The organism is Mesorhizobium humile (genome assembly GCF_033977215.1).
Classification (GTDB): Bacteria; Pseudomonadota; Alphaproteobacteria; order Rhizobiales; family Rhizobiaceae; genus Mesorhizobium; species Mesorhizobium humile.
This window is the reverse complement of the sequence record NZ_JAVIIV010000001.1, coordinates 222,666-279,059: the sequence shown is the minus strand read 5'-3', so window position 1 is coordinate 279,059 and position 56,394 is coordinate 222,666. Positions and strand designations below refer to the sequence as shown.

Annotated in this window: 53 protein-coding genes and 1 tRNA gene (1 of these 54 cut by a window edge); 35 read left to right on the top strand and 19 right to left on the bottom strand. The window is 64.0% G+C overall.

Going from position 1 to position 56,394, the window contains the following annotated elements; genetic code table 11:
- Positions 1-303, top strand: the 3' portion of a protein-coding gene (locus RFM52_RS01370) for a hypothetical protein (protein ID WP_320294061.1). Its footprint begins 75 nt before the window's first position; 303 of the gene's 378 nt are visible here — the last part of the coding sequence; the start codon falls outside the window, past its left edge; its stop codon occupies positions 301-303.
- A 147-nt stretch (positions 304-450) separates the two neighbouring features.
- Positions 451-930: a hypothetical protein gene (locus RFM52_RS01365; RefSeq protein WP_320294451.1), complete on the top strand. Its 480-nt coding sequence runs from the start codon at positions 451-453 to the stop codon at positions 928-930.
- A gap of 35 nt (positions 931-965) precedes the next feature.
- On the opposite strand, the gene RFM52_RS01360 is transcribed toward RFM52_RS01365, so the two are convergent.
- Genes RFM52_RS01360 through RFM52_RS01340 form a run of 5 tightly spaced genes read right to left on the bottom strand, consistent with a single transcriptional unit; the run spans position 966 to position 3,376 of the window.
- On the bottom strand, positions 966-1,271 hold the full coding sequence (locus RFM52_RS01360; protein WP_320294060.1) for an urease subunit beta: 306 nt from the start codon (positions 1,269-1,271) through the stop codon (positions 966-968).
- Between the two features lie 7 nt (positions 1,272-1,278).
- Positions 1,279-1,872: a HupE/UreJ family protein gene (locus RFM52_RS01355; RefSeq protein ID WP_320294059.1), complete on the bottom strand. Its 594-nt coding sequence runs from the start codon at positions 1,870-1,872 to the stop codon at positions 1,279-1,281.
- 25 nt (positions 1,873-1,897) lie between these two features.
- Positions 1,898-2,152, bottom strand: coding sequence for a DUF1272 domain-containing protein (locus RFM52_RS01350; protein ID WP_320294058.1), 255 nt, complete (start codon positions 2,150-2,152; stop codon positions 1,898-1,900).
- A gap of 12 nt (positions 2,153-2,164) precedes the next feature.
- Positions 2,165-2,467 carry an urease subunit gamma gene (locus tag RFM52_RS01345; protein ID WP_041003069.1) on the bottom strand — a complete coding sequence of 101 codons (303 nt, stop codon included), beginning with the start codon at positions 2,465-2,467 and terminating at the stop codon, positions 2,165-2,167.
- A 21-nt stretch (positions 2,468-2,488) separates the two neighbouring features.
- Positions 2,489-3,376, bottom strand: a complete 888-nt coding sequence (locus RFM52_RS01340; protein WP_320294057.1) for an urease accessory protein UreD — start codon at positions 3,374-3,376, stop codon at positions 2,489-2,491.
- A 202-nt stretch (positions 3,377-3,578) separates the two neighbouring features.
- On the opposite strand from RFM52_RS01340, the gene RFM52_RS01335 reads away from it, so the two are divergent.
- The 3 genes from RFM52_RS01335 to RFM52_RS01325 all read left to right on the top strand — a co-directional run bounded on the left by RFM52_RS01335 (position 3,579) and on the right by RFM52_RS01325 (position 5,885).
- Positions 3,579-3,833, top strand: coding sequence for an acyl carrier protein (locus tag RFM52_RS01335; RefSeq protein ID WP_126063251.1), 255 nt, complete (start codon positions 3,579-3,581; stop codon positions 3,831-3,833).
- A gap of 4 nt (positions 3,834-3,837) precedes the next feature.
- The gene (locus RFM52_RS01330) at positions 3,838-5,046 is read left to right on the top strand and encodes a beta-ketoacyl-[acyl-carrier-protein] synthase family protein (RefSeq protein ID WP_320294056.1); all 1,209 of its coding nucleotides are present in this window, start codon (positions 3,838-3,840) and stop codon (positions 5,044-5,046) included.
- Between the two features lie 134 nt (positions 5,047-5,180).
- A complete protein-coding gene (locus RFM52_RS01325) occupies positions 5,181-5,885 on the top strand; it encodes a glutathione S-transferase family protein (protein WP_320294055.1) in 705 nt (234 codons plus the stop codon).
- Between the two features lie 409 nt (positions 5,886-6,294).
- Here RFM52_RS01325 and RFM52_RS01320 read toward each other — a convergent pair whose 3' ends face one another.
- The 4 genes from RFM52_RS01320 to RFM52_RS01305 form a co-directional block, all read right to left on the bottom strand.
- Complete coding sequence (locus RFM52_RS01320) at positions 6,295-6,621, bottom strand: hypothetical protein (protein ID WP_320294054.1); 327 nt, start codon at positions 6,619-6,621, stop codon at positions 6,295-6,297.
- Positions 6,622-6,791: 170 nt separating this feature from the next.
- Positions 6,792-7,403 carry a nucleoside triphosphate hydrolase gene (locus tag RFM52_RS01315; protein WP_320294053.1) on the bottom strand — a complete coding sequence of 204 codons (612 nt, stop codon included), beginning with the start codon at positions 7,401-7,403 and terminating at the stop codon, positions 6,792-6,794.
- A gap of 203 nt (positions 7,404-7,606) precedes the next feature.
- Positions 7,607-8,713: a hypothetical protein gene (locus RFM52_RS01310; protein ID WP_320294052.1), complete on the bottom strand. Its 1,107-nt coding sequence runs from the start codon at positions 8,711-8,713 to the stop codon at positions 7,607-7,609.
- A 174-nt stretch (positions 8,714-8,887) separates the two neighbouring features.
- Positions 8,888-10,801, bottom strand: coding sequence for a methyl-accepting chemotaxis protein (locus RFM52_RS01305; RefSeq protein WP_320294051.1), 1,914 nt, complete (start codon positions 10,799-10,801; stop codon positions 8,888-8,890).
- Positions 10,802-11,053: 252 nt separating this feature from the next.
- On the opposite strand from RFM52_RS01305, the gene RFM52_RS01300 reads away from it, so the two are divergent.
- The 6 genes from RFM52_RS01300 (at position 11,054) to RFM52_RS01275 (ending at position 18,535) form a co-directional block, all read left to right on the top strand.
- The gene (locus tag RFM52_RS01300; RefSeq protein WP_320294050.1) at positions 11,054-11,425 is read left to right on the top strand and encodes a hypothetical protein; all 372 of its coding nucleotides are present in this window, start codon (positions 11,054-11,056) and stop codon (positions 11,423-11,425) included.
- Positions 11,426-11,542: 117 nt separating this feature from the next.
- Positions 11,543-12,169 (top strand): CDGSH iron-sulfur domain-containing protein, encoded by a 627-nt coding sequence (locus tag RFM52_RS01295; RefSeq protein WP_320294049.1) that lies wholly within the window; start codon positions 11,543-11,545, stop codon positions 12,167-12,169.
- A gap of 58 nt (positions 12,170-12,227) precedes the next feature.
- Entirely contained in the window at positions 12,228-12,530 is a 303-nt protein-coding gene (locus tag RFM52_RS01290; protein WP_320294048.1) for a cupredoxin domain-containing protein, read from the top strand.
- 328 nt (positions 12,531-12,858) lie between these two features.
- Entirely contained in the window at positions 12,859-14,880 is a 2,022-nt protein-coding gene (locus tag RFM52_RS01285) for a hydantoinase/oxoprolinase family protein (RefSeq protein WP_320294047.1), read from the top strand.
- Positions 14,881-15,130: 250 nt separating this feature from the next.
- Positions 15,131-17,299, top strand: a complete 2,169-nt coding sequence (locus tag RFM52_RS01280) for a malate synthase G (protein ID WP_320294046.1) — start codon at positions 15,131-15,133, stop codon at positions 17,297-17,299.
- Positions 17,300-17,473: 174 nt separating this feature from the next.
- Positions 17,474-18,535, top strand: coding sequence for a D-alanyl-D-alanine carboxypeptidase family protein (locus RFM52_RS01275; RefSeq protein WP_320294045.1), 1,062 nt, complete (start codon positions 17,474-17,476; stop codon positions 18,533-18,535).
- Positions 18,536-18,778: 243 nt separating this feature from the next.
- On the opposite strand, the gene RFM52_RS01270 is transcribed toward RFM52_RS01275, so the two are convergent.
- On the bottom strand, positions 18,779-19,228 hold the full coding sequence (locus RFM52_RS01270) for a universal stress protein (protein ID WP_320294044.1): 450 nt from the start codon (positions 19,226-19,228) through the stop codon (positions 18,779-18,781).
- Positions 19,229-19,685: 457 nt separating this feature from the next.
- Here RFM52_RS01270 and RFM52_RS01265 point away from each other — a divergent pair, with 457 nt between their 5' ends.
- The 7 genes from RFM52_RS01265 to RFM52_RS01235 all read left to right on the top strand — a co-directional run bounded on the left by RFM52_RS01265 (position 19,686) and on the right by RFM52_RS01235 (position 26,501).
- A complete protein-coding gene (locus RFM52_RS01265; protein WP_320294043.1) occupies positions 19,686-20,615 on the top strand; it encodes a DUF1003 domain-containing protein in 930 nt (309 codons plus the stop codon).
- 207 nt (positions 20,616-20,822) lie between these two features.
- Positions 20,823-20,899 (top strand) — tRNA-Arg (locus RFM52_RS01260).
- Between the two features lie 370 nt (positions 20,900-21,269).
- Positions 21,270-22,031, top strand: a complete 762-nt coding sequence (locus tag RFM52_RS01255; RefSeq protein ID WP_320294042.1) for a DNA-methyltransferase — start codon at positions 21,270-21,272, stop codon at positions 22,029-22,031.
- Complete coding sequence (locus RFM52_RS01250; RefSeq protein ID WP_320294041.1) at positions 22,028-22,492, top strand: BglII/BstYI family type II restriction endonuclease; 465 nt, start codon at positions 22,028-22,030, stop codon at positions 22,490-22,492. Before RFM52_RS01255 ends, RFM52_RS01250 begins: the two co-directional genes overlap by 4 nt.
- Positions 22,493-22,506: 14 nt before the next feature.
- On the top strand, positions 22,507-23,775 hold the full coding sequence (locus tag RFM52_RS01245) for a ParB/RepB/Spo0J family partition protein (protein WP_320294040.1): 1,269 nt from the start codon (positions 22,507-22,509) through the stop codon (positions 23,773-23,775).
- A gap of 132 nt (positions 23,776-23,907) precedes the next feature.
- On the top strand, positions 23,908-25,680 hold the full coding sequence (locus tag RFM52_RS01240) for a DEAD/DEAH box helicase (protein WP_320294039.1): 1,773 nt from the start codon (positions 23,908-23,910) through the stop codon (positions 25,678-25,680).
- Positions 25,681-25,682: 2 nt separating this feature from the next.
- Positions 25,683-26,501: a protein NO VEIN domain-containing protein gene (locus tag RFM52_RS01235; protein WP_320294038.1), complete on the top strand. Its 819-nt coding sequence runs from the start codon at positions 25,683-25,685 to the stop codon at positions 26,499-26,501.
- 8 nt (positions 26,502-26,509) lie between these two features.
- Here the strand turns inward: RFM52_RS01235 and RFM52_RS01230 are convergent, their stop codons facing one another.
- On the bottom strand, positions 26,510-28,084 hold the full coding sequence (locus RFM52_RS01230) for an aminotransferase-like domain-containing protein (RefSeq protein ID WP_320294037.1): 1,575 nt from the start codon (positions 28,082-28,084) through the stop codon (positions 26,510-26,512).
- 542 nt (positions 28,085-28,626) lie between these two features.
- Between RFM52_RS01230 and iolE (RFM52_RS01225) the strand changes: the two genes are divergently transcribed.
- From iolE (RFM52_RS01225) to RFM52_RS01195, 7 genes are all read left to right on the top strand, one after another.
- On the top strand, positions 28,627-29,538 hold the full coding sequence (iolE, locus tag RFM52_RS01225) for a myo-inosose-2 dehydratase (RefSeq protein WP_320294036.1): 912 nt from the start codon (positions 28,627-28,629) through the stop codon (positions 29,536-29,538).
- A gap of 27 nt (positions 29,539-29,565) precedes the next feature.
- A complete protein-coding gene (locus RFM52_RS01220) occupies positions 29,566-30,663 on the top strand; it encodes an ABC transporter ATP-binding protein (RefSeq protein WP_320294035.1) in 1,098 nt (365 codons plus the stop codon).
- Positions 30,660-31,973 carry an extracellular solute-binding protein gene (locus tag RFM52_RS01215; RefSeq protein WP_320294034.1) on the top strand — a complete coding sequence of 438 codons (1,314 nt, stop codon included), beginning with the start codon at positions 30,660-30,662 and terminating at the stop codon, positions 31,971-31,973. The genes RFM52_RS01220 and RFM52_RS01215 overlap by 4 nt, the downstream gene beginning before the upstream one ends.
- Positions 31,973-32,878, top strand: a complete 906-nt coding sequence (locus RFM52_RS01210) for a carbohydrate ABC transporter permease (protein ID WP_320294033.1) — start codon at positions 31,973-31,975, stop codon at positions 32,876-32,878. The genes RFM52_RS01215 and RFM52_RS01210 overlap by 1 nt, the downstream gene beginning before the upstream one ends.
- Positions 32,875-33,693 carry a carbohydrate ABC transporter permease gene (locus RFM52_RS01205; RefSeq protein ID WP_320294032.1) on the top strand — a complete coding sequence of 273 codons (819 nt, stop codon included), beginning with the start codon at positions 32,875-32,877 and terminating at the stop codon, positions 33,691-33,693. The genes RFM52_RS01210 and RFM52_RS01205 overlap by 4 nt, the downstream gene beginning before the upstream one ends.
- Positions 33,694-33,760: 67 nt before the next feature.
- On the top strand, positions 33,761-34,753 hold the full coding sequence (gene iolG, locus RFM52_RS01200) for an inositol 2-dehydrogenase (RefSeq protein ID WP_320294031.1): 993 nt from the start codon (positions 33,761-33,763) through the stop codon (positions 34,751-34,753).
- Between the two features lie 34 nt (positions 34,754-34,787).
- Positions 34,788-35,726, top strand: a complete 939-nt coding sequence (locus tag RFM52_RS01195; RefSeq protein WP_320294030.1) for a sugar phosphate isomerase/epimerase family protein — start codon at positions 34,788-34,790, stop codon at positions 35,724-35,726.
- A gap of 69 nt (positions 35,727-35,795) precedes the next feature.
- Here the strand turns inward: RFM52_RS01195 and RFM52_RS01190 are convergent, their stop codons facing one another.
- Positions 35,796-36,905, bottom strand: a complete 1,110-nt coding sequence (locus RFM52_RS01190) for a Gfo/Idh/MocA family protein (RefSeq protein ID WP_320294029.1) — start codon at positions 36,903-36,905, stop codon at positions 35,796-35,798.
- Between the two features lie 160 nt (positions 36,906-37,065).
- Here RFM52_RS01190 and RFM52_RS01185 point away from each other — a divergent pair, with 160 nt between their 5' ends.
- From RFM52_RS01185 to phnN, 9 genes are all read left to right on the top strand, one after another.
- Complete coding sequence (locus tag RFM52_RS01185; protein WP_224586284.1) at positions 37,066-37,911, top strand: MurR/RpiR family transcriptional regulator; 846 nt, start codon at positions 37,066-37,068, stop codon at positions 37,909-37,911.
- A gap of 155 nt (positions 37,912-38,066) precedes the next feature.
- Complete coding sequence (locus RFM52_RS01180) at positions 38,067-40,001, top strand: bifunctional 5-dehydro-2-deoxygluconokinase/5-dehydro-2-deoxyphosphogluconate aldolase (RefSeq protein WP_320294028.1); 1,935 nt, start codon at positions 38,067-38,069, stop codon at positions 39,999-40,001.
- Positions 40,002-40,054: 53 nt separating this feature from the next.
- Positions 40,055-41,899 carry a 3D-(3,5/4)-trihydroxycyclohexane-1,2-dione acylhydrolase (decyclizing) gene (gene iolD / locus RFM52_RS01175; protein WP_320294027.1) on the top strand — a complete coding sequence of 615 codons (1,845 nt, stop codon included), beginning with the start codon at positions 40,055-40,057 and terminating at the stop codon, positions 41,897-41,899.
- Positions 41,900-41,935: 36 nt separating this feature from the next.
- The gene (gene iolE / locus RFM52_RS01170; RefSeq protein ID WP_320294026.1) at positions 41,936-42,850 is read left to right on the top strand and encodes a myo-inosose-2 dehydratase; all 915 of its coding nucleotides are present in this window, start codon (positions 41,936-41,938) and stop codon (positions 42,848-42,850) included.
- A 64-nt stretch (positions 42,851-42,914) separates the two neighbouring features.
- A complete protein-coding gene (locus RFM52_RS01165) occupies positions 42,915-43,127 on the top strand; it encodes a hypothetical protein (RefSeq protein WP_042637521.1) in 213 nt (70 codons plus the stop codon).
- A gap of 398 nt (positions 43,128-43,525) precedes the next feature.
- Positions 43,526-44,338, top strand: a complete 813-nt coding sequence (gene iolB, locus RFM52_RS01160; RefSeq protein WP_320294025.1) for a 5-deoxy-glucuronate isomerase — start codon at positions 43,526-43,528, stop codon at positions 44,336-44,338.
- A gap of 389 nt (positions 44,339-44,727) precedes the next feature.
- Positions 44,728-45,435 (top strand): DUF1045 domain-containing protein, encoded by a 708-nt coding sequence (locus RFM52_RS01155; protein ID WP_320294024.1) that lies wholly within the window; start codon positions 44,728-44,730, stop codon positions 45,433-45,435.
- Positions 45,436-45,569: 134 nt separating this feature from the next.
- A complete protein-coding gene (locus RFM52_RS01150; protein WP_320294023.1) occupies positions 45,570-46,709 on the top strand; it encodes an alpha-D-ribose 1-methylphosphonate 5-triphosphate diphosphatase in 1,140 nt (379 codons plus the stop codon).
- A complete protein-coding gene (phnN, locus tag RFM52_RS01145; RefSeq protein ID WP_320294022.1) occupies positions 46,706-47,332 on the top strand; it encodes a phosphonate metabolism protein/1,5-bisphosphokinase (PRPP-forming) PhnN in 627 nt (208 codons plus the stop codon). The genes RFM52_RS01150 and phnN overlap by 4 nt, the downstream gene beginning before the upstream one ends.
- A 163-nt stretch (positions 47,333-47,495) precedes the next feature.
- Here phnN and RFM52_RS01140 read toward each other — a convergent pair whose 3' ends face one another.
- The 7 genes from RFM52_RS01140 to RFM52_RS01110 all read right to left on the bottom strand — a co-directional run bounded on the left by RFM52_RS01140 (position 47,496) and on the right by RFM52_RS01110 (position 54,654).
- Entirely contained in the window at positions 47,496-48,311 is an 816-nt protein-coding gene (locus RFM52_RS01140; protein WP_320294021.1) for an ABC transporter ATP-binding protein, read from the bottom strand.
- A complete protein-coding gene (locus RFM52_RS01135; protein ID WP_320294020.1) occupies positions 48,311-49,048 on the bottom strand; it encodes an ABC transporter permease in 738 nt (245 codons plus the stop codon). The genes RFM52_RS01140 and RFM52_RS01135 overlap by 1 nt, the downstream gene beginning before the upstream one ends.
- 3 nt (positions 49,049-49,051) lie before the next feature.
- On the bottom strand, positions 49,052-49,798 hold the full coding sequence (locus RFM52_RS01130) for an ABC transporter permease (RefSeq protein WP_320294019.1): 747 nt from the start codon (positions 49,796-49,798) through the stop codon (positions 49,052-49,054).
- A gap of 187 nt (positions 49,799-49,985) precedes the next feature.
- Positions 49,986-50,828, bottom strand: coding sequence for a transporter substrate-binding domain-containing protein (locus tag RFM52_RS01125; protein WP_278160890.1), 843 nt, complete (start codon positions 50,826-50,828; stop codon positions 49,986-49,988).
- Between the two features lie 183 nt (positions 50,829-51,011).
- Entirely contained in the window at positions 51,012-52,007 is a 996-nt protein-coding gene (locus RFM52_RS01120) for an ABC transporter permease (RefSeq protein ID WP_320294018.1), read from the bottom strand.
- Positions 52,004-53,569 carry a sugar ABC transporter ATP-binding protein gene (locus RFM52_RS01115; protein WP_320294017.1) on the bottom strand — a complete coding sequence of 522 codons (1,566 nt, stop codon included), beginning with the start codon at positions 53,567-53,569 and terminating at the stop codon, positions 52,004-52,006. Before RFM52_RS01115 ends, RFM52_RS01120 begins: the two co-directional genes overlap by 4 nt.
- A 122-nt stretch (positions 53,570-53,691) precedes the next feature.
- A complete protein-coding gene (locus RFM52_RS01110; RefSeq protein WP_320294016.1) occupies positions 53,692-54,654 on the bottom strand; it encodes a sugar-binding protein in 963 nt (320 codons plus the stop codon).
- A 627-nt stretch (positions 54,655-55,281) separates the two neighbouring features.
- Here RFM52_RS01110 and RFM52_RS01105 point away from each other — a divergent pair.
- A complete protein-coding gene (locus RFM52_RS01105) occupies positions 55,282-56,394 on the top strand; it encodes a LacI family DNA-binding transcriptional regulator (RefSeq protein ID WP_320294015.1) in 1,113 nt (370 codons plus the stop codon).

Here is a 56,394-nt window from a genome sequence, read left to right as displayed (position 1 = left end):
ACGCCGCAGCCCAGCCCGGCGCCAACCGCTCCGGCTGCACCGAAAGCTCAGCCCGCGGTGCCGGCGATCCAGAGCGTCAACGTCGTCGACATCACCGAACTGCCCAAGGACACACAGACACAGGTCAACCAGATCGTGGCGCAGCGCGGCGATGCCGGCCTGCAGACCTTGCGCAAGTCGATCGACTCGACGCCCAAGGTGAAATCCGCGCTTCAAGCCAAGGGCGTGACCTCCGCGCAGGTGATCGCGGCCAGCATGCAGCCCAACGGCGCGCTGACGCTGATCACCAAGAAGGCGAGCTGATTGCGCGCCCAGGCGGGCCGCATCGCGGTCCGCCAACCATATCTTGAAGGGAATGCGGGCCGCCTGCCCGCTTTTGAAGGGAACCTGCGGCCAAGCAGGACCGTTTCGCTGTTTTCGCCCCGTCACGAGTTCAGTCAGGAGCGAGCGATGGCGAAGTGCCGTGCAAAATGGAGTTGCGTGGCTGCCGCCGCGCTTTTGGTGGCCGCGCCCCACGCGGCACCCGCGGCGCAGCCGTTGGACAGCGGCAAGCCTGCCGCGGTGATCGTCGATTCCCACATCCGTCAGGAAGAGACGCTCTCCAGCACGGAAGCCGGAAAGGTCATAACGGCTATCGACCGCACCCGCGAGAATATCGGCACGGTGCGCAAGACCACCAAGCTCGACACGGTCGACATCGTGTTCCTGACCGATGCGGCGCGCAGCGAAGGCGGGCCGCCGCCGGCCATCGAGAACAAGGTCAAGCAGCATAAGGACGATGTGGCCGAACTGCGCCAGGAGATCGAGGCGAATGCCCTGCTCTTCAACGCGATCGATTCGCGGCGCCTGCAGGCCGAGGACGTGCTCGCGGTGGAGTTCGACAATCCCGGCAGGATCGTCATCTATGCCGCCGCCAAACCCCCGAAGTGATGGCCGCCGAAGTGATTTGAGCGCGCCGGCCACCGTCACAACTTGCCCATCACCTTCTGCTGGAAACCATAGACCTCGCGCTTGCCGCCCAGCGGCACCAGCGTGACATCGCGCTCCTGTCCCGGCTCGAAGCGCATGGCGGTGCCGGCGGCGATGTCGAGCCGCATGCCGCGCGCGCGTTCGCGGTCGAATTTCAGGCCCTCATTGGTCTCGAAGAAATGATAGTGGCTGCCGACCTGGATCGGCCGGTCGCCGCTGTTGGCGACCTTGAGCGTCACCTTCGGCAGCCCCTTGTTGAGCTCGATCTCGCCTTTGGCCGCAATGACTTCGCCGGGGATCATCGCGCCCTCACAACACGCCGAAGGCGAGGCCGACGCCGACCGCAGCACATGCCGCACCTGCGGCGCGCACCAGCCGGCGGAAGCGCAGGCCGAGGCCGAGAGCGGCCGCGATGCCGATGCCGTGCAGCAGCGCCGTGGCCACCGCGAAGCCCGCCATATAGTCCAGCCCGCCGGCGTTTTCCGGCACTTCCGTGCCATGGGCGTGACCGTGGAATAACGCGAACAGGCCGATGACGGCGACACCGGCCGAGACCGGCAGGTCGATCGCCAGCGCCACGAGCAGGCCGAGCGCCACGACGGAAGCGAGGATGCCCGGCTCGACGAAGGGCACCGGCACATGCAGCATGCCGAGCCCACCGCCGAGCAGCATCACGCCGACAAAGGCAAGCGGCCAGGCCCAGATCGCCTTGCCGCCCTTGAGCGCCGCCCACAGGCCGACGGCGATCATGACCGTCATGTGGTCGAGGCCGGACAGCGGATGCGCGAAGCCGGCGGCAAAAGACGAGGTGGAGCCTGCGCCGACATGGGCGTAGGCCGGCATGGCGGCCGCCAGGAAAAGGATCGCGGCAAGTGTGGTACGTTTCGTCGAAGCGGGGATCATCTTTCTGCCCTTCCAATTGACCTGTTCAAGCGGCCTTGCGCGGACCGCAGCCTTCGGCCTTGAGCACGCGCCTGGTCGATGGCGGATACTTCGTCAGCCTGGCCGCCGGCCGGATCGGCCGCGGCGCGAAATTGCCGCCGCAATTGGGGCAGACGCCGCCCAGCACATTGTCGACGCAGTCGGCGCAGAAGGTGCATTCGAAGGTGCAGATCAGCGCATCCGCCGCCTGCGGCGGCAGATCCTTGTCGCAGCATTCGCAATTCGGCCTGAGCTCCAGCACGGGTCGTTCTCCTCACCTGATCGGTTCGTGCACGGTCACCAGCTTGGTGCCGTCGGGAAACGTCGCCTCGACCTGGACGTCGTGGATCATCTCGGCGATGCCGTCCATGACCTGGGCGCGGGTCACGACATGGGCCCCCGCCTCCATCAGTTCCGCGACCGGGCGGCCGTCGCGCGCGCCCTCGACGACGAAGTCGGTGATCAACGCGATGGCTTCGGGGTGGTTGAGCTTGACGCCGCGCTCCAGCCGCTTGCGCGCCACCATCGCCGCCATGGCGATGAGCAGCTTATCTTTTTCACGCGGCGTCAGGTTCATGCGATGTCCCGGTATTCCAAATCAGAGTGACCACAATTTAGGCAGACCCGCCCGCCCATTGAGCAGTTCGACGAGCGGAACCAGCCGCTTGCGGAGCAGGTAACCGTCGCCGGCACAAAGCCTCGCAAGAAGCTTGCCAGATCGGCCGACGCTCCAGAAACTGGCGCCGCCGATAACGGGGCCACCGATGGCGGGATCGCCGATGATGGCGCGGGCCGGCTCCAGCAGGCTTTCAGCCCGCGGCGAAACGAGCAGCAACGTGGCGACGGCCAGCGCGCCGCCGGTCGCCGCCGGCCGCTTGAGCGTTGCCGCGATATCCGGGCCGATCCGGAAATCCTCGGCATGGATCAGCGCGCCGCCCTGGCGGACCCGCCAGCGGTCATGGAAACGGCCTCGAACCGTCCGCTCGCCCATCGCCAGCCGGCCGAACAGCGCGGCTTCCAGCACCAATGCCTCGGCATCGTCGCCAAGCTCGACATCCAGCGTACGGGCGAAGGCGGCGCGGTCGAAAACGATGGTTTCCTGCGGTAGCCAGGCCAAGCGGCCACCTGGACCGACCCGCAGGCGGACGCTTGTCTCGGCCCTGTCGGCGGCGGCGCGATAGACCTTCTCGCAGGCCTGGGTGGTGATGGCGGCGGAGGCGTCGGCGCCGACCTCGACCGTCCAGCCGAGACGATCGCCGCCGGTCAGCCCGCCAGCCGTGTTGATCAGCACCGCCTCGAGCGGATCGCCTTCTACCGCCGGCAGGCGAATCTTGGCCGATCCGTCCTGGTAAAGCCGCTGCAGGCGCGTCCGACCGTCGTTTTTGCCGCAGAAAAGCCTGCCCAAGCCGGCAACACGTTGCGCGGCAAGCAAGGAAAGGGGTGCCAAGGGCGAGGCAGGTTGGGATGTCAAGGTGTCGTCGATCATGTCCATGATCCAGGTTAAGCACTCCGGCGGCTTTGTCGATATCGCTTGTTGCTTGACATCGTTTCGGTTTCTATAGAGGGAAGCCACCTTGGAGCGGTCGCGCGGTACCTGGCGAGGTAAGGGCGACGGTGTTTGTTGGGTCCGGGAATCAAAAAGGGGCGCTGATCAGTTGGCGTCGGGCAACGACAGGGGAAGGAACCGAATGGCTGACCAACTGACGACCGAGATCATCGAAAAGATCAAAGCGCACGCCGATACCGGCGGCGAGGAAATCACCACCAGCACCGATCTTGGCACGCTCGGCATCCATTCGTTGGAGCTGACCGAGATCATCTTCGATCTCGAGGAAAAATACGGCATCGAGATCGAGATGAACACGGTCGACGCCTGGAGCAATCTCAAGAACGTCGGCGACATGGTCGAGGCGGTTCGCGAACTGATCGCGAAAAAAGCCTGACTTCATGCAGAAACGCGTCGTCATCACCGGCATTGGCGGGATTTGCGGGCTTGGCAATGGCGTGCCGGCGATGTGGGACGCCATGCGCGCCGGCCGCTCGGCCATCGGCCCCATCGACAACCCGTCGCTGCATGACCTCAAGGTCAAGACCGGCTGCGAGATCAAGGAATTGCCTGACCATGGCATCGACCGCAAGCAGGTCGTGTCGATGGACCGCTTCAGCCTGCTGGCGGTGATCGCCGCGCGCGAGGCCATGCGGCAGTCCGGATTGACGGCGCATGCCGACAACACCTACCGGATGGGCGCAATCGTCGGTATCGGCGTCGCGGGCTTCGAGACCATCGAAGAGAATTACCGCGCCATCCTGCTCGAGGGGCGCAACCGCGCCGCCATCTTCACCGTGCCGAAAGTGATGCCGGGCGCGGCCGCCGGCCAGGTCAGCATGGCGCTCGGGCTGCGCGGCCCCGTCTTCGGCGCCACTTCAGCCTGCTCTTCGGCCAACCATGCGATTTCCTCGGCCGTCGACCAGATCAGGCTCGGCCGCGCCGACGTGATGGTCGCCGGCGGCACCGAAGCGCCATTGGTGTGGGGCGTGCTCAAGGGCTGGGAGGCGCTCAGGGTGCTTTCGCCCGACACGTGCCGGCCGTTCTCGGCCGATCGCGCGGGCCTGGTGCTCGGCGAAGGCGCCGGCATGGCGGTGCTTGAAAGCTACGATCACGCGATGGCGCGCGGCGCCACCATTTTGGCCGAGATCGCCGGCGTCGGGCTTTCGGCCGACGCCTCCGACATCGTCGCGCCGACCGTCGAGGGACCGGAGGCGGCCATGCGTTTCTGCCTGGCGGATGCCGGGCTCAATCCGGAAGATGTCGACTATCTCAACGCGCACGGCACCGGCACCAAGGCCAACGACCAGATCGAGACCGCGGCGATCAAGCGCGTCTTCGGCGAGCATGCGCGTTCGCTTTCGGTGTCGTCGACCAAGTCGATGCATGCGCATTGCCTCGGCGCTTCCGGCGGGCTGGAGATGATCGCCTGCGTGATGGCAATCCGCGACGGCATCGTGCCGCCGACCGCCAATTACCGCGAGCCGGACCCGGAATGCGACCTCGACGTGACGCCGAACACGGCGCGCGAACGCAAGGTGCGCGCCGCGCTCAGCAACAGTTTCGCCTTCGGCGGAACCAATGCGGTGCTGGCCTTCAAGGCGGTCTGATCGCAGCCGGTCCGTCGACTGTGCGTGCATGGCAAGCCGCTTGCCGGTGTATTGATCCGGGCCGGGCGGGACCCTAACTCTTTGCTCACCCGCCATGAGCGCCGCCCGGCGCCGATCCGCATCCGGAGTTTCCGATGACCGACCTGTCCGCCTTTCCGATCGCCAAGCGCTGGCCGGCCAAGCACCCCGACCGCCTGCAGCTCTATTCCGCCACGACGCCCAATGGCGTGAAGGTCTCGATCGCGCTGGAGGAGATCGGCCTTGCCTATGAGCCGCATTACGTCGACATCGGCAAGAATGAGAGCTGGACGCCGGAATTCCTGTCGCTCAACCCGAACGGCAAGATACCGGCGATCATCGACCCGGACGGCCCTGGCGGCAAGCCGATCGGACTGTTCGAATCCGGCGCCATCCTGCTCTATCTGGCCGACAAGACCGGCAAGCTCATTCCCGCCGATCCGGCGCGGCGCTACGAGGCGATCCAGTGGGTGTTCTTCCAGATGGCGGCGATCGGCCCGATCTTCGGACAGGTCGGCTTCTTCCACAAATTCGCCGGGCGCGAGATTGCCGACAAGCGGCCGCTGGAGCGTTACCGCGACGAATCGCGGCGCCTGATCGGCGTGCTGGAGACGCGCCTCAAGGGCCGCAAGTGGATCATGGACGACGACTACACCATTGCGGACGTGTCGATGCTGGGCTGGGTGCGCAACCTGATCGGCTTCTACGAGGCGCGGGAACTGGTCGGCTTCGACGATTTCCCGATCGTTGCCGAGTGGCTGGAGCGCGGCCTGGCGCGGCCGGCGGTGAAGCGGGGCCTCACCATCCCGGCGAAGGGCTGAAGGCGGTTCCGGTAAAGGCGTGCGGTGGTGGGAACAAAAAAGCCCTGCGGGCGCACTTGACCGAGGTCGATCGCGCGGCCCATGCCGGACTGGTTTCGACGCTCGGCAAAAAGGCGCTTTGGCTGGAAGGTGGCGGTGGGCGCGGCTAGCGCTCACGTTGAAGACTAGCCGAAACCCCCGTCGTCATACTCGGGCTTGATCCGAGTATCCATGCCGTGACCTCTGCCGTAGAGGGCAACGGTGCAGAATTCTGCAACCAGAGCAATGCTTTAGCGTCACGGCATGGATTCCAGAGTCTGCGCGCGTCGCTTCGCTCCTTGCTCCGCCTAGAATTACGACCGAGCTGTCGTGGCGGCCAATCGCGAAGGTCCGGCTCGGCGACTTCGCCGTCCGGAATCGCGTAAAAGGGCTATTTCGCCTTGGCCTTGGCGCCACCGCGGCCGAACACGGACGCCGCGAGCCGTGCGGTAGCAACGACCGCTCCTGTGGCGACGCCTGCCACGGTGCGGATCGGCCCTGACTTCTTTGCCGCCGGCTTGGGGTGCTTCGCGGCCTTGGCCACGACCTTGTGGACCGCGCCGGGCGTCACTCTCTTGGGCGTCGCCTTGCCGAAACTCGGCTTGGCGTCTTTTGATCGCTCCGCGATTGCGGGGCCGGCGCCAGCCTTGGCCTGCGTCGTCCTGGATTGGTTGGCCTTGCCTTTCTTGGGCGCGGGTTTTCTGCTGTTGGTTGCCATCTGACGGCTCCTGCTCTTTTCTTTTCGCAACTCCGGACGAAAAGCGCTGCTCGCCTTCCTGGAATTGCTCCGGCGCCGGACAATTCGGGATAGGGGCATAACGGCGTGAAAACCTTAAAGTTCCCGCCGGAAACTATTGAAAATTGAGCAGGTTAACCAATGACCAGTCATTAACCAATGACCATGTCGGCCTGCCGGCGCCGCGCCAGCACCCGCTCGATATTGGGCATGTCGTTGGAGGCGATCCAGGCGCGGGCGTCCTCGTCGGACTTGCCATGCTCGCGCCAGCGCTCCATCAGGCGGCGCTCGAGCTCAGCCCGCGGCACGTCGACGAAGATGGTGAAATCGAACAGAGGCGCCAGCCGCGACCACGGCTCCTCGTCGAGCAGCAGGTAGTTGCCCTCGACCAGGATGAACTTGGCGTCGGCGCCGACGATTTCGGCGGCCGCGCGCGACAGTTCGATGCTGCGATCGAAGACCGGAATGGCGATGTCGGGCTCGCCCGAGCGGATGCGCTTCAACAGCGTCTCGAAGCCGGCGAAATCGAAGGTCTCCGGCGCGCCCTTGCGAGGGCGCAGGCCGCGACGGTCGAGGATGATGTCGTCATAATGGAAGCCGTCCATCGGCACGACCTCGGATGAGCCCTCCGGCAAAAGCTCATGCAGTGAAGCGGACAGTGTCGACTTGCCGGAGCCGGGCGGACCGGCGATAGCGACGACGAAGCGCTTGGCCTTGCCGGCGCGCTTGAAGATGGCGGCGGTGATATGGGCGATCTCGGACATCGGCGGCTTTCCGGCTGCGGTTCGGCTGGCATCTTGGCGGGTATGGATGGAAATTTCAAACCTGGTTTCTTGATGCCGAAGTATCGACCGCTTTCCCGCCTTCGAGATTAGCCGAGACGCCCATCCCATCGTCATCCACGGGCGGAGCAAGGAGCGAAGCGCTTCGCTCCTTGCTCCGCCCTGGAATGACGAACTAACGGGCCCTACGCCGGAACAGAACGCCCGATGCGCAGGAAGCCACCGTCGAAGGGCAGCTCCCGCGCCGCGCCGCCGGCGGCGAGGACGCGCAGGCGATCAGGCGCCGATTCCAGGCCGCCCGGCGGCTCGGCCTCGTCGAACGGAACCCCACCGATGACGTGGCGGAACGAGACCGACCGCCCCTCGGCGAGCGCGAAGGCCGTCGCCACGCCTTCATGCTTCAGCCAGTTGTCGCCGAGCGAGGCGGCGTGGCCGACGGCCGTGCGGCCGTCCTCGACGCCGAGCACGCCGATATGGCGGCCGCTCCAGGGCGCGTAGTCGCGACCGCCATTCGAGAACCACAGCATGGTCACCGGCAGTTCGGCCGGGTTCTTCAGCACCAGCACAAGGTCCTGCTCGGCGCGGCGGGCGATCGCCGTCCAGCCCGGGCCGCCGTGATCCGCCTCGACCAGGGTGATGAAGTCCTCGCGCCGGTCTTCCATGCGGTAATCGGTGAGGTCGGTGGTGCCACCGGCGGCCAGCGGGAACCGCGCGAGATCGCCGGCGCGGGCCGGATAGGCCAGCATGGACCGGCCGCGCGCCGGATCCGGCTCCGGCGGCGTCGGGGGCGTGACCGCCATGCGCTTGGGCGAGAAGGCTAGCCGGCCGCCGCCCTTCATCACCGTCATCGGATGATGGGCGACGGAGATCGCGCCGGAGCCGCCGGAAAAGATGTGTTCCTGGTAGAGGAAGGGGTGGCCGTCGCGCAGCGTGAAGACCTTGTCGATGGTGGCGCCTATGACCTTGCGGCGCAGCCGGAAGACGGCGCGCCAGCCGCCCGCGATGGCGCCGTTCTCGACGACGTCCCACGCACTGTTGGCCGACCACCCATGCAGGGGTGCCGCCTCGACATCGCTAGTGGAGAACGGCGCGCAGAGGAAATCGCCGGACAGGCGGACCGTGCCTTCGGGCAGGTTTTCCGGCAGGCTTTCGCGCGGCGATCCGACCCAGGGGGCGCGATGCAGGGGTTTTAGAACGCGACCGTCGGCCTCGATATCCATCGCGGCGATATGGCCGACCGCGAGATCGAGCGAGACCGAGATGCCTTTTGCGCCGATCGTGACCGTATCCATGAATGCCTCCCGCGAATCTTTGAGGGTAGCAAAGCCTGTCCGATTGAGGGCGCGCAAGCGGGGCAATCGGCATTTTGCATCAGACGCGGCCGGAGCCGCCACTTGTGGTCGCAGACGCTTGCCCTTAGTGCCCTGCCGGGCATTTCTCCCCGTAAACGGGGAGAAAGAGGCATACTACTGCCTCTTATACTCCCTGACCGGCGATTTCGTGCCGTCGGTATAGGTCACCTGCACCGCCATCGACTTCACGTCGTCCTTGACCTTGAAATAGGGCTGGTAGTCGGAGGGAATGGCGTAAGGGTCCTTGGCGTCGCAAGGCGGCATCTTGATCTCCTTATCGAGCCCCGTGCCGTTCAGGCTGTAGTGCAGTTCCTTGATGGCGCAGCGGTAGGACAGCATCTGGGTGAAATAGACGAGGCCGTGATTACCGCCGGAGTCGAAGGCGATCCATGACGTCCAGAACTGGTCGAGGATCTGCTTGTTCTCCTGCTGCAGCGCGGCATCGGGGTCGAAGCGGATGGCGAAGGGACCGGTCTCGCGGCCCCGGATGTCGAGATATTTGATCGCGATGGTGGACGCGGCGGTGCTGTCGGGCAATTCGAAGCTCGGATTGGGCATCGGCTTGCCGGTGCGCTGGTCGTTCATCGCCATAGCCCCGGTGTCGGTGAACGGGCCGGAATCGCCGAGGCGCCAGGAGATCGCCGTCGCGGGCTCGGGCAGCGAGATGGTCATCGACCAGCCGGCATTGGAGCGCATAGGCGTCAGCGTCGGCACGAAGCGCGATGGGTCGAGCACGTCGCCAAGCGCGGTCAGCCGGCTGCGGCTGCGGTCGAGCCAGTCGGCCAATTGCGTCTGGTCGACAAAATATTTGAGCAGGCCGCCGTCCTTCTCGTAGGAGGCGAATTTGGTCAACGCCTGCGCCTCGCTGCGCTTGTCGGCGAGCGTCTGGCTGCCCAGGCGGTCCTCGGAGAACTCCTGCGCCAGCAGAAAGTAAGCCGGCGCGTAATCCGGATTGACCGCGATGAAAGCGTTGAGCTTGTCGAGCCGCTGGGCATCGTCGAACTGCAGGAGGTGGACGAGCTTGATCGACGGCGCCTTGGCCTTTTCGGCCAGTGAGCCGAACACTTCGCGGGCGCCGGCCTTGCCGTCCTGGACCCTGAGCAGCGTGGCGAAGCGCGTATAGGGATCGATGGCGTCGACATCGAAGCCGGCAAAGGCGAGGTAGGAACGGCGGGCGTTGAGCATGTCGCCGGCCAGCTCATAGACGCGGGCATTGTGGTAGAACTCGTCCGGACGCTTCGGATCGGCGATCGCGCCTCCCTGGGCCGAAAGCTGCGCAAAGCCCTTGGCGATCGTGTCGATCGAAGCGGCGATCTGCTCGGTCGTCGCCTGCAGCTTTTCGGCCTGTGCCTGCTGCTGTTGCTGGCCCGCGGCGAGTGTGTCGGTGGTTTGCTTGACCGCCTCGACGGTTTTCTGTGTCTGAGCGCCTTGCTCAGCCTGCTGCTGCTGGGCGGAGGCGATCTGCTCGGATTTCTGCGCGACCGTATCGGTCGCCTGCTTCACCGCCTCCACGGTCTTCTGCGTCTCGGCGGCCTGGGCGGTCTGCCTGGTCTGCGTCTGCGCGATCTCTTCGGTCGTCTTTGCCACCGCGTCGGTGGATTTCTTGACGTCCTCGACGGTCTTTTGCGTTTCGGTGACGGTCTTTTCGATCTTCGCCACTTTTTCGGAGACGATGCCCAGCGACTGCTGCAGCTCGGCGACCGCCGGCACGAGATTGGCGATCACGCCGTTCTGCGAATTGGTTTCCTGCTGGATACCGTAGATGCCGCCGGCGATCGCCGCGGCGCTAGTGGCGAAGATCAGCGCCGGCATGGCTTTTGCCGCCAGCACCAGGCGCAGCACCATGGCGATGGCGATGATCAAAGCCGCGACCGCGGCGCCGAGCGCGATATAGGCGGCGAAGGGTCCGAGCGGGTTGAGCACGTCGCCGACCGCGCCGCTGATGAAGGCAAAGCTCGCCGCCCATTTGCCGGTGCGGCTGAGCGAGGCCCTGAGCAGCGAAGTCGTACCCGTGGCGATTTCCGACATGCCGATCCCCCCAAATCGATGCGCCATCATAGCGGCAAGGGGGCGGGGATGGCAAAGCGGGGGCTGGCTATTGGCGAAAGCCTAACCAGCATCCGATCTCCCCCAAGGGGCCTACAAGGGGAGATCAGCCGGCGCCTCCGCCTCGCCAACCAAATTCACTCAGCTATTTTCATCCCCACCCCTTGGCATTGGCTGGCGCCATGCCATCATCGCGCATCGGCTGTGGAGGCCGATTCTACCTCGGGGGTCTTCATGTCCATCTCTTTCGCGCGCCGCGCTGCCGTCGCGCTTTTGCTTGCCGTGCCGTTCGCACCCGCCGCTCATGCCGGCGACGTCACGTTCCAGATCAAGAACAACCATCCCAACGCCATGCGCGTCGAGCTCTACAGCCAGGACCGCGACTATGTCTGGCCGGGCGAGGGCAAGGATTTCTACCTCGACGACGGAGAGACCAAGCAATTGCCGATCTCCTGCAACGAGGGCGAGAAGATCTGCTACGGCGCCTGGGTCGACGGCGACGAGAGCACCTATTGGGGCGTCGGTCCGAACAACAAGGAAACCTGCGAAGACTGCTGCTACACCTGCAGTGGTGGCCAGACCGAGGAGATCGACCTGGAGCAGTAGCGGGAGGCGTTTCCCCTTCTCCCCTTGTGGAAGAAGGGAAAGGCTGCCCATCCTCCCAGCTTGACGCCCTTCGCACCGCCGCCCTAGCCTTGCCTCAACCCACCAGAGGAGAGCCCCATGGCAGGCACGGTCGAAGGCGAGAAGATCGACGTTTCTTTCAGCGGCAAGCGCTGCATCCATTCGCGCAATTGCGTGCTCGGCAACCCGCATGTCTTCGTGCCCAACGCTCCGGGCGAGTGGATCCACCCGGAGGCGGCCAGCGTCGAGCAGGTCGTGGCGCTGGCGCAGAATTGCCCGTCCGGCGCCATCACCTACAACCGTAAGGACGGCGGCCCGCAGGAGAAGCCGCCGGTGGTCAACACCGTGCGGTTGAGGGAGAACGGCCCGCTGGCGGTGCATGCCGAGATCGTGCTGGGCGACGAAACCCTCTTGCGCGCCACGCTCTGCCGCTGCGGCCTGTCGCAGAACAAGCCGTTCTGCGACAACAGCCACATCAAGGGCGGCTTCACCGCCACCGGCGAGCCGCCGCTGAAGGAAGCGCAGGTGCTGGAAGCACGGGATGGCCCGCTGAAGGTCACGCCCACCGTCAACGGCCCGCTCAAGGTCGAAGGCAATGCCGAGATCGTCACCGGCACCGGCCACACCATCGCCCGCACCACCAAGGTCTTCCTCTGCCGCTGCGGGCATTCGGCCAACAAGCCGTTTTGCGATGGGAGCCATAAAAAGGTGGGGTTCGTGGGATGACAAGCGCCGCGCCGGCGTTAGTTAAGGATGAGGTTTCGCGCTCGGGAGGATATCCATCATGCGCACCATGCTCGTCCTTGCTTTGCTTGCCTTGGCCATGCCCGCCTATGCCGCCAATCACGCGGTCCAGATCAAGGGCATGAAATTCAACCCGTCGAAGGTCAGCGTTGCCGTTGGCGACACCATCACCTTCACCAATGCCGATCCGATGACGCACACCGCCACCGCGCTCGATGGTTCCTTCGACACCGGCCAACTCGCCACGGGCAAGAGCGCCAAGGTCAAGATAACAGCCGCCGGCGCGCACCCATTCCACTGCGCCATCCACAGCTCGATGAAGGGCACCGTCACGGCGAAGTAGGCGGCGCTGAGGGCGCCCGCAACCCAAGCCTTGAGACGTCGGCAGGACAGCCCCCTCTCTGTCCTGCCGGCCATCTCCCCCCAAGGGGGAGATCAGATGTCACGCCGGCTTTCGCAATTCCCCAACGTTGCAAGGGGAGCGCCGGCGCTGAAGCTGCCAATCTCCCCCCTTGAGGGGGAGATGTCCGGCAGGACAGAGAGGGGGGCCTCGCGCCGACATTTCTTAGCGCCCAACGCCGCATCCTTGGCCCATCCCTCCCTCCTTTATCCGCCAGCGCGTATCGGCTAAGGGGCAGACATCAAACCTCTTGCCCGGACTGCCGCCCCAAATGACCGCCAAACCTCACCCTCTCTTCCTCGGCATCGACACCGGCGGCACCTACACCGACGCCGTGCTGTGGTCCGAGGAAGGTGGGCCCAAGGGAAAAGTTCTGGCCAAGGCGAAGTCGCTCACCACGCGCCACGATCTCGCCGTCGGCATTTCCGGAGCGGTGGACGCGGTGCTTCAGCAATCCGGCACCGACCCGGCCGCCATCAAGCTGGTCTCGATGTCGACGACTTTAGCCACCAACGCGCTGGTCGAGGGCCAGGGTGGGCGCGTGGCGCTGGTCATGATCGGCTTTTCCGAGGCCGACCTTGCCCGTGATGGGCTCAAGACCGCGCTGGGCACCGATCCCGTGGTGTTCTGCCCCGGCGGCCATGACGTGCATGGCAATGCCGCAAAACTCGACCTTTCAGGCCTCGAGGCGGCGCTCCCCGAACTCGGCGGCTCGGTGTCGGGCTTCGCCGTCTGCGCCTATTTCGCCACACGCAACCCGGCGCATGAGCTTGCGGCCCGCGATCTCGTCCGCGAGAAGACCGGCCTGCCGGTCACCGCCAGCCATGAGCTGTCGGCCAAGCTCGGCGGCCCGCGCCGCGCGCTCACCACCCTACTCAACGCCCGCCTGATCTCGATGATCGACCGGCTGGTCGCGGCGACCGAAGGTTTCCTCGCCAAACGCGGCATCGCGGCACCGCTGATGGTGGTGCGCGGCGACGGCGCGCTGGTGTCGGCGGCCTTCGCCCGCCAGCGGCCGATCGAGACGATCCTCTCCGGCCCCGCCGCCAGCCTTGTCGGCGCCCGCCACATGACCGGGCTGGACGACGCCATGGTCTCGGATATCGGCGGCACCACCACCGACGTCGCCGTGCTCGATGGCGGCCGGCCGCGCCTCGACCCGGAAGGCGCCACGGTCGGCGGTTTCCGCACCATGGTCGAAGCGGTCGCCATGCGCACCTTCGGCCTCGGCGGCGACTCGGAAGTGGCGCTGGAAGACGGCGCGCTCGACCCGAAAATCCTGCTTGGACCGCGCCGCCTGGTGCCGCTGGCGCTTTCCGGCATGGTGCATGGCGAGGCGGTGACGTCGGAACTGGAGCGCCAGCTGCGCGCGCCGAACCCCGGTCGCATGGACGGGCGCTTTGCCGTCCGCACCGGCGTGCCGGACCGGCTCGCCGCCGGCCTCACCGCGCCGGAAGCAAAACTCTACGAGACGATCGGCGCCACCCCGCTGGCGCTCGATAGGCTGCTCGCCTCCAACGCACAGAACGCCACGCTGAACCGGCTGGTGGCGCGTGGTCTCGTGCACATCAGCGGCTTCACTCCGTCGGATGCCGCGCATGTGCTGGGAAAACAGGCCAATTGGGACGCCGCCACCGCGCGCCTCGGCGCCGAGCTCTTCGCGCGCCGCCGCGACGGCCGCGGCCAGGCGATTGCGGCGACGCCGGAAGCATTGGCCGAGCGCGTGCTCGTCACGCTGACCCGCTGGTCGGCCGAATACATCCTCGAAACTGCCTTCGCCGAGGACGGGCTGGACGGCGCCGCCACCGTCGCGCACGCGCTGGTGCAGCGCGCGGTCGACGCCCATCCGGGCATCGCCCGCTTCACCGTCGCGCTCGACCGCCCGGTCATCGGCCTCGGGGCGTCGGCGCCGCTGCATTATGCAGGCCTGCCGCCGCTCGTCGGCAATGGTTGCATCGTGCCGGAAGACACCGACGTCGCCAACGCGCTCGGCGCCGTGGTCGGCCAGGTTCGCGTCTCGGCCGAAGCCCGCGTCAGCCAGCCCAAGGAAGGCCTGTTCCGCCTTGCCTCCGGCCAGACGGTGCGCGACTTCATCGACGAGGACAAGGCGATAGCGGCGGCCAAGGCCGATGTACGCGCGATCGCCGCCGAGCGCGCGAAAGACGCCGGCACCGACAGCGCCGAGATCGACGTCGCCACCGAGTTCAAGGTCTCGACCATCGAGGGCCAGCGCATGTTCATCGAGGCGCATGTGGTGGCCGTGGCGTCGGGACGGCCGCGGATCGCGGTGTGAGGGCGCCCTTTTTCCTTCTCCCCTTGTGGGAGAAGGTGGATCGGCGCGCAGCGCCGAGACGGATGAGGGGTGTTCCAGCGGAGTGAGACGCTGGTTTTCCCTGGAGCACCCCTCATCCGTCGCCTTCGGCGACACCTTCTCCCACAAGGGGAGAAGGAGAAGGCAGCGCTCCCTACACCCTAAGCCGAATTGACCCCGCAACCCCAAACATGCCAAAGGCCCGGCAAGCTACCTATCTGGAGACGTGCAGATGATCGACCGCATCGAGATCGCCGGGTTGCAGATTGCCCGGGAGCTCCATGACTTCGTGGCCGAAGAGGCCGCAGTCGGCACCGGCATCGACGCCGAACAATTCTGGACCGGATTTTCAGAGATCGTCCACGACCTCGCGCCGAAGAACCGCGCGCTGCTGGCCAAGCGCGACGCCATGCAGGAAAAGCTCGACGGCTGGTATCGCGAAAACGGCGCGCCGATCGACATGGAAGTCTACAAGAATTTCCTGAAGGAGATCGGCTATCTGGTGCCGGATGGCCCGGCCTTCAGTGTCAGCACGGATCATGTCGACCCCGAGATCGCCGTCGTCGCCGGGCCGCAGCTCGTCGTGCCGGTGATGAATGCGCGCTATGCGCTCAACGCCGCCAATGCGCGCTGGGGCTCACTCTACGACGCGCTCTACGGCACCGACGCCATTCCCGAGACCGGCGGCGCCGAGAAGGGCAAGGGGTTCAACCCCGCGCGCGGCGCCAAGGTGATCGCCTGGGCCAGGGATTTCCTCGACCAGTCGGTGCCGCTGACCACGGGCAGATGGGCCGGCGTCAATGGGCTGACGGTCGAGAACGGCGCGTTGAAGCTGGGCGAGGGCGCCGGCGCCACGACGCTCGCCGACCCGAAACAGTTCGCCGGCTATCGCGGCGATGCCGCCAATCCCGAAGCCGTGCTCCTGGTCAAGAACGGGCTGCATATCGAGATCGTCATCGACCGCGCCAACCAGATCGGCAGGACCGATGCCGCGGGCATCGCCGACGTCATCCTGGAATCGGCTCTCACCACCATCCAGGACTGCGAGGATTCGGTCGCCGCCGTCGATGCCGAGGACAAGGTCGTCGTCTACCGCAACTGGCTTGGCCTGATGAAGGGCGACCTCGCGGAAGAGATCACCAAGGGCGGCAAGAGCTTTACCCGCACCCTCAATCCGGACCGCCGCTACACGGCGCCGAATGGCGGCCAGCTGCTTTTGCCCGGACGCTCGCTGATGCTGGTGCGCAATGTCGGCCACCTGATGACCAATCCGGCGATCACCGACCGCGACGGCAACGAGGTGCCGGAAGGCATCATGGATGCCGCGCTCACCGCGCTGATCGCGCTGCAGGATGTCGGGGAGAACGGCCGGCGCGCGAATTCCCGCGCCGGCTCGATGTATGTGGTGAAGCCGAAGATGCACGGGCCGGAAGAGGTCGCCTTCGCCGTCGAGATTTTCGACCGCGTCGAGGCGCTGCTCGGCATGGCGAAAAACACCATCAAGATGGGCATCATGGACGAGGAGCGGCGCACCACCGTCAACCTCAAGGAAGCGATCCGCGCCGCGAAGGAGCGCGTGGTGTTCATCAACACCGGCTTCCTCGACCGCACCGGCGACGAGATCCACACCTCGATGGAAGCCGGCCCGATGATCCGCAAGGGCGACATGAAGCAGGCCGCCTGGATCTCCGCCTATGAGGCCTGGAATGTCGATACGGGCCTCGAATGCGGGCTGGCCGGCCACGCCCAGATCGGCAAGGGCATGTGGGCGATGCCCGACCTGATGGCGGCGATGCTGGAGCAGAAGATCGCGCACCCCAAGGCCGGCGCCAACACCGCCTGGGTGCCGTCGCCGACAGCCGCGACGCTGCACGCCACGCACTATCACAAGGTCGATGTGCACGCCGTGCAGGCGGCGCTGAAGAGCCGGCCGAAGGCGAAGCTCGACGATATTCTCTCGGTGCCGGTCGCGGTGCGGCCGAACTGGACGCCGGATGAGATCCAGCGCGAGCTCGACAACAATGCGCAGGGCATTCTGGGTTACGTCGTGCGCTGGATCGACCAGGGCGTCGGCTGCTCGAAAGTGCCTGACATCAACGACGTCGGCCTGATGGAGGACCGCGCCACGCTGCGCATCTCCTCCCAGCACATCGCCAACTGGCTGCTCCACAAAGTGTGCTCGGAGATCCAGGTGCGTGACTCGCTGCAGCGCATGGCCGCCATCGTCGACCGCCAGAATGTCGGCGACCCGCTCTACCGGCCGATGGCCCCTGACTTCGACAATTCCATCGCCTTCCAGGCCGCCTGCGACCTGGTGTTCAAGGGCACGGTGCAGCCCAACGGCTATACGGAGCCGGTGCTGCACGCGCGGCGGCTGGAGCTGAAGGAGCGAGAGCGGTAGCGCGGCGTCGGCCATCCCTTGAGGGCCCGCAAGGAGCGGAGATTGACAGCGTTGCCAGCGGCGCGAACCTCCGAAAGCTGGGCAAATGCCTTCTTGCCCCCCGTTAACCAGTTGGACGCGGCACATGGGTTACGTTAGCTTCGCCGCGTCTCAGCAACAGCTTTAGAAACGTTCTTGCCCCGTCCCTTCCCTTTCCTCCAGAAACTCATCGCCATATTGGCATTGCTCGCGCTGGTCGCCGGCTGCACGACGGCCGCGCCGCCGGAAAGCGTGCTCGCCGTGCCGGCGCAGCCGCAGAAATATGCCGCGATCGTGGTCGACGCCTCGTCGGGCAAGACCTTGTTCGAGGTCAATTCGAGATCGCAGCGCTATCCGGCGTCGCTGACCAAGATGATGACGCTCTACATGCTGTTCGAGGTGATGGAGAGCGGCCGTGTCAGCAAGGAAACGCGGATCCCGGTTTCCGACCACGCCGCCTCACAGCCGCCGACGAAACTGCGTTTCAGGCGCGGCGAGACGATCGACGTCGATTCCGCCATCCGCGCCATGGTGGTGAAGTCGGCGAACGACGTGGCGGTGGCCGTGGGCGAATATCTGGGCGGCGGCTCGGAGGACCAGTTCGCCGCCATGATGACCGCCAAGGCGCGCTCGCTCGGCATGAGCGGTACCAGTTTCCGCAACGCCTGCGGCCTGCCCGACGACGGCCAGGTGACGACGGCGCACGACATGGCGGTGCTGGGCATGGCGCTGGAAAAGCGCTTCCCGCAGCATTTCCACTATTTCTCCGAAAGCGACTTCATGTTCCGCGGCCGGCTGGTGCGCGGCCATAACGACATGCTGGGGCGCGTGCGCGGCGTCGACGGCATCAAGACCGGCTATATACGCGCCTCCGGCTACAACATCGTCACCTCCTACAATGCCGACGGGCGGCACCTGATCGTGGTGGTGATGGGCGCCGACTCGGCGCGCCAGCGCAACGACCATGTCGAGGCGCTGATCCAGAGGAGCCTGGGGCCGACGACCGCCGATGCAAGCCAGCCCAGGCTGATGTATTCCGGGCAACAGCCCTCTGCCGCGCCGCTTCCCGGCTTGCCGCAGGCGGATTCGGCTTTGCCAGGGTTGCCTCCGCCCGGTTCCGTGGCGTCCGCGTCGCCGCAGCCCAGCCAGCCGGCATCCGATTTTCCGTCGCCGGACCTGGCATCGCCCGGCGCGCCACTGCTGCCACCGGCGCAGTAGGGCGGCGGAGCGAGGGGGAAGTCTGAGACGTCGGCGGGACAGCGCCCCCCTCTGTCCTGCCGGACATCTCCCCCGCAAGGGGGGAGATTGGCAGCTTCGGCGACGGCGCTCGCCCTGCAACGGCTGCGATTGGCGAAGGCAGCCGTGACGGCTGATCTCCCCCCTTGAGGGGGAGATGTCCGGCAGGACAGAGAGGGGCGAAGGAACGCTGCCTATCTCGTTCTGAGGGTTCCCCGCCGTTGCTTATCTGACCACCAGCACCGGGATCTGCGTCAGCGACACCACTTCGGCGGTCTGGCTGCCCAGCACCAGGCGGCCGATGCCGCGGCGGCCGTGCGAGGCCATGACGATGAGGTCGCTGCCTTCCGCACCGGCGACCTCGAGGATCGCCTCGGCGGGCGTACGGTTCTCGATATGCAGGGTCTTCGCCTCGACGCCCTTCGCAGCGGCCTCGGCCTTGCATTTGTCGAGCACCTCGCGGGCGTATTTGCGCGCGCTTTCCTCGTAATTGACCAGTTCGTCGGCGGCGACATAGCCGGCCATGGCGCCGCCCCAGGCGAGCGCCGGGAACGGCTCCGAGACGGTGACGAAGGCCACGGCGGCGCCGAGGCCCTTGGCCAGTTCGAGACCATGGGCGACGCCCTTCTGGGCCAATTCCGAGCCGTCGGTGGCGATCAGGATTTTCTTGTACATGGTGGCGATCCCTCATTTGCGGGGCGACGCGCCCCAGGTGGCGGGAGCCTGAACGCTCAGGCCTGGCTTCGATATAGTCAGCCTACCAGGCCTCCCACAGGGGCCAGTTTGATGTGGATCAAGGCCAGGCGACGGCGACGATTGCGCCAGGGGGCGAGAAATCGCCAACGGCGCTCCCCCTCACCCAGCCTCCGCTTCGCTCGGCTGACCTCTCCCCCAGGGGAGAGGAGATTGTCGGCGCCGGCGCCAGTCTCTTCTCCCCACCGGTCCCCACCGGGGAGAAGGTGGCCGCGTAGCGGCCGGATGAGGGGGCTGCGCCGACCTGTGCGTTGCCTCAGTCCGCCCCGCCCCCATCACAAGAACTTGTTCTGTCACACGAGATTCACACTCAGCATGGATATGCCGCGCCGGCTTGGCGTATCGTACCTCGCAAAGCCCGCGAACAGGAGCACCGACCATGGCAGGCGACCCGAAGACATCCGCGCAAGTCCAGGCCGACAATGAGAACGACATCGCCGGCGAATATCTCGAGGCGGAAACCGTGCCGGAGGATGCGCAAGCCGCCGCCGACGAAATCCTCGAAGCGCCGGAAGTGCCGGATTCCGAGCCGCATGTTCCGGGCACGACCAGGGTCAAGCCGAAGAAGAAGCCCTCGGCGATCAGCGGCCGCAAGTTCCGCAAGCGCGACCTGGTGCGCATCGACGACCTGCGGCCCAGCCTCGCCGACCGCATCCGCGCCGACCATCCCGACCTGCCGCGCGGCGCCCGCGTCAGCCGCGAGGAGCTCGGCCGCTACCGCATGCGCTACATGGAGGAACTGCTGCAGCAGGAGCACGGCGAATTCTCCGAGCTCGACCGTCAGGTGGTGGAATCGATCGCGAAGCAGGACACGATCTCGGAAAACTCGGAAGAGGAATATGAGGAGCACCGCTCCTTCCCCGATCGCGTTTCCGACACCATGGCCGAGTTCGGCGGCAGCTGGTGGTTCCTGATCTCCTTCGCCGCCATTCTCCTGGTATGGATCGGCCTCAACCTCGTCCAGGGCGCATCCAAGGCGTTCGACCCCTACCCGTTCATCCTGCTCAACCTGATGCTCTCCTGCATCGCCGCCATCCAGGCGCCGGTGATCATGATGAGCCAGAAGCGCCAGGAGGTGAAAGACCGCCTGCGCTCCTTCAACGAATACCGCGTCAACCTCAAGGCCGAGCTCGAAGTGCGGCACCTGCACGAAAAGCTCGACTACCTGATCTCGCGCCAGTGGACGCGGCTGGCCGAGATGCAGCAGATGCAGCTCGACGCGATGAACGAGCTGACCGCGAAGAAGCAGAAGCACACCGCAAGGCGGGCCGTGAGGCGCAAGGCGGCGAAGAGCGGGGCGGAGGGGTGAGGCTGTTCCTCGCCCCACAAAGTGGGGAGAGGTGGCTCGGCGAAGCCGAGACGGAGAGGGGAGCGCCCTATCCGATAGCCTATCGGCAAGACAATCGACCCATCAGGGTCGCCGCCACCCAATTGCCCGTTGAAGCCCGAAGCGGCTTCCGCTAAGAAGCCGTGGCTGGCCGGCTCACCGGCTGGTTCGTTTTCCGGTTTCCGGGAAGCACCCGTAGCTCAGCTGGATAGAGCGCTGCCCTCCGAAGGCAGAGGTCACAAGTTCGAATCTTGTCGGGTGCGCCAAAATATTTCTGTGCTCAGATCGCGCCACCTAGCTAGTCAATGTCCACGTTACAACCGCCTTGACCGGCGTTGAAATTCAAATTGCCTCCTTCGAAGATACCTCGGACCTATGGGCATATGTTGTGCCAGTCCGCGTCAAAAGTACTGAATATAGAACTATTTTCGCTTCCGGAACGGTGCAAAATCATGCATTATGGCACCGGAACAATTCGTGAACCTGTGAGGCACCATTTTGAGGACGAGCGCAAAAGAGAGCACCCCCAAGGGCGTGCCGGACACCAGCCTTGTCGCACGCTTACAACGCGACGCGCACGCCGAGATAAAATGCCAAGACAATCTGAAATTCATGCGAAAGCTCGAAGACGAGTCCATGCATTTGATAGTCACTTCACCACCCTATAATATTGGAAAAGAGTACGAGGAGAAAATATCTCAAGAGAAATATATCGAAGAGCAGGCAGCGTGCATTGCCGAGGCTGTTAGAGTATTACACCCAAAAGGCTCTATCTGCTGGCAGGTCGGTAATCACGTTCAAAACGGAGAGATATTTCCTCTCGATATTGTTCTTTATACGCTGTTCAAAAACCATAGGCTACAGCTCAGAAATCGGATTGTTTGGACTTTTGGCCACGGACTTCATTGTCAAAAGAGATTTTCCGGGCGTCACGAAACAATTTTGTGGTTCACAAAGTCCGATGAATACACATTTAACCTCGACCCGGTACGTATCCCGTCGAAGTATCCGGAAAAAAAGCATTTTAAAGGACCAAATAAAGGGAAGCTTTCTAGCAATCCATTAGGGAAGAATCCCAGCGACGTGTGGGACATTCCTAACGTCAAATCGAACCACGTCGAAAAGGCGGATCATCCGTGCCAATTTCCGGTTGGGCTTGTTGAGCGGTTGGTGCTGTCTTTAACCAATCTTGGTGATAGCGTTCTGGATCCGTATATTGGCGTCGGATCGTCCGCGATCGCAGCGCTAAAGCACCATCGAAATGCTTATGGCTGCGATCTCGACAAGTCCTATATTGATATTGCCTGGGAGAGAGTGCATCAACTTCGCGCCGGCGAGTTGCGCACCAGACCAATGAACAAACCTGTTTATGATCCGAACACCAAAGAGATTGAATGAAGCTCGCTTTCACTTATACAGAGCATCACAGCGCGGGTCACGAGTGGGAACGCCGTGACCTCTACGAGTGGCTAACCGACGTTTTCGAGGCACCGGGCGTTCCGGTCAAGCGGGGTACCACCGGTCTAATCAAAGAACACGTTACTACTGAGTTTCTCAACGAGGGTTGGGCCATGGAAGCTCGCCTCGACCAAGAGGCAAACCTCCGTGTTACTGCGATGAAAGACGATGTGGCGTTTCAACTTCAAACGGGGAATATGAGTCGAGCGCCATACGACCTGTTGAAAATGCAATATCTTTGCACAAGCGGAAAAATTAACGCAGCTGCGATTGCTCTTCCCACAGTGAAAGCCGCCAAGATGATGGGCGATAACATCGCCAATGCCGAACGCGTAATCCGAGAACTCCAATTGTTCGAAAAGGTCGTTACGGTCCCGGTGCTAGTCGTAGCGTTTGATTAGAGGGTACTGGGAGCATGACGTATTCGGTTAAGATACTACCCCGCGCTGACCGCGAAGCGATGATCAAAAAGCACCTTGCATCCCCGCAGGGTGAAGAGGATTTTTACGATTTTCGAAGCCAGAAAACAAAACTTAAAGTCATTCGTGTTGACATTAATCTCCCCGTTTATCGGATGGAGAATTTTCGCACATACACTGATCAGCAAGAGCATATCGCGAAGGAAAAACTTGACGCTGACTACTTTCTGAAGGGGCAGGAGCTTCAGACTGTGCAGCAGCAACAGCACGAAATTCTCAAGAGGCTCTCGGCCAAAGGGCCGATCATCGATGTATTAGAGAAGGATGGTCAGCGAGAACCTATCCTGATTTCCAGCACCGGCGTCGTTATCAACGGAAACCGTCGCCTGGCGGCGCTTCGCGAGCTCGGGACGGAATACGTCGATTGCATGGTTCTTCCGGCGGATGCGACAGCCGACGAGATTGTCGACATTGAAGCGAACCTCCAAGCGAAGCCAGAGACAAAGCTGGATTATGATTGGATTGGCGACGCCCAATTGATTAACCGCCTGATCCACATGGGACGTTCTACAAAAGACGTTGCAGATCGACTTAATCGGGGTGAAAACGACATCAAGAACGCCCTTCAGGCCCTCGCCGAAGCGGACATCTATCTGCGCGATTGGGCGGCAGCTCCAGGAGAGTATAGTCGCGTTCGAGACGACGCGGGGCAACTGTTCAAAGATCTGCCGAAGCTCGTTGCGGGAAAAGACCAGGCGCTTCAACAAGGAAGTCGTGCGATTGCATGGTCGCTTTTCGAGAACCGCGATAAGCTCCCTGGGCGGATATATGCGTTTAATCCCGCAATTGGCAAGCTTGCGGCAGATGTATTGGAAAGGCTGTCTGAAGAGCTTGACGTTCCGATTACGGCGGGCTTCGAAGAAGGAAACGGCGGCGGATTTGCGATTGATTTCGGTGAAGAGAATGAGGTCAATTATACCGCGCTAATAGACCGACTCCAAGCTGACGCTACGAAAGATGAGGCTGTCGATACGCTCGTCGAAGCGTGCCAGGCAGCGATTGATGCACAGGCAGGTAAGAATTCTACTAAAGCTGCATTAAAGGCGATAACCCAAGCTCACTCGAAGCTTGCCTCGGTTGATGTGTCTACCGCGGCCCCAAACACGCGCCCTGGAATGCTCAAGCAACTAGAGTCGATCTCGGCGCTGGTTACAAAGTTAAAAGACAAGATAAACGACTCGGCGAAGAAACCAAACGGCGCGTAAAGATTGGGCTTTGTGACTGACAGCATAAACATATCGTACAACAAAAACGGCGTCACGGGTACATTCTCGACGGAACCGGCGCCAACCTCATCTATTCTCGACCGCCTTAAGCTTCGTTCAATCGAGCTAGGAATGGACGCTTCGGTCGAGCCTTTATCAATCAACGTGAGTTGGCCCGATGCTCTAACGCTGATACGCGAGTTCGGCACAAAGGCGTTTCAAACCTCCCTTGGATTTAGATTTGTCCCTCAAGGAGAAGCTGTTGAACGCATCCGTGAGTTTTCTGACGGCTTTCGAAAAGCTAGAGCCAGCCAAGGCGCATTAAAAAAGGAAATTGATCGTGAGGAAATCCAGCGACGGTTAAGCGCGGCCGGTTTCACACGACGTACGCTCAAGGATTTCCAGTTTCGTGATCTGGAGAATTTGCTTGCCTTGCCGAATGGAGCCAATTTCTCCGTTCCGGGCGCTGGCAAAACCACCGTCACTTTTGCATTGCATGTTTTGACGAGATCGCCAGACAGTCACATTATTATTATTTCACCTAAGTCGGCATTCCCGGCGTGGCGCGCCGTGGTCGAAGAATGCATGGAGCCCGGCGCGCCGAACGGCGGAGACGAGCCGTTCAAGGTTCTTGATTCGCGCTTTGATATCGATAAGGAGCTTCGATCTGGCTCTACAAGATTTCTGATTTCTTACGATTTGGCCGTTCGTCAGCAGAGCGTTCTAACGGCCTATATGGCGAGAAATTCCGTCCACCTAGTCCTAGATGAATCTCATCGGATGAAGGCGGGACTAGCGTCTCAGCGCGGAGCGTTTCTCTTGTCGGCAGCGACGCTTCCCGTACGCCGGGATATTCTATCCGGAACGCCTATGCCGCAGGCTGCGAGCGATCTTGCCTCTCAGCTTGGCTTTCTCTGGCCAGGTCACGGTTATGACCTGAGCATACAGAGGGGGCAGGCACCGCGCGATGTCCTGGGAAATCTATACGTCAGGACGACAAAAACGGAACTTGGGTTGCCGCCTGCAGAAAGACACTTCTACGATGTAGAGATGGCGCCTGGGCAGCTCGCTTTGTATTCGGTTGTGCGCAGCGAGGCATTACGCCAATTCACCAAAGTCGTCTCGTCTGGACGCATCGGTCAGGAATTTATAAAGGCGCGGAAGTCGGTCATGCGCCTCCTGCAACTCTCCGTGAACCCGTCGCTCGCCGTCACAGGCATGTCGAATGATGGGAACATTTCTTCTGGCATCGTCGACCAAGTGCTTGAAGAAGGTACGTCTGCCAAAATTCTGGCGGTCGCTGATCACGCGCGCAGATTGGCCTCGGAAGGTTATAAAACTGTTATATGGACAATATTTACCGACACTATCCGCGAGTTAGTGACAACGCTGGCTGACTTAAATCCGGTTTTTATCCATGGCGGTGTGCAGACCGGCGAAGAAACAGACCCAGACACGCGGGAAGGCAAGTTAGCGAGATTCCACAACGACCCAAGGTGTTTTGTGCTCGTCGCTAACCCTGCCGCGGCAGGGGAGGGAATCTCGCTTCATACCGTTTGCCACAACGCCATTTACGCCGATCGCAGTTACGTCTCGACCCACTATTTACAGTCGATTGATCGTATCCACCGCTTAGGTCTTCCTGCTGATCAAGAAACTCACATTCATATCTACAGAACACGCGCTCCGGCTCAGGTTGGAAGCATTGACCTGTCTGTCAGCCGACGTTTAGCGCAAAAAATTAGGGGCCTTGAGCAAACGCTTGGTGATCCAGACCTGCATTTGCTCGCATACGATGAGGAAAACGCAGACGATCCAATCGACTACAGCGTCGAACTCCAAGATCTGGTTGATCTTGTCGCAGAGTTGGAGGGTAACGCCGACTCCACCTCCGAAGAGGCGTAGTCGTGATTACGACAGAACGTTTGTTCACGATGTCGTCTTTCGAAGGTATGAGGCTTATCCGTCGAAATCTGAGCGAGACTCCACATCTGTCTATTGAAGAGATCGTTACCGCAATCTGGCTGACCGAACCGGACGCTCAATCCCTTGATCTGGAAGCATCGCGTGAGCTTCATGACATCGTTGATCCTTGCGATTTGGATAGTCACGAATTTTACCGGCATTGCATTCGCGGCGTTGTTCTGACCCGATTTCCGATATGGGTTAAAACAATGAGACTTGGTCGACAGGTGTTTGCTGCGAAGCTCGAGAAAGATGATTACACGATATTTGATAGTGCGGGATTGCTTGTGAACCCTCCCAGCGCTGACGTTGTCGAGTGGTGGGACACGATCGGCCATGAGGTAAAATTAGAGGCTGATCTGGAAAAGATGGCCCAGGCCCGCGCAGCGGAAAAACTGTCTTGGGATTTTGAAAAACAGCGCTTGTTAGACTTAGGGATCGACACAGATCCGGTGTGGGTCGGCCTAGACGACAACACGGCAGGGTATGACGTACTGTCCTATGAACCTGGCGTTCCTGAGAACACAAACAAGCTTATCGAAGTTAAGTCGACCGTCGCCTCGCCAATGAGATTTTTTGTGACCCGGAACGAATGGAACCAAGCGTTGAAATCAAAGCACGCTTACTTCTTCCATATTTGGGACATGCATAAAGAGCCTCCAACGTTATACGTTCGGACCGTGGCGCAGATTGCGCCACATATCCCAACAGATAATGACAAGGGGAAGTGGTCCAACGCAGAAATTCCGCTCGGGACCTGAGTTGTTTCTCACCCCAGCACCTCCCCTATCGCCGCCGCCAACCGCTCCACCCCGTCCCTCATCTGCGCCGCGTCACAGGCCGCATAGCCCAGCACCAGCCCCTGGGTCGGCGCCGTGTTCTGGAAATATTTCGACAGCGGCGAGACGTTGATCGCCCGCTTCGCCGCCGCCTGGCTGACCTTGATGTCGTCGATGCCTTCCCTCAGATAGCCCACCACCTGGATGCCGGCTTCGGCGGGGGAGAGCGTGATCTCGTCGCGCAGGCGCTCGGTCACGATGTCGCGGAAGAGCTGGCGGCGCTGGGCGTAGATGCGGCGCATGCGCTTCAGATGCCGGCTCATATGGCCTTCGGTGATGAAATCGGCGAGCGCTGCCTGCAACAGCAGTGGCGCGAACTGGCCGGTGGTGGAGAGCGCGTTGACGATGCGGACGGCGAGCTCCGAGGGCAACACCATGAAGCCCAGGCGCAGCGCCGGGAACAGGAGCTTGGCGAAGGTGCCGACATAGATGACGCGGCCGGAGCGGTCCATGCTCTGGATCGCCGGCACAGGCCTACCTTGAAAGCGGTATTCGCCGTCGAAATCGTCCTCGATCACCCAGGCATTGGCGGTCTCGGCGATGTCGAGCAGGCGCAACCGCTCCTCCATGCGCATGGTGATGCCGAGCGGATGCTGGCAGGCGGGCGTCACATAGATGAGACGGGGCAACGGGTCCGGCGGCGCCAGACCGCGATGGCGCTTCGTTGAATCGCCATCACGCTCTAGCTCTTTGCCTGAGCATGATCTTTGTCCGAAAACCGGTCCCCACTTTTCGGGATCATGCTCTAAATACCAGCCGCGCTCCTGGTCGACCGGGATGGGCAGGATCCTGGCGCCGGCCACGGTGAAGGCGGCCTTGGCGCCGTAATAGCCGGGCTCCTCCATCCACACCGTGTCGTCGGGGTCGAGCAGCAGGCGTGCCAGAAGATCGAAGGCGGCCTGCGCGCCGGTGGTGATGACGATCTGCTCCGGCCTGCAGCGCACGCCGCGCGCGGAATAAAGATAGCCGGCGATCGCATCCTTCAGCGCCGGATGGCCGGTGACGTCGTAGGTGCCGAACAGCGTCTCGCCGCCATGGCTGGCGCGACGCGCGACCAGCCGGCCCCAGACGCCGAAGGGAAAGCTCTGCGCATCCGGCATGCCGGGATGGAAGGCGACGTGCCCCGGCCTGCCGTGATGATAGGGCTGGCTGAGCAGAAGCTGGCCGCGCAGCGAAGGTGATCGCAGCGGCTCGGGGTGCGCCTCGGCCGGCGTCTCGCGCGGGCCGTCGGGCAGGTCGACGATCACCGGGCGCGCGCCCTGGCGGTTGGCGAGATAGCCTTCGGTGACGAGCTGGTCGTAGGCGGCGACGATGGTGTTGCGGCCAAGGCCGAGCTCGGCGGCCAAAGCGCGGGTGGAGGGAAGCTCCGAGCCGGGTGGGAGCGCGCGGCTGCGGATGATGGCGACGAGGCCGTGATAGAGCTGGCGTGACAGGTGCTCGGGGCTGGCGCGGTTCACGGTGAGCATGTCGAGCGGGAAGGGTTGGGGTTTGGGGTGGGGGCGCATTTCACGCTGCTCCACGCATAGCGCGCATTTGCGTGGAGCAGGCTTTGAAGGCCGAGTTCCTTCGCCCCCCTCTCTGTCCTGCCGGACATCTCCCCCTCAAGGGGGGAGATCGGATGGCGCGGAGGCCTTCGCAAATCGCCAACGTCGCAAAGGGGGGCGCGACGGCGAAGCTGCCAATCTCCCCCCTTGAGGGGGAGATGCCCGGCAGGGCAGAGAGGGGGGCCTCGCGCCACCGCTTGATGATTTCCAGATCTCCCATTCTCCCATCCTGCCACACCCACCTTCCAGCACAAACTGGTTCCTTCATTTCCTTCAAAACTGGCCCTCGCGAGGGAGACAGAGCGGGGTAGACTTCGCTTACTGACGTTGGGGTAGGACGTCGACAAAGACATGAAGACGGGGACATGTGAGGCGGGATGCTGGGAGGGCGTCCTGCCGAACGAAGACGGCAGGGTTTTCGCCCTGTCGCCAGCAATCGCAGCCATCTCCTCCCGAGACCAGACACCCCGCAGCCATCCCGGCTGCGGGGCGGAAAGCGAGCAATGACGACAGTTCGACTTGGCATCAATCCGATCACCTGGACCAACGACGACGTGCCGGAACTGGGCGGCGACACGCCGCTCGAGACCTGCCTCGGCGAAACCGCGGAAGCCGGCTATGCCGGCACCGAGCTTGGCGGCAAGTTTCCGCGCGACAGCCGCACGCTCAGGCCTATCCTCGACCATTACGGGCTGGCGCTGGTCTCCGGCTGGTATGACGGGCGCATTTGCGAGAAGGACGTCGACGAGGAATTCGAGGCGATCCGGCCGCATCTGACTTTATTGCGCGATCTCGGCGCCAGGCGCGTCGTCTATGCCGACACCTCGCGCGGCCGGCATGGCGCGATCCACGACCCGATCTCGCAGCGGCCGAAGCTGCTGGACGGGGAATGGAAGGCCTATGGCGCCAAGATCACAAGGCTCGCCGAGCGCTTTTCCGATTTCGGCGTCGGCATGGCCTTCCACCATCACATGGGCACGATCGTCGAGACCGACGCGGAGATCGACAGGCTGCTGCATACGACCGGCGAGGCGGTCGGCCTGCTCTACGACACCGGGCACTGCGCCTTTTCGGGCGGCGACCCGGAGCAATTGCTGCGCCGGCATGTCGAGCGTGTCGTGCATGTCCATTGCAAGGACGTGCGCCCGGCGATGCTGAAGAAGGCGCGCGAGGCCGACATGAGCTTCATGGGCGCGGTGATGGAAGGCATCTTCACGGTGCCTGGCGACGGCGCGATCGACTACCCGACGCTGCTCAAGATCCTCGCCGACCAGGGCTATTCCGGCTGGCTGGTGGTGGAGGCCGAGCAGGACCCGGCCAAGGCGCACCCCTTGACCTATGCCACGATGGGGTATCGCAATTTGAAAAGGCTGGCCGAGGGCGCGGGCTTCTACGCGCACGAGCGCAAGGCCTGAAGGCGGAATGGAGGGCCGGGGAGGGCGATGAGTTCGGTCCTGTATCAAAACGTGGTCAAGAATTTCGGCGCGCTTAACGTGCTGCGATCGCTCGACCTCGCCGTGCCGGACCATAAATTCCTCGCCCTGCTCGGTCCATCGGGCTGCGGCAAGACGACGGCGCTGCGCATCCTGGCGGGGCTCGACATGCCGACCGCGGGCAAGGTCTTCATCGGCGAGCGCGACGTCACCCGGCTGCAACCGCGCGACCGCGACATCGCCATGGTGTTCCAGAGCTATGCGCTCTACCCGCAGATGACGGTCGCCGAAAACATCGGCTACCCGCTGTGGATCCGAGGCACGCCGGACGCCGGGCGCAAGGCCAAGATCGGCGAGGTCGCCGCCATCCTCGAAATCGGCCATCTGCTCGACCGCCGGCCGCGGCAGCTCTCCGGCGGCCAGCGCCAGCGCGTGGCGCTGGCCCGCGCCATCGTGCGCGATCCGGCGGCCTTTCTCATGGACGAGCCGCTGTCCAATCTCGACGCGCGGCTGCGGCTCACCATGCGCGGCGAGATCAAGCGGCTCTGCCAGCGTCTCAGCGCCACCACCATTTACGTCACCCATGACCAGGTCGAGGCGCTGACCATGGCCGACCTCGTCGCCGTCATGCATGGCGGCGAGTTGCAGCAGATGGCGCCGCCCATCGACATCTACGACCGCCCGGCCAACCGCTTCGTCGCCACCTTCGTCGGCAATCCACCAATGAACATCCTGCCGGCCGGGCTCTCCGAGCAAGGCGTTATGGTGGCTGGCAAGACCATCCCGCTAGAGGCCGGGCGGCTCGCCGCCTGCCATGCCGCCTCCATCGCTGAAATCGGCCTGCGGCCGGAGGACTGCAGCGTCGCCCCGGCCGACACGCCGGATGCGCTGCCCGGCGAAATCTATGTCGTCGAGCCAATGGGCAACGAGACGCTGGTCAATGTCCGCCTCGAAGGCGGCAACGTCTCGGTCCGGGCCGGCCGCGATTTCAGGGGTGTGGTGGGTGAAAGCATCGGCGTCGCCTTCGACCCGGCGAACGCCTGTTTCTTCAATTCGGCCGGCCTCACCGCCGTCCACAGGGTCAACAACAATGGGAGAGTGACATGATGCATTCCAGCAGACTTACTCGCCGCTCCGTCATCAAGGGCGGGCTTGGCCTGGCTTTGGCGACCACCGCCCTCACCACGCTCGGCCTGCCGATGCCGGCCCGCGCCGCCGGCAAGAAGGTGATCATCGGCGCCTTTGCCGATGGCGGGCTGACGCCGTTCAAGGAAAAAATCATACCGCTGGCGAAGGAGCAGGGTTTCGACATCCAGTTCCTCGAGGACGAATACGGCGTGACGCTGGAGAAGTGGTTCGCCGATGCCCAGAGCGGCGCCGGCCAGTATGACCTCTATCTGCTCGACGACCCATGGGTGCCGCAGTTTGGCGCCGCCAACGTGCTCGAGGATCTCGGCGCCGGCGGCATCGACGGGTCCGACAAGGACTGGATCGGCTCGATGATCGACATGGGCTACTGGCCGCCGCAGCAGGGGCCGCGCGTCAAGGGCTTCGAGAAGGCCAAGCCGACGCTGATCTGCGTACCCTTCGTCGGCGACCTGCAGACGCTCACCTATCGCAACGACGTCTTCACCGGCGGCGCGCCCAAGACCTGGGACGAGGTGATCGCCAAGGGCAAGGAAGGCGTGGCCGCCGGAAAGATCAAATACCCGGTCGTCTTCCGCGGCGTCTCGGGCAACCCGATCGTCACCAGCTGGTACCCGATCTTCCTGTCGTTCGGCGGCTCGTTCTTCGACGACAAGTGGAACCCGATCTTCAATTCGGCCGAAGGCAAGGCTTCAGCCGATTTCTTCGTCGGCACGATGAAGCAGAACGCGCCGAGCGGGGTGGTCGAGTTCGACTCCGACCAGGAGGGCGCTGCGATCCTCGGCGGCGATGCCGGCGCGATCATCCAGTATTCGGGCAATGCGCTGAAAGCCGACGATCCGGCGCAGACCAAGGTCGCCGGCAAGCTCGATTTCGGCGTCGTGCCGAAGCAGCAGAAGGCGATCGCGCAGATGGGCATCTTCATCGCCGGGGTGCCGAAATCGGCGCCCAACAAGGCGAACTCGATCGAGTTCCTGAAGTGGTATGTCAGCGCAGAAACCCAGGCCAAGCTCTCGGAAGCGGGCTCTATTCCCGTCAAGCGCAGCGCCTTCGGCATCGCCAAGCCGGGCAACCGGCTGATCCCGGTTGCGCTCCAGCAGCTCGACGCCGGCGCGCTGCCGCGGCCGCGCACGCCGGACTGGGCGAAGGTCGAGGAATTGCTCGGCATCGAACTCAACAAGGCGCTGCAGGCCGGTTCCGGCGGCGGCGCCGCGCTCGACACGGCGGCCAAGCAGGTCAAGGATTACCTGACCACGGCCGGTTACTACTGATGCAAGGGGCAACGCAGGCGCGCAAATATCGCCTGCAGGGGGCGGGGCTCGACCTCGCCCTCCCCTATCTCATGCTGGCGCCGGGCCTGATGATCGTGCTCGGCGTGCTGGTCTATCCGCTTTGGGATGGGCTGCGCGCCAGCACCAGGGCCTACCGCTATGGCTCGCCGGTCGCCGATGTCGGCTTGCAGAACTATCTGCATCTGTGGAGCGATGCGCAGTTTCTCAACGCGCTCTGGGTCACGGTGAAGTTCGTGGCGCTGTCGGTGTCTTTCGAGGCGGTGCTCGGCTTCGCGCTGGCGCTGTTTTGCCTGAACGAATTTCGCGGCATCCGGCTGCTCAGGACCGTGCTGATCATTCCCATGGTGGTCACGCCCGTCGTCGTCGCCATCGTCTTTCGACTGATCTACGCCAGCGACGCCGGCATGCTGACCGCGCTGTCTAAGGCCATGGGCGGCGGCGAGGTGCAGATCCTCGGCAATCCGCTCAATGCCTTCATCGGCCTGGTCGCGCTCGACGTCTGGGAATGGACGCCGCTGATGTTCCTGATCCTGCTTGCCGGGCTGCAATCGCTGCCGCACGAGCCGTTCGAGGCGGCGCGCGTCGATGGCGCCGGTGCCTGGCGCGTCTTTGCCGACCTCACCTTTCCGATGATGCGGCCGGTGCTGGCGGTGGCGATCGTGCTCAGGACCATCGACGCCTTCGGCACCTTCGACCAGGTTTTCGTGCTGACCCGCGGCGGGCCGGGCGAAGCGACGAGGTTGATCTCGATCTACGGCTACGACACCGCATTCAAGTTCCAGCAGACCGGATACGCGGCGGCGCTGTTCGTGACGATCGGCCTCGTCGTGCTCGCGCTGGCCTTCAGCGCCATCAGGCTCCTGCGCAGGATCGACGCGTCATGAGCAACCGTCTGGCCCGCATCCTCACCACCGTCTTCGTGCTGGCCGTCGTGCTGTTGCCGATCTACTGGCTGGTCTCGACCTCGCTCAAATCGAACCGCGAGATCACCCAGGAAGGCACGCTCTACCCGCATGTGCCGACGCTCGACAACTACGTGCGGCTGTTCACCGAAAAGCAGTTCGGCTCCTACCTGACGAACTCGCTGGTGGTGACCTTCTTCTCGGTCGCCATCGCGCTCATCGTCGGCGCGATGGGCGCCTATGCGATCGCCAGGTTCCGCCTGCCCTTCGCCGCGGAGCGCAAGGTCGGCCTGTTCCTGCTCACGCTGCGCATCATCCCGCCGGTCGTCATCCTGATCCCTGTCTATCTCTTGATGCTCAGCCTCGGCCTGCTCGACAGCTGGCTCGGCCTGATCGCCACCTACACCGCCTTCAACGTCACCTTCTGCGTCTGGATGATGGAGAGCTTCTTCCGCGAGATCCCCGTCGATCTCGAGGAAGCCGCGATGGTCGACGGCGATTCGCGCTTCGGCGCCTTCCGCCGCATCACGCTGCCTTTGGCGGCACCCGGGCTCGCGGCCACCGCCATCTTCGCCGTGCTGGTCACCTTCAACGAGTTCCTCTTCGCGCTGGCGCTGACGGCGACGCCGCGCGCCATGACCATGCCGCGCGGCACCGCGACGCTGATCGGCCGCATCGATACCGACTGGGCGTCGATGTCGGCGGCCGGCGTCATCGGCGCGCTGCCGATCGTCTTCTTCGCGCTCCTGGTGCAGCGGCATCTGGTGCGCGGGCTGACCATGGGCGCGGTGAAATGAACCACCGCGCGGGCAACACTGAACCGGCCGTGCCGCGATGGCGCGGCCCGATAGGAAAGTCGAACGCATGATGGATGTCTGTCTGTTCGGGGTGGGGCTGATCGGCCGCGTGCACGCGGGCAATCTGGCGCGCCATCCAAAGGTGCGGCTGCGCTACATCGTCGATCCCAATCGCGAGGCGGCGGAAAAGGTCGCCGCCGTTACCGGCGCCGAGATCGCGGACACCGAGACAGTGATGAACGATCCGTCGGTGAGAATGGTGTTCATCGCCTCGGCGACGCGCACCCATGCCGAGCTCGCCATGGCCGCGGCGGCGAAAGGCAAGGCGATCTTCTGCGAGAAGCCGATCGATCTCGACCTCAAGCGCACGGACGAGTGCCTAGCCGCTGTCGCGAAAGCCGGCGTGCCGTTCCAGATCGGCTTCAACCGCCGCTTCGATCCGAGCTTCCGGGCGCTGAAAGAGCGCCTCGACGGCGGCGAGATCGGCGCCGTCGAGCAGGTCATCATCACCAGCCGCGACCCCGAGCCCGAGACCGAGGAAGCGCTGGCAGGCGGCGGCGGCGTCTTTCGCGAGATGACCATCCACGACTTCGATATGGCGCGAAACATGCTCGGCGAGGAGCCGGTGGAACTGTTCGCAACCGGCTCCTCGCTGGTGGCGCCGCAGTACAGGAAGCTCGGCGACTACGACACCGCGATGTTTGTCCTGCGAACGGCGTCGGGCCGGCAATGCCACATCAACAACAGCGTCAGGGCTGCCTATGGCTACGACCAGCGCATCGAGGTGCATGGCGCCGACGGCATGCTGCAGGCCGGCAACCGGCTGCCGACCTCCGTGGAAATGTATGGCGGCAAGGGCATATCGCGCGACAAGCCCTATTACTTCTTCGTCGAACGCTACGCGGAGTCCTACGCCGCCGAGATCGATCACTTCATCACCTGCGTCGAAACGAGCAGGACGCCGGCGGTCACGGCGAGCGACGGCCGCAAGGCGATGATCCTTTGCGAGGCGGCTCTTGCGTCGGCGCGGTCCGGCCGGTTCGAGCCGGTAAAACTCTGAGCGGACGGTCTGAAGGCAAGCGGGAGTCCCCAAAATGAAGATTGGCATGATCACCGACAGCCTAGGCAACCTGTCCTTCGACGAGATGCTGCGCGCCTCGGCCGAGCTCGGGCTGGAGACGCTGGAGTTCGCCTGCGGCAACTGGTCGTCAGCGCCGCATATCGACCTCGCGGCAATGCTAGAAAGTGCTGCGACCCGCGCCGAATTCGTCGCCAAGGTCCGCGACCAGGGGCTGACGATCGCGGCGCTCAACTGCTCGGGCAACCCGCTGCATCCTGGACCGCAAGGCAAGAAGCACCGCCAGGTGACCGAGGATACGATCCGGCTGGCGAGCCTGATGGGCATCGACCGGGTGGTGATGATGTCCGGGCTGCCCGGCGGCCCCGGCGACGCCAACCCCAACTGGATCATCACCGACTGGCCGCCCGAATGCGCCGACATCCAGCGTTACCAGTGGGATGATTGCATCATCCCCTACTGGCGTGATCTGGTCAGGTTCGCGAACAATCTCGGTATCAGGAAGCTTTGCTTGGAACTGCATGGACATCAGGCTGTGTACAACGTCCAGACGCTGTTCCGCCTGCGCGATGCCGTCGGCGAGACTGTGGGCGCGAACTACGATCCGAGCCATCCGATGTGGATGGGCGCCGATCCCATCGCCGCCGTGCGCAGGCTTGGCTCCGCGATCTACTATGTCCACGCCAAGGATACGCGCGTCGAGCCGGTGCCGGCCGGCATCGACGGCACACTCGATGCGCGCCCGCCGACGCTGTTTGCCGAGAGGGCCTGGAATTACATCACGCTCGGCTACGGCCACGGTGAAACCTGGTGGCGGCAGTTCTGCACGGCGCTGAAGCAGGCGGGCTATGACGACGTGCTGTCGATCGAGCACGAGGACATGATGCTGTCGCCGATGGAAGGCATGCGCAAATCCGTGGCGTTGCTGCGCAATGTCGCCATCAACCTGGCCTGAATGCTCAGATCCGATTTTGCATTGGCCGGTCACCGCGGGCCACCATACCAGTCTGAGCGCTTGGCTCGATCACCTCACATCGACCCAGCGCTGCTCCTGGAACGAGCGCGCCATGGCATGCACGGTGCGCTCGATCTCCAACCCCTCGTCGAAGTCGATGATGCGGGCCGGCTTGCCGGCGATGCGCATCAGGAGCTCGCGGCATTCGATCATCTTGAGGTCGTTGAAGCCGAGGCCATGGCCGGGTGCCGGCAGGAACGAATCATAGGGCTTGTGATGCGGCGCGACCAGGATGGTGCGGTAGCCCTGCTCGGTCGGCCGGTCGGCGGTGAGGTAGAGCTGGAACTCGTTCATCCGCTCCTGGTCGTAGAGGATCGAGCCCTTCGAGCCGAATATCTGGATGGCGATGCGGCCCTTGCGGCCCCAGGCCGAGCGGTTGACCAGCAGCGTGCCGGCAACGCCGTTCTCGAGATGCATCAAGACGCTGGCGATATCGTAGGTCTCGACCGCGCGGCGGGCGCCGGAAGCGGTCTTGCGATCGGCATAGGGTTTGACCATGTCGCACATGACGCGGCTGACACGGCCGAACAGCGCCTTGATCAGCGACAGCGGATGGACGGCGAAATCGTCGAGCGCGCCATAGCCGGACGAAGCCTCGTGCTTCCAGAAGAACAGCGCTTCCGGATCGGCCATGAAATCCTCGTCCATCTCGATGCGCACGAGGTTGACGTCGCCGATGACCTTCTCCTCGAGCAGCGCGCCGATGTGGCGAATTGCGGGGTTCTGGATGTAGTTGTAGCCGAGCACGGCGACCTTGCCGGATCTCTTCGCCGCGGCCGCCATGGTCTCGGCCTCGGCGAAACTCGGCGCCATCGGCTTCTCGCACCAAAGATGCTTGCCGGCTTCGAGGATGGCGATCGCCATCTCCGGATGGAACTGGTTGGGCGTGGTCAGCGAGACGACGTCGACCTCCGGGTCGTTGACCACGGCGCGCCAGTCGCCGGAGCCTTTGGCGAAGCCGAACTCGCCGGCCTTGCGCCGGGCAAGCTCGTCATTGACCTCGCCCAGATGCACCAGTCGCGGCTTCTCGACATCGGGAAAGACCGCGCCCACCGCGTTCCAGGCGATGGCGTGGCACTTGCCCATGAAGCCCGTGCCGATGAGGCCCACTGCGACCATGTCGATTGTCTCCAGAATAGAGGGGAAAGTCTATATGGATGAATTAGTCCATTTCACCTGAGAATGGAACATCCAAATCATTTTTTATGGTGTTCTTGCGTGAACTCGCTATGATGAGGCAGGAGAGGGACAGATCTTTATGGGCGTAGGCGGAGCGACGATGGACGAACGGGTGCCTCGCGATTTCGAAACACTGCGCGCGACGATCCTGGACAGGCGCGCGAGCCTGCCCAAGCGCATCGCGCAGATCGCCGCCTATGCGCTCGACAACCCCGACGACATCGCCTTCGGCACAGCGGCCAGCATTGCCGCCTCGGCCGGCGTCCAGCCCTCGACGCTGATCCGTTTTGCCCAGCAGCTCGGCTTCGACGGCTTCACCAGCCTGCAGCAGGTTTTCCGCGAGCGCCTGCGCGAGCGCAATTCCTCCTATGACGAGCGGCTGGCGGCGCTGCGCGCCAAGGCCGAGGACGGCGGCGGCCATCGGGCGATCTTCGACGGCTTCGTCGCCGCCGCCAGCACCTCGCTGGGCGACATTTCGCGCTCGCTCAACGATGCGCATTTCGAAGAGGCGGTGGCGCTTCTGGCGAAAGCCGAGACCATCTATGTGCTGGCCAAGCGCCGCTCCTATCCGGTCGCCTCCTACATCGCCTATGCGCTGGGCAAGCTCAAGATCCGCAACCAGCTGGTGGAATCGGCCGCGGGGCTGAATGCCGAGATGATCGGCTTCGCCACGCCGCGCGACGCCGTCATCGCCATAAGCTTTTCGCCCTATGCACCGGCGACCATCGAGGAGACGCGCTCGATCGCGGAACAGGGCGTGCCGATCGTGGCGATCACCGACTCGTCCTTCTCGCCGCTGGCGCAATTCGCCAAGGTCTGGTTCGAGGTGGCCGAGGCCGATTTCGGCGGCTTCCGTTCGATTTCGGCGACGATGGCTTTGGCCATGGCGCTGACCGTCGCCGTCGGCGAGAAGCGCCGCGAAGCCGGACGCCGGCGCAAGGGCTGAGCCCTCGCCGGGAAGCGCTTTTCGGCACGGGAACGCTCATTCCATATTGACTACGGATTGGAATTAATATTTCATATTGACGGCACCACGCCGCCCTTGGCGCGTGCTGTCCAAAACGACGCTGCTCTGCACAACAAGGCTGATGGGAGGTTCGAATGGGCGAAGCCGTGGAAGGGAAATACCCGCCGCTCGACGTCATCACCATCGGCCGCGCCTCGGTCGATCTCTATGGCCAGCAGATCGGCTCGCGGCTGGAGGACATCGCCTCTTTCGCCAAGTCGGTCGGCGGCTGCCCGGCCAATATTTCCGTCGGCACGGCGAGGCTCGGCCTGCGCTCGGCGCTGCTGACGCGCGTCGGCGACGAGCAGATGGGCCGCTTCATCCGCGAACAGCTTCGGCGCGAGGGCGTCTCGGTCGACGGGCTGAAGACCGACAAGGAACGGCTGACGGCGCTGGTGCTGCTCTCGGTCGAGAGCGAAGGCGTCTCGCCGATGATCTTTTATCGCTCGGACTGCGCCGACATGGCGCTCGCCGAAGAGGATATCGACGAGGCCTTCATCGCCTCGGCCCGCTCGGTGGTCGTCACCGGCACGCATTTCTCGCGTCCCAATTCCGATGCCGCGCAGCGCAAGGCGATCCGCCTGATGAAAGCCAAGGGCGGCAAGGTGGTGTTCGACATCGACTACCGCCCGAACCTCTGGGGCCTTGCAGGCCATGCCGAGGGTTTCGAGCGTTACGTCAAGTCGGACCGGGTATCGGCGCAGCTGAAGACGGTGCTGCCCGATTGCGATCTCATCGTCGGCACCGAGGAAGAGATCATGATCGCGTCGGGCGCCGACGATTGCCTGAGCGCGCTGAAGACGATCCGCGCGCTGTCCTCGGCCACCATTGTTCTCAAGCGCGGCGCCAAGGGCTGCATCGTCTATGACGGGCCGATCAGCGACGACCTCGAGGACGGCATCGTCGGCAAGGGTTTTCCGATCGAGATCTACAATGTGCTGGGCGCCGGCGACGCCTTCATGTCCGGCTTCCTGCGCGGTTGGCTGGGCGGCGAGAGTTTTGCCACCGCCGCCACCTGGGCCAATGCCTGCGGCGCCTTTGCCGTCTCGCGCCTGCTCTGCGCGCCGGAATATCCGACCTTCGAGGAGCTGCAGTTCTTCCTCAAGCACGGCAGCAAGCATCTGGCGTTGCGCAAGGACGAGGCGATCAACCACATCCATTGGGCGACGACGCGGCGGCGCGACATACCCTCGCTGATGGCTTTGGCCTGCGACCATCGCGTCCAGCTGGAAGACGTCGCGGCGAAAGTCGGCGCCGACGTTGCACGCATTCCCGATTTCAAGGTGCTGACGGTCAAGGCTGCGGCCAAGGTCGCCGCTGGCCGCGACGGCTACGGCATGCTGATCGACGAGAAATATGGCCGCGACGCTATGTTCGAATTCGCCCGCCACCCCTTTGCCTGGCTCGGCCGTCCGGTCGAATTGCCCGGATCGCGGCCGCTGCGCTTCGAGTTCTCGCAGGATATCGGCTCGCAGCTTACCGAATGGCCGGTCGACCACTGCATCAAATGCCTGTGCTTCTATCACCCGGACGACCCGGAAGCGCTTAAAGTCGAGCAGCAGCAGAAGCTGCGCGCGCTGTTCGAGGCGGCGCGGAAGGTCGGCCGGGAGCTGCTGGTCGAGATCATCGCCGGCAAGCATGGCAAGCTGGACGACACCACCATTCCGCGCGCGCTGGAGGAGCTCTATGTGCTGGGCATCAAGCCCGACTGGTGGAAACTGGAGCCGCAGGCTTCGGCAGGCGCCTGGGCAAAGATCGAACAGGTGATCGTCAAGAACGATCCATGGTGCCGCGGCGTCGTGCTGCTCGGGCTGGAGGCGCCGCAGGACGAGCTGGTCGCGGCCTTTGCCGCGACGAGCAATGCGCCGATCGTCAAGGGATTTGCGGTCGGTCGCACCATCTTCATCAACGCCGCCGAACAATGGCTGGCCGGCAAGATGTCGGATGACGAGGCGGTGGCCGACATGGCCGCGCGCTTCGAGCAGCTGACCGAGGCCTGGCTTGCCGCGCGCGGCCGTAAAGCAGCATAAGAAACACGGGCAGCATAAGAAAACGGCGTCAACGAAAGCCGGAGGAAACGACAATGAGCAAGACCGTTCGCCTGACGATGGCGCAGGCCGTGACCCGCTTCCTCAGCCGGCAGATGACCGTGATCGACGGCAAGACAGTACCGATCTTCGGCGGCGTCTGGGCGATCTTCGGCCATGGCAATGTCGCCGGTATCGGCGAGGCGCTCTACCAGGTGCGCGACGAGCTGCCGACCTTCCGCGCCCATAACGAGCAGGCGATGGCGCATGCGGCGATCGCCTACGCCAAGGCGAATTTCCGCCGCCGCTTCATGGCCGCGACCTCTTCGATCGGCCCGGGCGCGCTCAACATGGTGACGGCAGCGGCCCTTGCGCATGTAAACCGGTTGCCTGTCCTGTTCCTGCCCGGCGATGTCTTCGCCAACCGCCTGCCGGACCCGGTGCTGCAGCAGGCCGAGGATTTTTCCGACGGCACGGCGAGCGTCAACGACTGCTTCCGCCCCGTGTCGCGCTATTTCGACCGCATCACGCGACCGGAGCAGATCATCCCGGCGCTGAACCGCGCCATGCAGGTGCTGACCGATCCGGCCGAATGCGGCCCGGTGACGCTCTCGCTCTGCCAGGACGTGCAGGCCGAGGCTTATGATTATCCCGAAAGCCTGTTTGCCGAGCGCATCTGGACACCGCGCCGGCTGCGCCCGGACCGCAATGAGCTGGCGGCGGCCGTCGCGGCGCTGAAAGGGGCGAAGAAACCGCTGGTGATCGCCGGCGGCGGCGTCCTCTATTCGCAGGCCTCGGGCGAGCTCGCCAAGCTGGTGCAGGGCGCCGGCATTCCTGTTTGCGAGACGCAGGGCGGCAAATCCTCGCTGCCGGACGACCATCCGCTCAACATGGCCGCTGTCGGTGTCACCGGCACCTCCGCCGCCAACCGGCTGGCGGAAGAGGCCGACGTGGTGCTTGCCGTCGGCACCAGGCTACAGGACTTCACCACCGGGTCGTGGGCGCTGTTCAAGAATGCCGGCCGCACAATCATCGGCCTGAACAGCCAGGTCTTCGACGCCGGCAAGCACTGGGCGCTGCCGCTGGTCGCTGACGCGGCCGAAGGGCTTGCCGAACTTTCCGCCGCGCTGAAGGGCTGGAAGGCGCCGGCCGCCTGGACCGACAATGCGCTGAAGGGCAAGACGGAGTGGCAGGCGGCCGCCGCCAAGGTGACGGCCTCGACCAATGCCGCCTATCCGTCCGACGCGCAGGTGATCGGCGCCGTGCAGCGCGCCATGGGCTCGGGCGTCACGCTGCTGCATGCCGCGGGCGGTCTGCCGGGCGAATTGCACAAGCTCTGGCAGGCCGGCGCGCCGGGTTCCTACCACGCCGAATACGGCTTCTCGACCATGGGCTATGAGATCGCCGGCGGGCTCGGCGCCAAGATGGCCAAGCCGGACGAGGAGGTCGTCGTCATGATTGGCGACGGCTCGTATCTGATGCTGAATTCCGAGATCGCGACCTCGGTTATGCTTGGCCTGAAGCTCACCGTCGTACTGCTCGACAATCGCGGCTATGGCTGCATCAACCGGCTGCAGATGGCGACCGGCGGCGCCAACTTCAACAATCTCCTGAAGGACGCCCGTCACGAGGTGATGCCCGACGTCGACTTCGCCGCGCATGCGGCGAGCCTCGGCGCCATCGCCGAGAAGGTGGCCTCCATCGCCGAGCTGGAGACGGCGCTGGCCAAGGCGAAGAAGAACGACAAGACGACCGTGCTGGTCATCGACACCGATCCGCTGGTTTCGACCGATGCCGGCGGTCATTGGTGGGACGTCGCCGTACCGGAAGTCTCGTCGCGGCCCCAGGTCAACGCCGCGCGCAAGAAATACGAGGAAGCCGTGGGCAGCCGAAAGGGCTGAACCGGGCTCGCAACGAACCGACATTGGAGTGACGACTTGAAAGCCAAACTGGGCATGTCCCCCATCGCATGGTGGAACGACGATCTCGTGGAGTTGAGCGATGACGTGTCGCTGGAGGAATGCTTGGCGCAGTCGCGCTCGGCCGGCTTCACCGGCATGGAGATGGGCCGCCGCTTCCCCAACGATCCGAAGGTGATGCTGCCGATCCTGAAGGAAGCCGACGTCACGCTTTGCGGCGGCTGGTTCTCCGGCACGCTGGTCAATGAGGACCTGGCCAGGAACAAGGACCGCATCCAGCCGATGATCGATCTGTTCAAGGCGGTCGACGCGCCCTGCATCGTCTATGGCGAGGTTGGCCGTTCGATCCAGGGTGACCGCTCCAAGCCCTTGGCCACCAAGCCGAAACTCACCGGCGACGAGATGAAGGCCTATGGCCGCCGCGTCACCGAATTCGGCGAATGGTGCGCGGAACAGGGCATGCCTCTTTCCTACCACCATCACATGGCTGCGGTGGTCGAGACCGAGCCGGAGCTCGATTCCTTCATGCGCCATTCCGGCGAAGGCATTCCGCTTCTGCTTGATGCCGGCCATCTCGCCTTTGCCGGCGGCGACGTGCTGCGCGCCATCGACAACCACCACAAGCGCATCAACCATGTCCATGTGAAGGACGTGCGCATGGGCGTGATCGACGGGCTGGACCGCTCGAAACAGTCCTTCCTCGATGCGGTGGCGCTCGGGGCCTTCACCGTGCCCGGCGACGGCTCGCTCGATTTCGGCGCTATCGTCCAGCGCTTCGCCGATCACGGCTATGAGGGCTGGTTCGTGGTGGAAGCCGAGCAGGATCCGAAGAAGAACCCGCCGCTGAAGATGGCGCAGGTCGGCCACAAGGAGCTGATGCGGGTGATGACGGCTGCCGGCTACACAGTGGAGACGCAAGGGTTTCCGGCCTGAACGGTGGATTAGTCGGGGCGCCCGGTTTATCCGTTGCGCTTTGGACAAATCCTGGATTGGCGCGATGAAAGACTATGAGCATCCCTTCTTCCGACCGCTGTGGCGGCGCATTGCCGTCGTCGCCGTCTGCCTGATCTGGTCGGCGATCGAGTTCGCCTCCGGCACGCCGTTCTGGGGCGTCATCGCGCTCGGCTTCGCCGGCTATGCCGTGTGGCAGTTTTTCTATCTCTACAAGCCGGCGGAGGAGGCCAAACCTCCGGCCGAGCCGAAGGAATGATTGGGATGCACGGCGCGGAGGTTTTGTGTACCGGATGCTACGTGCATGACGGATCGCATGCGTCGGCGATTGGCCGGAACGCCCCTCGCTTCGTCATCCTAGGGCGGAGCAAGGAGCGAAGCGACGCAGCGCAGACCCTAGGATCCATGCCGTGACTTTGAAGTGTTGCGACGGTGTAGACAATGGCGCCGGAACGCCGGCCCAGACAGCCTCTTTCTGCACCACTGCATTCTACGACCGAGGTAACGGCATGGATTCTAGGGTCTGCGCGCCGCTTCGCGTCGCTCCGCCCTAGAATGACGACGTCGCGAGGGAACCGGCTAATCTCCAAGGTTTTCGCGATAGCCCATCGGATTCTTAGCTGCGCCAATCGGGCGTCCAGGAATAGGAGACAAAAAATGTCGAAACTGCTCGTCAAGGCCGACAAGGGCCACGGCCACGTCGCTCACGTCACACCGCAAAGCGCCGGCTGGACCTATGTCGGTTTCGATCTGCATCGGCTGAAGCCCGGCGAGACGGTGTCCGGCAAGACCGGCGACCGCGAGGTCTGCCTGGTCTTCGTCACCGGCAAGGGCAAGGCCTCGGCAGGCGGCAAGGATCTTGGCCTGCTCGGCGAGCGCATGTCGCCCTTCGAAGGCAAGCCGTGGTCGGTCTATGTGCCGCAAGGCGCCGACTGGTCGGTGACCGCCGACACCGAGCTGGAGCTCGCCGTCTGCTCGGCGCCTGGCTTAAGCGGCAGCCTGCCGGTGCGCGTCATCGGGCCTGACGATCTCGGCCAGGAGGTGCGCGGCAAGGGCACCAACACGCGCTACGTGACCAACATCCTGCCCGAGGGCAAGCCGGCGGATTCGCTGCTGGTGGTCGAGGTGATCACGCCCGGCGGCCACACGTCGAGCTATCCGCCGCACAAGCACGACCAGGACGATCTGCCGGCGGAATCCTATCTCGAGGAGACCTATTACCATCGGCTCAACCCGCCGCAGGGCTTTGCCTTCCAGCGCGTCTACACGGATGCCGACCGCAACGGCGTGCGCGAGCTGGACGAAGCGATGGCCATCGAGGACGGCGACGTCGTGCTGGTGCCGAAGGGCTATCACCCCTGCGCGGCCTGCCACGGCTACGACCTCTATTACCTCAATGTCATGGCCGGACCGAAGCGGACGTGGAAATTCCACAACGCCGCCGAGCATGAGTGGCTGATGAAGGCCTGATTGGGGGGGTTGATATTCAGGTGATGCCGGCCTGCAAATGGCGGTTTCCTGCGCTTCCGGTGCTCACGTACTTCAAGTACGCTCCGCTCCGGTTCTCGGAAGCCGCCATTTCGACTCGGCCTGACCTGAATCTCAACACACCCTAAGCAGGCCGGCAAAGCCGTTGGTCCAGTTGAGAAAAATCGTCGGCTAAGCACCTGGCGGCTGGACTTGCCTTCGAAAACCCATGAAAGCTTCGTCAATCCGTCATGGAAATCACCTATGGCAGCGGTTCCGGTGCATGTCGCCGTAAACGCTCCGGCGTTTTTGGGGCCACGACCTGCCAAGACAATGACTTGAAGCGTGTCGCATGATCCTTCGGGGCGCGCAGCGCTTGACGAGGAACGCCCATGCGCTACGCCATCTACTACACCCCGGGACAGGACGAGAAGCTGGCGCGCATTGCCGCCAACTGGCTGGGCCGCGACCCGTTCGGCGCGGCGACGCGGCCGGTCGAGGCCGTGGGCGACCTGTCGGCCGCGGAAGTCGCCTTCCACACCGCCTCCGCCAGGCGTTACGGGTTCCACGCGACGCTGAAGGCGCCGTTCCGGCTGGCGGCGAACGAGACGGAAGCCTCGCTGCGCGCCGCGCTCGACACTTTCGCCGAGGCGACGCCGCCGGTCGTCATCCCGCGTCTGGTCGTCGGGCAGATCGACGGCTTCTTCGCGCTGGTGCCGGAAACGCAGTTTGCGCCACTCAACGATTTTGCCGGCGAGGTGGTGCGCGCCTTCGATCCGTTCCGCGCGCCGCTGACCGAGACCGAGATCGAGCGCCGCAGCCCCGATGCGCTGAAGCCGGACGAGTTCCGCAACCTCTGCCAATGGGGCTATCCTTACGTCTTCGACACGTTCCGCTTCCACATGACGCTGTCGGGGCGCGTCGGGCCACAGGAAAGCCCACGTCTTCGGGCAGCGATAGACGGCCTGTTCGCCGACATCCTGCGCCAGCCGGTGCCGGTGGATGCGCTGACCTTGTTCGTCGAAAGCGAGCCCGGTGCGCCGTTCATGGCGCTTTCCCACCATGCGCTTGGCCGCAGCCCTGCCCGCAAGACCGCCTAGGGCGGATCAGCGGAAACGCTGAACCGCCCTATCTCTTTGTTTTACGCAATTCCAAACGGAAAACCGCAAAAACACTTTTCCTGGAATTGCTCTGGATGACCGCCGACCGACCGCTTGAGATAGGACCGCCTGAGATGACCGCCGAAACCGTTCTCACCAATGCCCGCATCGTGCTGCCCGACGAAATCGTCGAAGGTTCGCTTCTGTTGCGCGACGGCCTGATTGCCGCCGTCGAGCCGGGCGCTGCCCGAACCGGCGAGGACATGGGCGGCGATTATATCATCCCGGGCCTCGTCGAGCTGCACACCGATCACCTCGAAGGTCATTACGCGCCGCGCCCGAAAGTACGCTGGAACCCGATCGCCGCCGTGCTCGCCCATGATGCGCAGGTGGCGACCGCAGGCATCACCACCGTGCTCGACGCCTTGCGCGTCGGCATGGACGAGGACGCCGACCTGAAATCCGACGACGTTCGCAAGCTGGCCGACGCGATCGAGGACAGCGTGCGCCACGATCGGCTCAGGGCCGACCATTTCATCCACTTGCGCTGCGAAGTCTCGGCGCCGGACTGCCTCGAGGCTTTCGCCAATTTCGAGACCGACGACCGAGTGAAGCTCGCCTCGCTGATGGACCATGCGCCCGGACAGCGCCAGTTCGTCAATCTCGAGACCTATGCCTATTACTACCAGCGCAAACTGAAGCTGACGGACCGTGACTTCAAGAAATTCTGCGAGAAGCGGATGGCGGAATCGGCCCGCAATTCCGGTCCGAACCGCGTCTTCATCTCGGCCGCCTGCCAGGAGCGCGGCATCGTGCTGGCCAGCCATGACGATGCCACCACCGGCCATGTGAACGAAGCGATCGAGCAAGGTGTGCGGGTCGCCGAGTTCCCGACGACGGAAGAGGCGGCCAAGGCCTCGAAGGCCGCAGGCCTCGGCGTGCTGATGGGCGCGCCGAACGTCATGCGCGGCGCCTCGCATTCCGGCAACGTTTCGGCGCGCACGCTCGCCGCCGATGGCCTGCTCGACATCCTGTCCTCCGATTACATCCCCTTCAGCCTGATCCAGTCGGCCTTCTTCCTCGGCGATGTCGTCGAAGGGATTTCGCTGCCGCAGGCGGTCGCCATGGTCTCCAAGAACCCGGCCGAAGCGGTCGGCCTTGCCGATCGCGGCGTCATCGAGCCGGGCCGACGCGCCGACCTGGTGCGCGTGCGCGTCGACGACCACGTGCCGGTCGTGCGCACCGTGTGGCGCCAGGGCCGCCGGGTCGCATGATGGTGTCGGCCCTCATCGAGCGCGAGCTGGCCGAGAGCCTGCCGATCCGCAACGGCGTCTTCGTCGCGGTGGTTGGCCCGAGTGGCGCCGGCAAGGATACGGTGATCGGCTACGCCAAGCAGCGCTTTGCCGACGAGACGCGGCTGGAATTCGTGCGCCGCGTCATCACCAGGCCGAGCGACACGGCAAGCGAGGACCACGACACGCTGGCCGATGCCGCCTTCGCCGAAGCCGAGGCCGACGGCGCCTTCTCGCTGTGCTGGGACGCGCACGGCCTGCGCTACGGCCTGCCGGCCGATGTCGACTGGGCCGTGGCGAACGGCCATGTGGCGGTCGCCAACGTGTCGCGCGCGGTCATCCCGGCGCTGCGCGAACGCTACGCCAATCTGGCCGTGGTCGAGATCACGGCGGCGCCGGAGATCCTCGCCGAGCGGCTGGCGGCGCGCGGCCGCGAATCGCGCGGCGAAGTGCTTGCCCGTCTGGCGCGCAGCACGAACGTCAAGCTGACGGGACCGGACGTCACGTCGATCGACAATGGCGGCGACAAGGAGGTCGCCGGCGAACGCTTCGCCGAGGTGCTGCGCAGGGCGATGGCGTTCTCGGACCTGTCGGACATGATCTAACGCCTTGTCCTTCTCCCCTTGTGGGAGAAGGTGGATCGGCGCGCAGCGCCGAGACGGATGAGGGGTGTTCCAGCGGAGTGAGACGCCGGCGTTCCCTGGAACACCCCTCATCCGTCGCCTTCGGCGACACCTTCTCCCACAGGGGGAGAAGGGGAAGGCGCGCTCACTTGTTGAAGTTGGCGATGAACTGCTTGAACTGCGGCGTTGGCGGCCTGGCGAACATCTCCTTCGGTTCGCCAACCGTATCCACCTCGCCCTTATGCAGGAACATCACCTTGCTCGACACGTCGCGGGCAAAGCCCATCTCATGGGTGACGACCAACATGGTGCGCCCTTCTTCGGCGAGCGAGCGCATGACGCGCAGCACCTCGCCGACCAGTTCCGGATCGAGCGCGGATGTCGGCTCGTCGAAGAGCATCACCTTGGGATTCATCGCCAGCGCGCGGGCAATCGCCGCGCGCTGCTGCTGGCCACCCGACATATGCGGCGGGTAGTAGTTGCGGCGCTCCCATATGCCGACGCGCTTCAGCAAGGCCTCTGCCTGTTCCAGGCACTCCGCGCGCGGCCGCTTCAGCACATGCGTCGGCGCGGCGACGAGGTTTTCCAGCACCGTCATGTGCGACCAGAGATTGAAGCTCTGGAAAACCATGGCGAGATTGGCGCGGATCCGCTCCACCTGGCGGATGTCGGCCGGCAACTGGTGGCCGTCGCGGCTCCGCTTCATCTGGATGAGCTCGCCGTCCACCCGCACTTCGCCGGAATCCGGGGTCTCCAAGAGATTGATACAGCGCAGCATCGTGCTCTTGCCGGAGCCCGAGGAGCCGAGGATCGAAATCACGTCGCCCTTGTGGGCTTCGAGCGAAATGCCCTTGAGCACCTCATGATCGCCAAAGCACTTGCGCAGGTCCTTGACGCTGATGGCTGCCTTGTCGTCCGGAGACGATGCCGCTTGGGCGGCAGCGGCGACATTTGCCGACATCACAACACCTCCGGGACGGGTTTGATTTGCTGGCTCTGCTCAGGCGGCGGGCGCAGATGCGGTGAAAGCCGGTATTCGACCCAGGCGAACAGCCGGGCGATCGACAGGTTGAGCAGGAGGTAGATCACGCCGGCGCAGGTCAGCACCTCGATCGGCCGGAACGTGTCGTGCTGGATCTTCTGCGCCGTTCCCATCATCTCCATGATGGTGACGACGGATGCGAGCGCGGTCGCCTTGGTCATGAGGATGATTTCGGTCGAATAGGCCGGCAAGGCGAGCCGCAGCGCGATCGGCAGCGTCACGAGGCGGAAGCGGGTGAAGGCCGACATGCCGAACGCCTTGGCCGCCTCGATCTGGCCGACGGGCACCGCCCGCAGCGCGCCGCGGAAGATTTCGCTCTCATAGGCGGCTGTGTTCAAGGCCATGGCGACGATCGTGCAATACATCGGATCGCGCAGGATCGGCCACAGGATCGGGCTGTGGCGCACGAAATCGAACTGGGAGAGCCCGAAATAGATCAGATAGAGCTGCACCAAGAGCGGCGATCCACGGAAGACGAAGACATAGGCGCGGGTGAAATATTCACCGAACTTGTAGCCGGAAGCCCGCAGCCAGGTCAGGCCGGAGGCGATGATGAGCCCGAAGGCGATGCCGAAGAACCAGATCTCGAGCGTCAGCGGCAGCGCCTTGAGCACGCTCCACATGGTCGAAAGGTAGAAGTCGAAATCCACCGCCACCTCTCACTTCGGCCGCGTGAAACTGCGCGAGGTGTAGCGCTCGGCCTTCTCGAAGATCGGCGTCGAGACCGAGGTCATCACCAGGTAGAGGATGCCGGCGACCGTGTAGAAAAGCAGCGAATGATGCGTCGAACGCGCCGCCTTGTTCGCGGTCAGCATCAGCTCGGCGACGCCGGTGACCGAGATCAGCGCCGAATCCTTGATGGTCAATTGCCAGACATTGCCCAGCCCCGGTACCGCGAGGCGCAGGACCTGCGGCACGATCACCAGGCGAAACCGCAGCCAGGCCGACATGCCGTAGGCGCGGGCCGCTTCCAGCTCGCCGCGATGGATCGCCAGGAACGACCCGCGAAAAACCTCGGCCTGGTAGGCGCCGGAAATGATGCCGACCGCGAGAACGCCGCCGAGGAAGCTCGGCATGTTCAAGATGTCTGTCGAGCCGATCGAGCCGGTGGACCTCGCCACGCCGGTCAGAACCTGCGTGCCGCCATAGTAGAACAGGTAGATGATCAGCAGTTCCGGCTCGCCGCGAAACACGGTAGTGTAGCTCTCGCCGATGAACCTCAGTCCGCCGCGATGCGAAAGCTTGGCCGCCGCCACCAGCGAGCCCAGCACCGCACCAATCAGCATCGAGACGAGGGTAACGGCGAGCGTCCAGCCGATGCCCCAGAGCAGTTGCACGCCCCAGCCGGCGGCCAACAGCTCATAGGCCGTCGACACCTGGTCCTTGAGATCGTTGAGAAACTCCACTTACGGCTCCTGCGGGCGCCGAGATAGGCATCGACGGGTTGCCCGCCTTAAAGCGCGTGTCAAAACGGATTAGGCGACGCGCTTTTAGGCCTTGCCTTGATGCATGTCGTTCTCCCAAAACCGCTGCGCACTTTTGGCCGACATGCAATGCAAAACGGGAGCAGCCTTGGCTGCTCCCGTTGCGACATTACTTGGTAATGTCGATCTTGAACCATTGCATGGAATATTTCGACACCGAGCCGTCGTCGAGCGCGGCCTTGAGCGCCTTGTTGTAGATGTCCTGCAGATCCTTGTCGGTCTTGCGGAAAGCGGCGCCGATGCCCGGCCCGAGGATCGGGCCGCCCTTGAATTGCGGCCCGACGAATTCCAGGTCCTTGGCATCGGGCTTGGCCAGCGTGCCGAGGAAATAGGTGGTGTCGGCGAAGGCAACGTCGATGCGGCCGGCCATCAGGTCGAGGTCGTGCTCGTCGGTGGTCTTGTATTCATGGACGTTGGCGACGTCCTTGAGATATTTGTCGGCGAAGGTCGCCTCGGTGGTCGAGACCTGCAGGCCGACATTCTTGCCGGTGAGCTCCTTGCGCAGCGTGTCGAGCGCCGCCTTGGATTCGGCGTCGTCCTTCGACAGGTCGATCATCTTGCCGCTGTTGGACAGGTTGGCCAGCGGGCCGTTCTTGTCGGCCAGGAAGGCGACCGGCGACGAGGCGTAGGGGATCGAGAAGTCGATGGTCTTCATACGCTCTTCGGTGATCGACATGCCGTCCATGACGATGTCGAACTTGCCCGCCGTGAGGCCGGGAATGACGCCGTCCCAATCCTGCGCGACGATTTTGCATTCGAGCTTGGCCCGGGCGCAGACGTCGTTGAGGATGTCCACCTCGAAGCCGACGATCTTGCCGCTGGCGTCCGTCTGGTTCCAGGGGGCGTAGGAGCCCTCCATGGCGACCGTCACGGTCTTCCAGTCCTTGGCCAGTGCCGGGGTCGAGCAAGTCAATGCCAGCGCGGCGAGCGCGATCCAACGTGATGATGTCACAGGTGTGTCTCCCGTATTTTGTTCTTGGAACCCTCTGATACCAATTGCTTAGCCCAGCCCCAATTCTGCGACAAGGGCAGTTTTCCGGTTCACGCGTTGTTGCATCCGCCCACGAGCCCGGGCTTGCCCGGCGGCTTCACCGCGAGCATCGATCCAATCGGGACCGTGAATGGAGAAGCGAAGCTACTCCGCCGGCGCGCCAGCAACGTTCTGGCGCGTCGCTTCGATCATCCGGCGCCGCGCGCGGAAGACGCCCCATTGCTGGTCGACCAGCACGCCGATCAGGATAACGCCGCCCATCACGGCGAAGTTGAGCGAGGACGGGATGCCGAGCAGGTTGACGAGGTTCTGCAGCTCCTGCAACAGCACGGTGCCGAGGATGACGCCGACCAGCGAGCCTTCGCCGCCACGCAGTGAGAAGCCGCCGAGCACCGCCGCGGCAATGGCATAGAGCTCGTAGAACTGGCCGTGGCTCGCCGGCGAGATCGAGCGCGTGTACATGGCGAAATAGATCGCCGACAGCGCCGTCAGCACGCCGCAGATGACATAGGCCGCGATGATCACGCGGCCCGTGCGGATGCCGGAATATTTCGCCGCTTCCTCGTTCTTGCCGATCGCATAGAGATAGCGGCCGAACACCGAGCGGTGCAGCACCACCCACATGACGATGGCGATGACGATCAGCGCGATGAAGCTGTTCGGCAGGCCGCCCGACCGTCCGGCGGTCAGGAATTCGAGCGTCGGAAAATTCTGCCCGAAGGCGAAACCCGCCGTGCCGTCGGCGGTGTAGAAGCGCGCCACGCCGCGATAGATCAAGAGGCCGCACAGCGTCACCACGAAGGGCTGCAGTTTCAGCCGCGTGATCAGCCAGCCATGCACGAAGCCGATGATGGCGCCGAGCACGAGGATCAGCACGAAGGCCAGCGGCCAGTTCACCTCTCGCACCGCGATGAAGTCGATGAACAGCGTGCCGAGCAGGGCGATCAGCGAGCCGACCGACAATTCGATGCCGCCGGTGATGATGACGAAGGCCTGGCCGATCGACAGGATGCCGAACAGCGCGACCAGGTTCGAGGTGTTGGCGAGATTGATCGCCGACAGGAAGCGCGGATTGATGGCGGTGACCACCGCGCCGACCACCAGGATCAGGATCAGCAGGCCGAGATCTTTCTTGCTCATTCAACTCCTCCCGCCGCTTGCAGCAGTTTCGGCTTCTTGCCGACCGCCAGCAAGAGCACGTTCTCCTGGCTGAAATCGTCCTTGTCGAGGATGCCGGAGATCTGACCCTCATGCATGACCGCGATCCGGTCCGACACGCCGATCACTTCTTCCATGTCGCTGGAGATCATCAGCACGGCGACGCCGGCATCGGCCAGCGCCCGCATCAGCCCGTAGATCTCGGCCTTGGCGCCGATGTCGATGCCGCGCGTCGGCTCGTCCAGGATCATCACCTTGGGGTTCATCGCCAGCCATTTGGCCAGAACCACCTTCTGCTGGTTGCCGCCCGACAGCGTGCCGGTGCGGGTCAGCACCGACGGCGCCTTGATGCCGAGGTTTTTCTTCTGTTTTTCGGCCGTCGCGAGCTCGGCGCCGGTCGAAACCAGCGAGCGCCTGGCGTGGGCCGGCAGGTTGGGCAGCGAGATGTTCTGCGCGATCGAGAGATCGAGCAGGATGCCGGTGAGCTTGCGGTCCTCCGGCACCAGGAAGATGCCGTTCGCCACCGCGTCGGCGGCCGATGTCACGTTCAGCGGCTTGCCGTCGAGCGTGACGCTGCCGGCCAGCCGCTCGTCGATGCCGAACAGCACGCGCGCCAGCTCCGTGCGGCCGGAGCCGACCAGGCCCGCGAGGCCGAGGATCTCTGCGCGCCTCAGTTCCAGGCTGACCGGACGATCCGGATAGGTGCTGGTGCGGATCGCGTCCGCCGACAGGGCCACGCTGCCCGGCGCGCGGGCGGCTTCGCCGGCCTTCTCGCGCTCCTTCAGCATGCGGCCGATCATCAGCCTGACCATCTCGTCGTGATTGATGTGGTCCTTCGCCAGTGTGCCGGCCAACGTGCCGTCGCGCAGCACCACGACACGGTCGGCGACGCGCTCGATCTCATGCAGGCGGTGCGAGATGAAAATGACGCTTATGCCTTGAGCCTTCAGCCCCTTGATGACGTCGAGCAGCTTTTCGGTCTCCGCCATCGGTAGGCTGGAGGTCGGCTCGTCGAGGATGACCAGGCGGGCCTTGATAGACAACGCCTTGGCGATCTCGACCATCTGCTGCTGGGCGAGCGACAGCGATGCGACCGGCGCGTCGGCCGAGAAATTGGCGCCGACCCGCTTCAAAAGCGGCGCCACCATTTCGCGCAGTTTCGCGCGGTCGACCAGCTTCAGCAGGCCGGCACGCAGCGGCTCGCGGCCGAAGAAGATGTTGGCGGCGACATCGAGATTTTCGAAGAGGTTGAGCTCCTGGTGCACGAAGGCGATGCCGGAGCCGATGCTTTGTTCGACGGTCAGCCCGTCATGTGCCACGCCATCGACGGTGACGGTGCCGCTGTCCGGCCGCGTCACGCCACCGAGGATCTTCATCAGCGTGGATTTGCCGGCGCCGTTTTCGCCGACAAGGCCGATGACCTCGCCGGGCCGGACCTCCATCGAGAACCTGTCCAGCGCCACAACACCCGGATAGGTCTTGCGCACGGCCTCCAGGCTCAGGAACGGAGCGGCGATCTGTTGAGTGGTGTCGGTTGAGGTCATCACGCCATAGTTTACCGCACGGGGCAGCAGCCGGTGGCCCACAGACTGAAGGGCCTTGGCAGGTCCGTCAATACGAACGCCGGCTCAAGGCGGACCCTTGAGCCGGCGCGACTGTTTTGGGCTTATTTGCCCTGCATCGCCTTCAGGTTGGCGGCGTAGGTGTCGACGTCATCCTTGCCGATGATCTTGGTCGGGATGATGATCAGGTTGCCGGCCGGGATGCCCGACTTGTCGCCCTTGAGATAGGCGGCCATCAGCTTCATGCCCTGATAGGCCCACTCGAACGGCTGCTGCACCACGGTGGCGGCAACGGTGCCTTCCTTGACGCCGCCCAGCGTGATCGGATCGTCGTCGAAGCCGACGACGGTGATCTGGCCGAGCTTGCCGGCGTCGCGCAGCGCTTCATAGATGCGCGGCGTGTTGTAGGAGTAGAAGCCGACCATGCAGGTGATGTCGGGGCTGGCGACCAGCGCATCCTCGACATTCTTCTTGGCGCGCGCCTGGTCGATGTCGTCGCCGCGCACGTCGACCAGCTCGATCTTGCTGCCGGCGAGCCCGTCCTTCATGCCCTGGATGCGCTCCTTGGCGTTGTCGGCGCCGAGCAGGCCGACGAAGCCCAGGCACTTGCCGCCGTTCGGCATCGCCTTCTTGGCGATCTCGGCCGCCTGCTTGCCGGCGTCGACGTTGGACGAGCCGATATAGGCGACGCGCTTGGTCTGCGGGGCGTCGGAGTCGGTGGTGAACAGCGCCGTTTGCGACGCGATCTTGTTCAGCCCGTCGGTCGAGGTCTTGGGATCGACGGCCGAGACCATGATGCCCTTGACGCCTGCCGTCACCAGGTCGTCCATCAGCCGCTGCTGGATGGCGACCGAGGACTGTTCCGGATATTTGAGCTCGAGATTGTAGTCGGGCAGTTCGCCCTGCGCCTTCTTGACGCCGGCTTCCGCCGCCTTCCAGAAGTCTGACGCACCGTTGACGACGAAGGCCAGCGTCGGCTTGTCGTCGGCGCGCACGCTGGCGCTTACCGACAGGCCGATGAGCAAGGCCGCCGCGGCGACAGATGCGTTACGGATTGTGGATTTCATAGTTCAACCTCCCTTGTAGAACTTGCCTTGTGGAACTCGTCGCTGATGTCTCGGCTGCGGCCTGGATAACCCTCCTCCTCAAGGGTGTGGCGCAAAGGTCCGCCGACTTAAGAACGGTGCCGATCCGGCCGCGGTCGAGACACTAGACACTCATGTGGCGTTCGTAAATAGTCCGATTTGTCTGACATTTTCGTGAGATGGAGTGCGCGCCCGATCCGGCATGCCGCCGAGTTCCGGGCAAGCGTCCTTCGCACTGCCGGCACCGAGCGGAAGCCCGGACGGTTACGACGAGTTGACAGTAGAACGCTTACGGCTATTAGTAAATACTATTAGTTATGAAGCCGCCAGGCGCGATTTCGATGCGGAGGAGACGCTTGTCGAAGGACGCGCCGGGAGTGAGGAGAGCGAGCGCGACAGAGTCTATGGCCGCGCGGGAAATACCTGAATTGTCAGCGTTGCTGACCTTGTCTGACTGGTTTCGTCGCGCAGCGGCTTAGCCGGCGATTTGCATGTGTTGCCTGCTAATATGTATTAGTCTGGCGCAGCCTCGATAAACGCAACGGCCTGGACCATCTTGCCGTTACCGCCGCCTTTGCTTTAGAGCCGGCTGGGTTTTGGGAAACGACCATGAGCGAACCGACGGACCTGCGCGATCCCCCCGGAGCCTCCAGGCGCCGCAAGCCGGGGGCCAAGCCGAAGGGGCGCGTCACCATGACCGACATTGCGCGCGCCGCCGGCTGCTCGCAGGCTACGGTCTCGTTCGTGCTCAACAATTCGCCAGGTATCAGGCTGTCGCAGCAGACACGCGACCGGGTGATCGAGGCGGCGCGGGCGCTGGGCTATTCGCCACCGGTCTTTTCGGCGCTCAGGCCGCCCGTGACGCCATTCGAAGGCCTGGACGGCGTCATTGGCTTCGCGGTCGACCAGCTCGCCACCAGCCCCGAGGCGGTGGTCGCCATCGAGGGCGCGCGGCAGGCCTCGTGGAACGCGGGCAATGTGCTTCTGGTGGCGCAGACCATGGGCGACGCGGTGATGGAGCCGCGCGCGATTTCAGCGCTGACGCGGCGCGGCATCTCGGCGCTGATCTATATGACCATCTTCACGCGCGAGATCACGGCGCCGGATTTCCTCTACAGCCTCGATATCCCGGTCATCCTGCTCAACTGCTATACGGCCGACTATGCCTTCCCGGCGGTGGTTCCCTCCGAGATCGCCGGCGGCCAGAGCGCGACAAGGCACCTGATCGGCCATGGCCATCGCCGCATCGCCACCATCACCGGCGAGCCGTGGATGCAGGCCGCGCAAGATCGGCTGAAAGGCTATCGCCGCGCCTTGGCCACCGCCGACATCCCGTTCGACCCCGAGTTGGTGGTCGAGGGCGACTGGTCGGCCAGCGCCGGCTATGCCGCGACGGTCAAGCTGCTGGGACTCAAGGAGCGGCCCACTGCCATCTTCTGCCAGAACGACCGCACCGCGATCGGCTGCTACGAGGCGCTGAAGGAGGCCGGCCTGCACATCCCGCAGGACATTTCCGTGGTCGGCTATGACGACGAGGAGATCGCCCGCCACCTCTTCCCGCCGCTGACCACCTCCATCCTGCCACATCTGGCGATGGGGCAATGGGCAATCGAGCAGCTCGAAGCGCCGCCGACGCCCGGCCGCGGCCGGTATCCCATCACCAAGCTGGAGTGCCCGCTCGTGGAGCGGGAGTCGGTCGCGACCGTGAGATCGCCCACATAA

Excerpts from the sequence above, each read along its gene's own strand:
- RFM52_RS01325 (WP_320294055.1), top strand. The coding sequence starts at position 5,181 with ATGACCGACCTGTCCGCCTTTCCGATCGCCAAGCGCTGGCCGGCCAAG.
- RFM52_RS01205 (WP_320294032.1), top strand. The coding sequence starts at position 32,875 with ATGAGCAACCGTCTGGCCCGCATCCTCACCACCGTCTTCGTGCTGGCC.
- RFM52_RS01230 (WP_320294037.1), bottom strand. The coding sequence starts at position 28,084 with ATGCGCCCCCACCCCAAACCCCAACCCTTCCCGCTCGACATGCTCACC.
- RFM52_RS01250 (WP_320294041.1), top strand. The coding sequence starts at position 22,028 with ATGAAGCTCGCTTTCACTTATACAGAGCATCACAGCGCGGGTCACGAG.
- RFM52_RS01365 (WP_320294451.1), top strand. The coding sequence starts at position 451 with ATGGCGAAGTGCCGTGCAAAATGGAGTTGCGTGGCTGCCGCCGCGCTT.
- RFM52_RS01265 (WP_320294043.1), top strand. The coding sequence starts at position 19,686 with ATGGCAGGCGACCCGAAGACATCCGCGCAAGTCCAGGCCGACAATGAG.
- RFM52_RS01245 (WP_320294040.1), top strand. The coding sequence starts at position 22,507 with ATGACGTATTCGGTTAAGATACTACCCCGCGCTGACCGCGAAGCGATG.
- RFM52_RS01210 (WP_320294033.1), top strand. The coding sequence starts at position 31,973 with ATGCAAGGGGCAACGCAGGCGCGCAAATATCGCCTGCAGGGGGCGGGG.
- RFM52_RS01155 (WP_320294024.1), top strand. The coding sequence starts at position 44,728 with ATGCGCTACGCCATCTACTACACCCCGGGACAGGACGAGAAGCTGGCG.
- RFM52_RS01310 (WP_320294052.1), bottom strand. The coding sequence starts at position 8,713 with ATGGATACGGTCACGATCGGCGCAAAAGGCATCTCGGTCTCGCTCGAT.
- RFM52_RS01180 (WP_320294028.1), top strand. The coding sequence starts at position 38,067 with ATGGGCGAAGCCGTGGAAGGGAAATACCCGCCGCTCGACGTCATCACC.
- RFM52_RS01140 (WP_320294021.1), bottom strand. The coding sequence starts at position 48,311 with ATGTCGGCAAATGTCGCCGCTGCCGCCCAAGCGGCATCGTCTCCGGAC.
- RFM52_RS01355 (WP_320294059.1), bottom strand. The coding sequence starts at position 1,872 with ATGATCCCCGCTTCGACGAAACGTACCACACTTGCCGCGATCCTTTTC.
- RFM52_RS01270 (WP_320294044.1), bottom strand. The coding sequence starts at position 19,228 with ATGTACAAGAAAATCCTGATCGCCACCGACGGCTCGGAATTGGCCCAG.
- RFM52_RS01360 (WP_320294060.1), bottom strand. The coding sequence starts at position 1,271 with ATGATCCCCGGCGAAGTCATTGCGGCCAAAGGCGAGATCGAGCTCAAC.
- iolG (WP_320294031.1), top strand. The coding sequence starts at position 33,761 with ATGATGGATGTCTGTCTGTTCGGGGTGGGGCTGATCGGCCGCGTGCAC.
- RFM52_RS01110 (WP_320294016.1), bottom strand. The coding sequence starts at position 54,654 with ATGAAATCCACAATCCGTAACGCATCTGTCGCCGCGGCGGCCTTGCTC.
- RFM52_RS01305 (WP_320294051.1), bottom strand. The coding sequence starts at position 10,801 with ATGTCGGAAATCGCCACGGGTACGACTTCGCTGCTCAGGGCCTCGCTC.
- RFM52_RS01120 (WP_320294018.1), bottom strand. The coding sequence starts at position 52,007 with ATGAGCAAGAAAGATCTCGGCCTGCTGATCCTGATCCTGGTGGTCGGC.
- RFM52_RS01220 (WP_320294035.1), top strand. The coding sequence starts at position 29,566 with ATGAGTTCGGTCCTGTATCAAAACGTGGTCAAGAATTTCGGCGCGCTT.
- RFM52_RS01315 (WP_320294053.1), bottom strand. The coding sequence starts at position 7,403 with ATGTCCGAGATCGCCCATATCACCGCCGCCATCTTCAAGCGCGCCGGC.
- RFM52_RS01190 (WP_320294029.1), bottom strand. The coding sequence starts at position 36,905 with ATGGTCGCAGTGGGCCTCATCGGCACGGGCTTCATGGGCAAGTGCCAC.
- RFM52_RS01340 (WP_320294057.1), bottom strand. The coding sequence starts at position 3,376 with ATGATCGACGACACCTTGACATCCCAACCTGCCTCGCCCTTGGCACCC.
- RFM52_RS01295 (WP_320294049.1), top strand. The coding sequence starts at position 11,543 with ATGGCAGGCACGGTCGAAGGCGAGAAGATCGACGTTTCTTTCAGCGGC.
- iolB (WP_320294025.1), top strand. The coding sequence starts at position 43,526 with ATGTCGAAACTGCTCGTCAAGGCCGACAAGGGCCACGGCCACGTCGCT.
- RFM52_RS01320 (WP_320294054.1), bottom strand. The coding sequence starts at position 6,621 with ATGGCAACCAACAGCAGAAAACCCGCGCCCAAGAAAGGCAAGGCCAAC.
- RFM52_RS01185 (WP_224586284.1), top strand. The coding sequence starts at position 37,066 with ATGGACGAACGGGTGCCTCGCGATTTCGAAACACTGCGCGCGACGATC.
- RFM52_RS01285 (WP_320294047.1), top strand. The coding sequence starts at position 12,859 with ATGACCGCCAAACCTCACCCTCTCTTCCTCGGCATCGACACCGGCGGC.
- RFM52_RS01345 (WP_041003069.1), bottom strand. The coding sequence starts at position 2,467 with ATGAACCTGACGCCGCGTGAAAAAGATAAGCTGCTCATCGCCATGGCG.
- RFM52_RS01215 (WP_320294034.1), top strand. The coding sequence starts at position 30,660 with ATGATGCATTCCAGCAGACTTACTCGCCGCTCCGTCATCAAGGGCGGG.
- RFM52_RS01280 (WP_320294046.1), top strand. The coding sequence starts at position 15,131 with ATGATCGACCGCATCGAGATCGCCGGGTTGCAGATTGCCCGGGAGCTC.
- iolE (WP_320294036.1), top strand. The coding sequence starts at position 28,627 with ATGACGACAGTTCGACTTGGCATCAATCCGATCACCTGGACCAACGAC.
- RFM52_RS01165 (WP_042637521.1), top strand. The coding sequence starts at position 42,915 with ATGAAAGACTATGAGCATCCCTTCTTCCGACCGCTGTGGCGGCGCATT.
- RFM52_RS01150 (WP_320294023.1), top strand. The coding sequence starts at position 45,570 with ATGACCGCCGAAACCGTTCTCACCAATGCCCGCATCGTGCTGCCCGAC.
- phnN (WP_320294022.1), top strand. The coding sequence starts at position 46,706 with ATGATGGTGTCGGCCCTCATCGAGCGCGAGCTGGCCGAGAGCCTGCCG.
- RFM52_RS01290 (WP_320294048.1), top strand. The coding sequence starts at position 12,228 with ATGCGCACCATGCTCGTCCTTGCTTTGCTTGCCTTGGCCATGCCCGCC.
- RFM52_RS01240 (WP_320294039.1), top strand. The coding sequence starts at position 23,908 with ATGGACGCTTCGGTCGAGCCTTTATCAATCAACGTGAGTTGGCCCGAT.
- iolD (WP_320294027.1), top strand. The coding sequence starts at position 40,055 with ATGAGCAAGACCGTTCGCCTGACGATGGCGCAGGCCGTGACCCGCTTC.
- RFM52_RS01300 (WP_320294050.1), top strand. The coding sequence starts at position 11,054 with ATGTCCATCTCTTTCGCGCGCCGCGCTGCCGTCGCGCTTTTGCTTGCC.
- RFM52_RS01330 (WP_320294056.1), top strand. The coding sequence starts at position 3,838 with ATGCAGAAACGCGTCGTCATCACCGGCATTGGCGGGATTTGCGGGCTT.
- RFM52_RS01195 (WP_320294030.1), top strand. The coding sequence starts at position 34,788 with ATGAAGATTGGCATGATCACCGACAGCCTAGGCAACCTGTCCTTCGAC.
- RFM52_RS01335 (WP_126063251.1), top strand. The coding sequence starts at position 3,579 with ATGGCTGACCAACTGACGACCGAGATCATCGAAAAGATCAAAGCGCAC.
- RFM52_RS01255 (WP_320294042.1), top strand. The coding sequence starts at position 21,270 with ATGCATTTGATAGTCACTTCACCACCCTATAATATTGGAAAAGAGTAC.
- RFM52_RS01115 (WP_320294017.1), bottom strand. The coding sequence starts at position 53,569 with ATGACCTCAACCGACACCACTCAACAGATCGCCGCTCCGTTCCTGAGC.
- RFM52_RS01105 (WP_320294015.1), top strand. The coding sequence starts at position 55,282 with ATGAGCGAACCGACGGACCTGCGCGATCCCCCCGGAGCCTCCAGGCGC.